Raw genomic sequence first — 57,671 nt, forward strand, 5'->3', positions numbered from 1 at the left:
TAAGACGACCTTGACGGAGAGCCTGTTATATACCAGCGGAGCAATCGAGGCGCCCGGCAGTGTGGATCAGGGAACAACGAGAACGGACACCATGTTTTTAGAGCGGCAGCGTGGAATCACCATTCAAACGGCGGTCACTTCCTTTCAGTGGCACGATTGTAAGGTCAACATTGTGGATACTCCTGGGCATATGGATTTCTTAGCGGAGGTCTATCGCTCCCTTGCCATTCTTGACGGAGCGATTTTGGTTGTTTCTGCAAAAGACGGCGTTCAGGCGCAGACCCGTATTCTGTTTCATGCTCTGCAAGTAATGAAAATCCCAACTGTTATCTTTATTAACAAAATCGACCAGGACGGGATTGACCTGCCAGGTGTGTATCAGTCTATCCGAGATAAGCTCTCCGCAAATATGATTATTAAGCAGAACGTGCAGCTTTCCCCGGATATATCCATCATGGAAAACATGGGGCTGGAGAATTGGGATACCGTGATTGCGGACTGTGATGAATTGTTGGAGAAATATATTGCCGGAGAACCAATGGACAAAGAAGAACTTCTGCGGGAGGAAAACAGGAGAATCCAAAGCGTCTCTCTGTTTCCGGTCTATCATGGCAGTGCCAAGGTAAACTTGGGAATCCGACAACTCATTGAAGCGGTCACAGATACATTCCAATCACCCACCGGGCAGAACAGCTCTGAATTGTGCGGAACTGTGTTCAAAGTTGAGTACGCAAACCAGAGCCAACGCCTTGCCTATCTGCGGTTGTATAGCGGTACGCTTCATTTGCGGGATTCCGTAGCCTTGGCAGGGAAAGAAAAACTGAAAATTACGGAAATGCGTATCCCCTCAAAGGGTGAGATTGTCCGAACAGAGATTGCCCATGCGGGCGAGATCGTCATTGTACCCTGCGACAGTTTGCGGCTGAATGATGTGCTGGGAAACAAACTGCTGCTGCCCCGTGAAACGTGGAGCGACAATCCTCTCCCTTTGCTGCGGACAGCAATTGCACCAGAGAAACCAGAACAGAGGGAACGCTTGTTAAACGCCTTGACAGAAATTGCGGATACCGACCCGCTTCTGCGCTATGAAGTAGACGCTGTGACCCATGAGATCATTCTCTCCTTTTTGGGCCGGGTACAATTGGAAATTATCTCTGATCTTCTGGTGGAAAAATATCAGCTCAACACAACTGCAAAAGAACCTGCCGTCATCTATATGGAGAGGCCATTGAAAGCGGTAAGTCACACCATTCATATCGAAGTGCCGCCCAATCCATTCTGGGCGTCCATCGGGCTGTCCGTCACCCCTCTCCCCCTTGGCACCGGAGTGCAGTATGAGAGCAAAGTTTCCGTTGGATACTTGAATCAGAGTTTTCAAAACGCTGTATTGGATGGTATCCGCTACGGTCTGGAACAAGGCGTGTATGGATGGAAGGTAACGGACTGTAAAATCTGTTTTGAGTATGGGCTTTATTATAGTCCGGTCAGCACTCCCGCAGACTTTCGGTCATTGGCACCTATTGTATTGGAGCAGGTGTTGAAAAAGGCGGGGACGCAGCTATTGGAACCATATCTTTCTTTTACACTCTATGCGCCGCAGGAATATCTCTCCAGAGCTTATCATGACGCACCAAAATATTGCGCGAGTATTGAAACGACCCAGGTTAAAAACAGCGAGGTGATTATTACTGGCGAAATCCCTGCCCGCTGTGTGCAAGAGTACCGCAATGACCTCACCTTTTATACAAACGGGAGAAGCGTTTGTTTAACAGAATTGAAGGGGTATCAAATCGCCAGCGGCGAACCAGTTTTTCAGCCACGCCGCCCAAACACCCGGATTGATAAGGTGCGCCATATGTTCAACAAAATTCTCCCATCAATGATGGACTTATAAAATCCCTTTGGAACAAAGGGCGCACTTCTATACATGGTCTGCGACCATGTATCGTGCGCTCTGCGAGGCTACGGCCCGGACTTCCGAAAGTCCGGGCCGTTTGCGTCGCTCCGCTCCGTACAAGGGGCTGCGCCCCTTGCGCCGCTTTGCGGCTATCCCTGCGCCCTCGCTGGAAAGGTACATCCGCTCTGCGTCTGCACCTTTCCAGCGAGGCTAAAACCGAATACCGTTACCCTTGACCGTTTACCCGACACAGCAGGTAGACGGTCTTTTGTTTTGCCAAGAAGGAGGTCAAACACGATGGACAAGTCACGCGAAGAATTAGAGAAAGAGTATGCTGAGGCCACCGCTAAGTTGGAGCAGTACCAGCACAGAGGCCAGCGGTATGAGAACCGCATCCGCTACTACACCCAAGGCGAAAGGAAGAAGCGAAACCACCGACTTATCACCCGTGGCGGAGCGGTGGAGAGTATCGCCCCGGAGGTGCGCGGCATGAGCGAAAGGGCCTTTTTTCTTTTGATGGAAAAGGTCTTTTCCCTGCCGGAAGTTGCCGCCCTGGTGAGCCAAGCCACTGACCAGCAGGAAAGCGGATAATTGGCCCTGTTCCATCTCCACGTTACCCAGGTCAAACGGAGCGCGGGACAGTCTGTTGTCACGTCCGCCGCCTACCGAGCCGGGGAGAAATTGTATAGCGAATACTATGGCGAGGTCAGCGACTACACCCACAAGGGCGGCGTGGTCTGCACAGACATTCTCCTGCCGCCCCAGGCCCCCAACCAGTACCAAGACCGCGCCACCCTCTGGAACGCCGTGGAGAAGGCCGAGCGCGGCAAGAAAGCCCAGCTTGCATATAGCTTTGACATTGCCTTGCAGAACGAGTTTTCATTGGAGGAAAACATCGCTCTTGCAAGGCAATTTGTTTCGGAGCAGCTTGTGGGCCGGGGCATGATTGCCGACTTTGCCATCCACCAGCCGGACAAGGAGGACGGCGGTATTCCTAACCCGCACTTTCATGTTCTCTGCCCCATCCGGCCCATTGAGCCAGACGGCAAATGGGGGTGCAAGCAGCGCCGCCGCTACCGTCTGGACGAGGACGGGAACCGCATTATGGGAGAGGACGGCAAGCCCCTCTTTGACGCTGTTCCCACTACCGACTGGGGAAGCCCGGAAACACTGGAACATTGGCGGGAGGCGTGGGCCGCTATGGTGAACGCCAAGTTTGAGGAAAAGGGGCTGACCTGCCGCATCGACCACCGCTCCTATGAGCGTCAGGGCCTTGACCTGCTGCCCACCGTCCATGAGGGCGTGGCCGTCCGCCAGATGGAGGCCAAGGGCATCCCCACCGACAAGGGCGATCTGAACCGCTGGATAAAAAAGGCCAACAACATTCTGCGGGATATTCGGAAGAAAATCGCCGGCCTGACGGATTGGATTAAGGCCATAAAAGAAGAATTGAGCAAGCCCCAGGCCCCGACCCTTGCCGCCCTGCTGACCGACTACTATGAGGGCCGGAACGCCGGAGCATGGAGCCGCAACGCCAGGATTGGAAATCTTAAAGGTTTTGCCGAGGCCATCAATTTTCTGACCGAGAGGGGCATCGCTACGCTGGAAGATTTAGAGACCCATATCGCCGCCCAGAGTGAACGAACGGAGGCCATCAACACATCCATGAAAGCGAAGCGTGACCGTCTGAACGAATTGAAGGAACTGCTTCGCCTTGTTGACCTCTACCGAGACACCAAGCCCGTCTATGACGAGTTGCAGGGTATCAAGTGGAAGGGCAAGCGGGAAAAATTCGAGAGGGAGCATGAGAACGAGTTGAGGACGTTCCACATGGCCCGCCGGAAGCTGGACAAGCACCGTTCCCCTGCTGGTAAAATCCCCGTTCATGCGTGGGAACAGGAACAGGCGAGGCTTCACCAGGAGTACACAGCCGAGTATGAGCAGTACAAGCCTATCCAAGACGATTTGCGGCGGCTTCAACAGGTGAAGCGGAACGCCGATGCTGCCATACACCAGCAGGAGCAGACCCAGCAGAAACGCCGGGAGGTGGAGCGGTGAACGGCATTCCCCGACTGACCTACCAGCAGTACCGAGCCGTCCGGCGGCTGGTGCATGACTGCTGCAATTATGACGGCGGCAACTGTCTTGCTCTTGATGACGGCTGGGAGCCTTGTGTCTGCGTCCAGAGTATCACCTATTCCCTGGTCTGTAAATGGTTCCGCGCCGCCGTCCTGCCAACAGACAAGGGGTTGTGTGCCGCCTTGCTCCACCGAGGACAGGCGCGGCCCTGTGCCGAGTGCGGGGCGATGTTCGTGCCGCGCTCCAATCGGGGCAAATACTGTGACGAGTGCGCCGCCAATGTGCGCCGGAGAAAGAAAGCTGCCAGCGAACGGGAACGCCGCAGGCGTGGACATTTAGAGGCTGAAAAGCCTTGCAATCAGGGGGCTTGTGGACAGTCCTCAAAGGGGGACTAATACATTCCCCTTCCCCCACTCCAACGTGGGCGGCAAAATGGCGCTCACGTGGATTAACTTTGATGAATGATGAAAGGAGAGCCTATGACCTACGACCCCAGCATGACGATCACCAGCACCATCCCCGCCCCGGAGGGGAGCGACAGCACCAGCAGAGAGGGCAAGGCCATCCCCCTGCCCGTGATGGCGGGCGGCAACGCTTCACCCGCCCCGGACGTACCGCCACCCGATATGGTAAAGACCGTTGGCGGTACGACCTTTGATATTTATTTCCATTTCAGCCAGACCAGCCGGGAAACCTTTACCGACAAGGTACTGCGCCTTATTCAATCCGATGTTGTAACCTCATAAAAATAATTTACTTTTTTCTCTATCCTTATTGACAAAACCCGAACGGATCAATAAGAAAAGAGGGGGCTGTCCCGCATTGGCGGGACAGCCCCCTCTGGCTTCGATATGTGTGGAGTGGCTCGTTAGTAACCCTGGCCGTAGCCTTGACTCTGGCCCTGCCCTTGCTTGCCCAGCAGTTCCTCCAGATACTGGCGCAGCTGCTCATCGGTGATGCCGCCGTTGCCGGTGTCGGTCGCGCTGTCGTCCTGCTGCTGGTTCTGCAGCTTCTCATCGGAACCCAGCTCGACGGTGACCTTTTTCTCTTCCTTGCCGCGCACAAGCGTGATCTCGACCTTCTCACCCAACTCGTGGCTGCGCAGCGCGATGATCAGGCCATCGGCGCTCGTAATCTCGTCATCGCCCAGCTTGGTGATGACGTCGCCCTCCTGGATACCGGCCTTGGCGGCGGGACCGTCCTCGACGACGCTCGCCACATACGCGCCGCTATCGGTGCTCAGCTTGTTGGTGCGGGCGTTGAGCGCGTTGACGCTCGAAAGCGTGGCGCCCAGGTACGGATGCACCGGCGTCTTGCCGTCGATGATCTGGTCGGCAATGTTTTTGGCGTAGTTAACGGGAATAGCAAAGCCCACGCCCGAGCTGGAGCCCGAATAGCTCTCGATAAGCGAGTTAATGCCCACCAGCTCACCATTGTCGTTAACGAGCGCGCCGCCGGAGTTGCCCGGGTTGATGGCAGCATCGGTCTGGATCATGTTGGCATAGATGGTGTTACCGCTGGTAGAGCTCATGGCCGTGGAGCGATACAGCGCCGAGACGATGCCCGTGGAGACAGACTGCTCGTTGCCGAACGGCGAACCGATCGCCATAACCCACTCGCCCACGTTGAGCTTGGAGGAATCGCCGATCTCGATCGGGGTGAGCTTGGAGGCGTCGGCGTCCTTGAGCTTGATGACGGCCAGGTCGCTCGAGGCATCGTTGCCCACGAACTCGGCCTCGTAGGTGGTGCCGTCGTCCATGGTCACTACGTACTGGTCATAGCCATCGACCACGTGGTTGTTGGTGAGGATATGGCCCTCGGTATCGAGCACCACGCCCGAACCGACGCTGCCCGAGTTGTCCGACTCGTCGGCAGACTGCGAAAGCGAGCCATTCTGGCCACCGCTCGAAGTGGCGGTGATGGAAACCACAGAGGGCAGGGCCTTGGCAGAAACGGCCTCGGCCAGCGTGGTGTCCTCGGAGTCGATGGTGATCTTTTGCGTCGACGAACCCGAAGCGCCCGCCGTCACGGCATTCTTGCCGCCACCGATATCGAGCGTACCGCTCATAATGAGCGCAATGACCAGCAGGGCACCACATGCGCAGCCGGCAAGCGCTGTAATAAAGATCGGCAGCTTTTTGGTCTTGGTCTTGACCACCGTGTGCTTGTTCACGACCTGTTGGCCGCCCAGCGGCTTGCCGGTCTGCGTATCGTAGGCCTGCACGTAGGGAATGTTGTTGCCGTCGGCAGGCGTCGACTCCACCTGCACGCGCGGCTGCTGCTGAGTCTCGCCGGCATTGCCAACATCCTGGGGACGCTGGGAATCGTTCTCGCTCATAGCTGCGATCCTTTCGTCAAATAACCAAAGGCCCGCCAAACACCGTGGCGGGCCATCATTGTTCACGTTGAGTTGTACCCCAATATGCGGGCGTACGTGTACGAGAACGCAATCTTTTAGGAAGGCTTAAGTTCTGCTGCAAACTCGAAAGGAACCCGCACCTGCGTCAAAACCACCACAAAGGTGCCTGTCCCCTTTGTGGTGGAAATCTAGTCCTTAAACAGATAGCCCACGCCGCGGACGGTGGTGATGTGTGCCGCGATCTGCGGGCCCACCTTGGAGCGGATGCGTCGGATGTGCACGTCGACGGTGCGCGTGCCGCCGCAGTACTCAAAGCCCCACACGCGGTGCAGCAGCACCTCGCGGCTGTAGGCGCGATTGGGATGCGTCGCCAAAAAGCTCAGCAGCGAGTACTCCATCAGCGTCAGGTCGATGGGCTCGTTATCGAGTGTCACCTGGTAGGTAGCCAGATTAATCTCGAGGTTATCGATGTTGAGCACATCGTCGGCGGTGACGGTCTCCTCCTCGCCCATCAGGCGCTGCGCGCGAGCCTTAAGCTCGTTGGGCGTCGCCGTGGGGCACACAAAGTCGGCATGCGCGTGATTCGGCAGGCGCAGGGTACCGAGCGCCTCATCGTCGACGATCACCAACATGGGGACACCGCCGCGATCGTCAAGCCACTTGGCAATCTGATCGATGCGGTCGCTGCGGATGCCGTCGGAATCGAGGATCAGCAGGTCAAAGTCGTGCGCCGCAGTTGGCGAATCAGGGGTTGCCAGGCTCACCTCGACACCCAGGGTAGTCGTCAAGCTGCGGGCAAACTCGTGGAAGCGCGTCGTGCGCGCCATGAACAGGGCACTCTTTTCGGACATATCGGCCTCCAAAGAAATGAGCTCAATCGTACTGGAACAAGCCAGCGCGATTAGGAGTTCGCCAGGTAGTGCTTGATCTCCCACTCGGTGATCGTAGACTCAAACTTATGCCACTCGTCGCGCTTCTTTTTGAGGAAGAAGCTGTGGATGTGCTCGCCGAGGGCATCCTTCATAAACTGCGAGTCCTCAAACACGTCGAGCGCCTCTTTGAGCGAGCGCGGCAGCGGCGCGTAGCCGGCCTCGACCATCTGACGGTCGGTAAGCTTGAGCGTCTCGGCCGTTGCCTCGGGCGGGAGCTCCAGCTTGCGCTCGATGCCGTCCAGACCAGCCGCCAGCGTGACGGCGTTGACCAGGTACGGATTGGCCATGGGGTCGGGGCTGCGAAGCTCGATGCGCGTGGACAGCTGCTTGCCGGGCTTGTAGACCGGAATGCGGACCATACTCGCGCGGTTGCGCAGGCCCCACGTGGCGTACTGTGGCACGGAGTCGCCGCCCGTCGTGATGCGCTTGTACGAGTTGACCGTGGGGTTGGTGATGGCGCTGATCTCGCGGGCATGCGCCAGGATGCCAGCCATATAGTGCTTGGCGACGTCGGAGAGATGGTACTTCTCGTCGTCCTCGCCCCAAAACACGTTGTTGCCGTCGTGGTCGAATAGCGACTGGCACAGGAACATGGCACTGCCGTCCTCGCCCGCCAACGGCTTGGGCATAAAGGAGGCGTGGCAACCGCTCTCGTAGGCCTGCTGCTTAATGATGAGTTTGGCCGTGGTGATGGCGTCAGACATGCTCAGGGCCTCGGCGTGGCGCAGGCTCATGCCATGCTGCGAGCGGCCGGCGGCGTGGAAGGTGTACTCCACGGGCACGGACATCTTCTCGAGCGTGAGGACCGTGTTGCGACGCAGGTCGCGAGCGGCATCGCTCACCGAAAGATCGAAGTAGCCCACGTTGTCGAGCGGCTCGGGGGTGTGCTCGTCGGGGAAGTAGTAGTACTCCAGCTCGGCGCCCACGTTGAGCAGATAGCCAGCCTTCTCAGCCTTGCGGAACATGCGGCGCAGGGCATCGCGCGGGTCGCCGGCAAACGGCTTGCGATCGGGGGTGCACACGTCGCAGAACACACGGGCGACGCCGTTGTGGCTCGGGCGCCACGGCAGGATCTGGAAGGTCGAAGCATCGGGGAACGCCAGCATGTCGGCTTCCTCGGGCGTGGCAAAGCCCTCGATGGCGGAGCCGTCAAAGCCAATACCCTCCTCAAAAGCGACCTCGAGGTCCTCGGGGCTGATGGCAAAGTTCTTGAGGCGGCCGAGAATGTCGACAAACCACAGACGCACAAAGCGGATATCGCGCTGCTCTACGGAGCGGAGTACGTAATCGATGTTCTGCTGGTTCATGTCGCTCCCCTTTCTTTCGGGCGGGTTTCGACTGGTCTATATCGCAGATACTATCGCAGAAAAATGTTTCCGCAGGGTTAAAGCGTATCAAGCGCTCAAAAAACGTGCTTGAGCAGGCCATTGCGAACGAGCGGCTAGCGCGAGGTCGAAGCGCGGTGTTCGATGCGGCCGGGTATCTCGATGCGCTTGGGGGCGAGCTTTGCGGCATCGCCCACCGTAGTGGTAACGATGTCGATGCGCTCGGAGAGACGCTCGACTACGCGCTCGGCAATGGTGAGGGTGTCCTGCGCGGCCGTGGTCACACCGCCAAAGAGCACGTGGTTCCAGGGGTAATCGTCAAACGTCGCAATCTTAAGGCCCGCCGGCAACGAGGGGCCGAGCTGGGCCAGCGCCTCGGTCAGACGCAGGAAGACCAGGCCGTTGACGGCAATGAGGCCGAGCTTTTTACCCGCATAGCCGCTGATGGTCTCGTCCAGGCGACTGACACCCGTGGCGCCACCGTCCGCCAAGGTGACGACCTCGCCCGCAAGACCGCGGCGCGAAAGCTCGTCGGCAAAGCCCTCGGCGCGCTCGCGACGCACGGGGCTGTCGTCGCTCGCCTCGGTGAGCAGGCACAGGCGCTCGCTGCCCGCAGCGGCCAAGGCGTCTACCAGGCCGGCGACCAGCTCACGGTTGTTGGAGGTCACCAGATCGACACCGCCGGCGGCAACATCGCGGTCGAGCAGCACAACAGGCAGGCGTCCCGCAGCTGCGACGATTGCCTCGTCGTTGCCGCCGCAGGTGTTGACGACCAGGCCGTCCACGCCGGCATCGATAAGTCTGGTGAGCGACTCTGCCTCCTTGGCGGGGTCGTTGCCGCTAATGGCCGTCATGAGCGAGCAGCCGCGCGCGGCGGCGCTGGCGGAAAGCCCTTCGAGCATGGCGCTGGAGAACGGGTTAGCAATGTCGGCCAAGATCACGCCGATGAGGTTGGTACGCGAGCTGCGCAGATTGCGCGCGGCGGCACGTGGACGATAGCCGGTGCGCTCGATAACTGCCGCGATGCGAGCACGGGTTTCCTCGGTCATCTGCCCAGGGCGGTTGTTGAGATAGCGCGAGACCGTGGCCGGGCTCACGCCCGCCTCGGCAGCAATGTCCTTAATCCTCATCTGCGCCATAGCGCACCCCGTTTCCCAATTGTCGGCAGTCTGAGCCATTTTAGGCATTTTTTTAAAAATCTCGCTTGCAAAACGTTGTAGATGAGCAGGATCGTTTTTGCGTCTCGAGCAGATGCGGTGATGGGCTAGATAGACGAGTCTTTGGACAGCTCGAAATAGTCGGGATGCAAGGCGATAACCGGGCCCTGCTCCTCGGGCATCAGGTGCAAGTGCGTCTCTGCCAGGTAGCTCGCCGTGTCGGTATCGCCCCTCTTAATGGCCTCGAGAATCCGACGATGTTGTCGACGAATCGGCTCCCAATCCAGATCCTGCGACACCATACGCAACCAGTTGTATCGCTCAAAATGCGTGTTGACGCTCTTCATCCAATCCCACAGCATGTGACGACCGGCAATCTCAAAACACGTCTCATGAAACAGGTTATCCAAGTCGAAAAAGCGACGCGTCTCGCTATGGTCGAGCGACTCGGACTCGGCAAGAATCTGCTCGAGCCGATGCTTTTGCTCGGACGTGGCAGCCGGACAACATTTAATGAGTACGCTTCTTTCGAGTTTCTCGCGCAAGAAACAGGCATTCTCGGCGTGTTCCATGCTGATCTTAGAGACGTAGGTGCCGCTCTTGGGACGCGTTTCCACCAGCTCTTGCTCGCGCAGGCGCACAAAGGACTCGCGAATTGGCGTGCGCCCGATCCCCGTCTCCTTTTCCAGACCAATCGCCGAAAGGCGCGTGCCGGGCTTGAGCTCGGCATAGATAATCTTGGAGCGCAGTGCGTTGTATGCCTGATCTTGCAGGCTCTGATAATGCTGGTGTTGTTCCATAAAGCCCTCGGATGAAGCCCACGGTTTGTCGAATTCCACCACGTAATACTATCGCATCGACACGCCCCAGCTCCCAATCAGTCTTTTTGGGACGGGGCTCTTTTAGCTACCCTGGCCCGCAGATCGGCCCCCTTGCCACAAAAGTGGCCCATCTACTACGTTAACACGGATAGCCTCGGCCATACCGAAAACCGTGAAAACAAAACCGCAGGTAGACAGCTTGTCGATTTTCGAAAAAGCCGACTATGGTTGACCCCTGCGGCTTAAACGTAGTAGATAGGCCCTTTTCGTGACGCAGTACTACCGCACCCCAAATTGGCACCCCGAGCCTGTTATAAGTTGCTGTGAAATACGGACGGTGATAATCAAGGGTTGATAGTCAAGGCGCGCTATACGGCTTGCTATATTTCACTATACTTTGCTGTACGTCGCTATACTTTGCTATAACTTGACAATAATCGGCCCGTTACCATCCGGGATATAACGGACCCCAAGCCAACGCTGGCTTGGGGTCCGTCTTGTACCATGGCTCTTTTGGACTATGAGCGCTCGTATTTCGTGGCCCGCCCGGTTCCCTGCCTTACGATTGCATTCCGTTCAAGCAGAGATTCGAGTGCCGCCAACGTCCGCATGCGGCTCAGCCCCGTCTGTTTTTCAATCTCGCTTCGCGACATAATTCGCCCGCCCGACAAGGCATTGAGAACCTGGATCTCTTCCTCGGACCCTTCAAAGGCATCGGTAGCGGGCAATGTGACGGCCACCATGCCGCCGCGAACATCAAAAATTGGTTGATTGATCGAATCGCGATAGGCACGTCTAATGCGCGCGATTCCCGTGCCAAATTTCTCGATGTAATCCAGCTTTAAAAAGACCTCGGCGACAATTGGGTTTCTGAGCACGGATATCTGCCCATACAGGTATTGTTCCGTCGTCAAACCGGCGGGCAGTGATCCGGGCGAAGTCACAACAACACGATCGTCGTACAAGGCAATTTGAACATTCGCTCGAACGTCCCACGTCCGATGCACCAAAGCGTTTGCAACAGCTTCGCGGAATGCCTCAAGAGAAATTCGATCGGTTTGGACGCGCTCCATCCCTTCGATACGCTCAAAACGGTAGTAGCGTGCAAACATAGCCACCGCCCTGTCCACCTGCTCAATTGCGGATACATTTGTCGTCGTCTCACGGTCCAAGATCACATCCTCGGTATCGCCAAAACGGACGCAGTCGATGCCCGGAGAATCATTCTTATCCGCCAAAATCGCCGCAGCGTTGGTATAGCCATCTTTGCCGAGCAAGCGAAGCGTGCGCATAATATCCGGCGTTAGCTCGGAAATGCCGAGATGTTCAACACACTTATGCTCGAGCGTGTGAAAACTCAAGTCCTGGCGAGCCGACGTGAGCGCGTCGAACGTTACGTTGCTGCCTTCGAGCGTCAGCCTGCCATACTCAAACCGGTCGACCTCCACCGTTGCCGAATCGTTTCGCCTGTAGGCCTTTCCCTTGCTTCGATAGGGTTTGTCCTGGCCCTCATAAACCGTAAGGATTACGGTCCCGTGTTTCTCATCGCGCTCGAGCGTGTAACGGGGAGCGGGATCCAAGCTGTCATTAATCATGTTCTCGATGCGGAGACACTCTGCGACCGGATCTGCAAGGCCGACAGCCACGCCCTCGTCATCAACGCCAAACTCAATCTTGCCCGTCCCGTAGTTTGCATAGGCGCTCACCGTTTTAAGAAACGTCGGCGTAACGCTTTCCTTGTATTCGACTGTAGGGTTCTCTCTAACAACCATATGCACAACCCTCTCGTTTCGTACCATTCATAACCGTATTATAAGACGAAAACCGTTTGCGTACTGATTTATCAAAGACGCAAACGGTTTTCGTCTTTATTTGCGTACGGAATTAAGACGCATAATTTCGCTTTCGTATGGCTCAATACCGGACACAGACTGTTTTCGTCTGTCAATACGCCTGCAATCCAAACGAAAAGAGCCCCGAGCTCGTATGAACTCGGGACTCTTTGTGCCGCACATCTATGAGAGGAGAAATTCGATGCGTACGGGCGCTACTCCATGAAGCCGCAATGGTGCAATGGGGCCAGATTTACATGCACCAAGTTGGTGCAAAGTAACCTGCCCCCACGCAACAAGGGGTTGACTAGAGCTCGCAGGCAACCTTGTAGCCATCGCCGATAGCGTCGCGGATGTTGCCGCACTTGTTGGCATCGCCCAGCACGTGGGTGGCAACACCGGCTGCAGCCAGGTCGTCAGCCAGCTTGGTATTGGGACGATAGCCCATGGCAAGCACCAGTGTATCGGCACCGGTGATGGTGTGGACCTCGCCGTCCTTCTCGTAACTGATGGTGTCCTCGGTGATCTCGGTCACCTTGGCCTCGGTCAGCACGTGAACACCCTTGGAGAGCATGCGCGTGATGAGCACCGCGCGACCGGCACCGCCCTCGTTGGCGGCAAGCGTCTTGGTCATCTCGATGACGGTGACATCGCGGTTGGCCGGCGACAGGTCGTTGACCAGCGGGGCCAGGTAGTCGGCCGTCTCGCAACCGACGGTTCCGCCGCCGACGATGACAATCTTCTTGCCCGGGAAAGCCTTGCCGCCCAGCAGGTCATCGGCCGTCATAACTTGCTTAAAGCCCTGCATAAAGGCTGGAGCAATGGGCTCGGCGCCATAAGCCAGGACAACCTCGTAGCCCGCGTAGTCGCGCTGAATGTCCTCGGCCGAAAGCTCGGTACCAAAGACGCACGCGACGCCGGCCTCGGCCAGGCGACGATACTGATACTTGATCACGCGGGTGAGCTCCTGCTTTGCCGGCGGAACGGCCGCGATGCGCATCTCGCCGCCCGGCTCGTCCTGCTTATCCACGAGCACCACGTTGTGGCCGCGCTTGGCGGCAATATAGGCCGCCTCCATGCCCGCGGGACCGGCACCCACAACGAGCACGTTCTTGGCCTCGGCGGCAGGCTCGTAACCGGCCTCGTCGCGCTCCACGTCCGGGTTGACGGTGCAGGAGATGCGCTTGCCGAACATGATGCCGTTCAGGCAGCGCAGGCAACCGATGCAGGGGCGGATGTCGTCGGCGTTGCCGGCAGCGGCCTTGTTGCAGAACTCGGCATCGCACAGATTGGCACGGCCCATCATGCAGATGTCGGCAGCGCCGTCCTCGATCAGCTCCTCGGCGATCCAGGCCTCGTTGATGCGGCCGACGGTGGCGACGGGAATGTTGACGTGCTTCTTAATCTCGCGCGAGCAGGCGGCGTGCGAGGCCTGCTGGGTGCCGGCGGCGGGAATCGCAGAGCCACGCTTGATAGTGGTGCCGCCCGACACGTGAATCATGTCGACGCCGGCCTTCTCCAGGCGACGCGAGACGTAGATCATGTCGTTGAGGGTCAGGCCGCCATCGGTGTACTCATCGCCCGAGATGCGGACGTCGATGATAAAGTCCTTGCCGCAGCGCTCGCGAATCTCGGCGATGACCTCGAGCAGGAAGCGCATGCGGGCGTCGAGTGAGCCGCCGTACTCGTCGGTGCGCTTGTTGTAGAGCGGAGTCAAAAAGCCGCCGAGCATACCGTGGGCGTGCGCCGCATGAACCTCGACGCCATCGACGCCGGCCTTCTGCATACGCACGGCAGCGTCGCCAAACTGATGCGTGAGCTCGTGGATCTCATCTACCGTAATGGGGCGCGGCGCCTCGCGAGCATAGGACGGGCCCACAAAGGACGGAGCGATCAGGCGCGGGGTGCCCGGAATGTTAAAGGCCATGTAGGCGGGGTGGAAGAGCTGCGGCATGATCTTGCAGCCGTACTCGTGGACGGCGGCGGCGAGCTTTTCCCAGCCAGGGATAAACGTGTCGTCGTAGCAGCACATGTCACCCGGCAGATAGGTATAGGTAGGCTCGACCGTCACGACCTCGGTGATGATCAGACCCACGCCGCCCTTGGCACGGGCGCGGTAATGGTCGACCAAATCGTCGGTCACATAGCCGTGATCGGCCAGGTTGGTAGATACCGGCGGCATAAAGACGCGGTTCTTGACCTCGGTCGTACCGACCTTGATCGGGCTAAAGAGCATCGGATAGGCGGAGGACTCCATACAGGGTTCCTTTCGTTTGAGCCGCTCGGCGGCAGTTGCTAACGTGCCTATCGTATCAGCAACTGCCGCATCTGCAATCATGCATGCCCAAACGCCGGTCGGCTAATGAATACCGCGGCCCAAGTCTTCGGCGATTTTGTCCACGCCCTTAAGTGCGGCGCACGTCTTTTTGTTGGAGCAATGCCCCGTGCAAACGCCACCCTGAGCGCAGTCGGCGCAGGTGCCCTTGCGGTAGATGCGCACGCACACGGCGACAAACGCAATACCGATAACAGCCAGTACAACAATATCGATAGGTGCCATAGCAAGCCTCCTCTAGTTAGCCACCACTTACTTTACCCCATTCTCCACCTACCAAAAAGGGACAGGTTTATTTTGGTCGGTTTTATCTGCGGAAACGCCACATCTCCCCCACCAAAAAGCCCGAGTGTCGCTGGGACACCCGGGCTCGCGGAAAGGGGCTGATCCTTATTCGGACTTAAGCGGAAACTGCGGCGGAAGCGGTGTTGGTCTCGTCCTCGTCGGTCCAAGCGTGCTTAGGCATGGGACGGAAGATCTGGAAGAGCATCGCAACCAGCAGCACAATGGCTACAACCGTCCAAATACCAAACTGGCCAAGGACAAGCAGGTTGTAGAACTGGTTGATGAACAGGCCGATGACCCAAGCGAAGGCGCACTCGTAGCCGATGGCAATCGCGGTCCACTTGCCGGAGTCCATCTGATTGCGGATAGTGCCCATGGCGGCAAAGCACGGGGCGCACAGCAGGTTGAAAGCGCCGAAGGCAACGCAGGCGCCCATAGTCGGGAACATGCCGGCAAACGCGGTCCACAGGCTCGGGTCGGTCTCGGCGGCGTCAGCAACCGACAGCAGCGAGCCGGCGGTGGCGACAACGTTCTCCTTGGCGACGAGGCCAGAGACGGTCAGTGCGGTGGCCTGCCAGGTGCTAAAGCCGAGCGGGGCGAAGATCCAAGCGACCAGGTTGCCGAACATGGCAAGCACGGAGTAATCCATGAACTCCTCGGGGGTGCCCTCCATGGAAGGCAGGTAGCCAAAGGCGCCGTTGTAGCTACCAAAGTTGGAGAGGAACCAAACGACGACGGTGGACGCAAAGATGACCGTGCCGGCCTTCTTGATAAAGGCGAAGCAGCGCTCCCACACGTGCAGCGCCCAAGAGCGGATCGCCGGGAAGTGGTAGGCAGGAAGCTCCATAACAAACGGCGTCGGGCGGCCGGCGAAGAGCTTGGTCTTCTTGAGCATGAGGCCCGAGGCAATGACGGCAAAGACGCCCAGGAAGTAGAAGAGCGGGCTGATCCACGCAGCGGTGGTAGAAGAGTCGCCAATGATGGAACCCATAAGCAGGGCGATGATCGGCAGCTTGGCGCCGCAAGGGATGAACGTGGTGGTCATGACCGTCATGCGGCGGTCCTTCTCGTTCTCGATGGTCTTGGTAGCCATGACGCCGGGGACGCCGCAGCCCGAGGACACGAGCATGGGGATAAAGGACTTACCGGACAGGCCAAAGCGGCGGAACACGCGGTCCATGATGAAGGCGACGCGGGCCATGTAACCGCAGTCCTCCAAGAAAGACAGCATCACAAAGAGCAGGAACATCTGCGGGACGAAGCCCATGATGGCGCCGATGCCAGCCACGATGCCGTCGCAGACCAGCGAATCGACGAGGCCACCGTCCTCGGTACCGCCCGCCACGAGAGCGTCATGCACCGCGGTGGTGATACCCGGGACATAGGGGCCGTACTGTGCCGGGTCGACCGAGTCGGCGTTGTCGCCCGCAGCCTCAACAGCTGCGTCATAGGCGTCGCGACCCTGACCGAGCACGTACCAACCGTCGGTGCCGAAGAGCTGGTCGTTGGTGAAGTCGGTCACCGTGCCGCCCAGGGTAGAAACGGCGATGTAGTACACGCAGAACATGATGACCACAAAGATCGGCAGGCCAAGGATACGGTTGGTAACCACACGGTCGATCTTCTCGGAGGTGCTCATCTTGGCCGGGGCCTTAGTGAGGCACTCGTCGATGATGTGCGCGATCACGCCATAGCGCTCGCCGGTGATGATGGACTCGGCGTCGTCGTCGCAATCCTGCTCGCACTGGGCGACCAGCTGCTCGACGCGAGCGGCCTTCTCCTTGGTGAGGTTGATGAGCTTGCAGGCGTCCGCGTCGCGCTCAAACAGCTTGACAGCGTAGTAGCGACGCTTGTTGGCGGGAACGCTCGCCGGCAGGTTGTTCTCGATGTGGTCCAGAACGTCCTCGATGGAGGAATCGAACTTGTGCTCCGGCACCTGGCCCTTGGAAGCAGCGGACTTCTTAACCTGCTCGAAAAGCTCCTTGATGCCCTTGTTCTTAAGGGCCGAGATCATCATGACCGGGCAGCCGAGCTTCTTGGACAGCTTGTCGGTGTCGATCTTGTCGCCGTTCTTCTCCACGAGGTCGGCCATGTTGAGGGCGACGACCACGGGCAGGCCGGTCTCGATAACCTGAAGCGCCAGGTACAGGTTGCGCTCGAGGTTGGTGGCATCGACCACCTGGACGACGACATCGGGCTCGCCGCTCATGAGGTAATCGCGCGAGCACTGCTCCTCGGGGCTGTAGGGGGAAAGCGAGTAGATGCCGGGGAGGTCCGTAATCGTGACGTTCTTGTCACTCAGGAGCTTGGCTTCCTTTTTCTCAACCGTGACGCCGGGCCAGTTGCCAACGTAGCCGTTGGCGCCGGTGATCAGGTTGAAAAGCGTGGTCTTGCCGCAGTTGGGGTTACCCGCCAGCGCGACATGGATCTGAGAATCCGCCATTCAATCCTTCTTCCTTGTGTGCCCGCGCTGCTTTCTCCGCACGGGCTGGATAATGTGCTTCAACATTGCAAATTTAAGTTAGAAAAACATAACTTTATCTGCATAAATAGTTGCCGCGGGCCCTTACTGGACCTCGACGACGGCAGCCTCCTCCTTTCGGATGGAAAGCTCGTAGCCGCGCACGTTGATCTCGACCGGATCTCCGAGCGGTGCAACCTTAACGACCTTGAACGAAGTGCCCTTGATGAGGCCCAGGTCCATAAGGTGACGGCGAAGCGCGCCCTCGCCGTGAAGCTTGACGATGGTAGAGCTCTCGCCCACCTTAACGTCACCCAACGTCTTCATATTCTTTTCCCCCTTTCAGCTTTTATGAAATGCTGCGAACTAACCGACGGTCATGATGTGCATGGCGACCTTGGTATCGATACCAAAGCGTGCGCCCAGCACGGTGACGATGATATTGGCGCCACTCGAACTCACCACGTGAACCTCACTGCCCTCGACAAAGCCGAGGTCCTTGAGATGGTGCTTCATATCCTCATTGCCCTTTACGCGAGACACGCGCACGGTTTCGCCCGCTTTTACCATCGAAAGCGGCATAGCCGGCATCTGCGGTCCGCAAGACATGAGTGAGCTCCTAACGTCAGTTCGTCCTCAACATCGACGCAGCAAAAGTTAACCACGTCTATGTTCGCTATAGTAAACTAGCACGTGGTTAACTTTTTGGAAAGGGTCCCTATTCAGTTTTCGAAAAAGTTTCCCATATGAAACAGATGTGACAAGGGGACAGCCCCTTTGTCACATTGTTGCGTTTAGAGGGAGAGGTTTCTGATCGACGTGACACATGAGGCCTCGTCTACGCCCGAAATGCGGAAGATGATGTCCTCGCCGCACTCGCCGTAGAGAGCCATGAGCCCCATTACATCGCGGCCGTCGGTATGGCGATCGCCGATGCTGACCGATACGTTGCTACGATGCTTGGCAATAATGTCATAGAGCAGCGCAACCGGGCGGGCATGTAATCCCAACGGATCTTTAATCGTCTTTGTAAACTCGACCATGTCCCCTCCCACGGCATCGCATATTCGGCCGGTAAACCCAGCCACGTGGTAGTTATTGTAGCGTTAGATGCTTGTCGAGAGCTCCTCTGAACACCTCGTGGGCAAAAAGTGGCAAATATGAGTACTGTCACCAATTTAGTAGCAGCAAAATCGAGAGCAAAGTGCCTACTTTGAGCGATTCGAAGAGGTTGAAAGCCGTCAAACGCCCTTTAAAGGGGGTTAGATAAATTGATTTTGAGCCCATTTTCGCTCAGAACGGGCCGAAAAATATGACACCTCTTTTGCAACAGTACTCATATTTGGCATTTTTTGACCACGGGATCCAAAACCATGTCCCAAAACACAAAAGGAGGGGCCTCGTAAGGCCCCTCCTTAGGAAAGGGAATCGATTTATTCCACAGCCGCAGATTAATCCTGGCCGCTACTCCATCATGTCGAGGACGGAGGGGCGAAGCTCGCTCTCGGCAGCCTCGGGATCGGTCTCGCGCAGGCGGTTGATGTAGCGGTTGTACCACATCACGGCAAGGCCCAGGAAGATAACTACACCGCCAACGTTGTAGACCAGTGTCAGCCACAGAGGCTGATCGAGCGGGATGGTGCCGCAGATAAGCACGAAGCAGAAGACCACAAGCAGGAATGCAGCAATGGCCAGGCCAAAGGTACGCGAACCCATGCGGAAGCCACGGGGAGCAGCGTCGAAGTTCTTGCGCAGCATAAAGTAGGCAAGCAGGATCAGCAGCGGCGGGAGCAGAGCGGTGGCAGCCGTCATGTTGGTGACGATCATGAGCAGGTCGTCTAGGTTGCCGGAGCCCAGGGCCGGGATGATCGGGATGGGGACGACGATGGCAAACTGCAGCCAGGCAGCGCGGGCAGGAATGCCGTGCTCGTTGAGCTCGACGATCTTGCTACCAAAGACGCCCTTGGGGATCTCGGTGAAGAAGACCTTGATGGGAGCAGAGGTCCACATCATGAGGGAGCCCAGCGTGGCAGCGAGAAGGATCAGGCCAATGACGCGCGTGGACACTTCCATGGGAATGCCAAAGTGGGCAAAGACAGCGCCGAATACGTCGAAGATACCGGTGGAGATGGCAACGCCGCCCTCGGGAATGAACAGGTTGACCAGCAGCGAAGCGCCTGCATACAGAAGGCCGATGGTCAGGCCGGCGATAACGACGGTGCGCACGAAGGCCTTGACGCCACCCTTAAGGTCGTTAAGGAACACGCCGACAGACTCAGCGCCGCCAACGCCCTGGATGATCCAGGCAAGCGTACCGAAGAAGCCCCACATAGTTGCGAAGTTGGTCGTGTCGGGAGCCATGTTAGCGGGGGTAGGAGCCGTAGCGAACTCGACGCCGCCAAAGGCAGCAGCCAGGGACAGCAAGATGAACACGGCAGTCAGGCCGAGAGCCGCGGTCGAGCCGAAGGAGGAAATGGAGCCGATCCACTTAGCGCCCTTGGTCGAAACCCACGTGGCGATAGCAAAGACGACGATCTCGATAATGGTGATCCACAGCTGCGAGAGCTCAGCATTGGCACCAAAGAACACGTAGCTCGCGTAAATGATGACGTTAGGCAGGACGGACGCAAAGTAGAACAGGTTAACGAACCAGTAGCTAAACGCCGTCAGGAATGCCCAGCGGCCGCCCATCGAGGTCTTGACCCAGGCGTACACGCCCGACTCGGAGTCCTTGTTAAGGCCGACGAACTCGGCGGTAACCAGGGTATAGGGGACAAAGTACAAAAGCGTGGCGAAGAAGAACGACGGCGCAGCTGCCAAGCCGATGGCCGCGTTGTTGTTGATGATGTTCTTGATACCGAACACGGCGGCGACCGTCATGCCCAGCAGAGCGAACGAACCAATCGTTCCTCGTTTTTCAGAGCTCATAAGCCCTCCCAATCATCCGTTATATCTCATCTAAAACCGTCCGGACTGCAAGCGCAATCGTGGACGGCGCACCTGCTAAGGGGAATGGGGAAAAGGGAGTCAACAAAGCCATCCCCCTTAACGGCGCTAAGCAAACGCCCAAACGGACGAATACTACTTGTTGGGGAAGGAATAACCTTCAACCGTCACGTGCAGTACCACGACGCGGGAATCCGCGACATCGGCCACGACACGGTAGGCCTCGTCAATTTCGACGACGGCAACGCCGCCGGCGGGAATCGTCACGGTCTCCCCCATACCCTCAAAGCGCTCGCGATCGTCGATATCGCTGTAAGTGCGCGTGCAGGTAAGATCCGCCTTGGAAGCCACCTCGACGGTCAGGTCGCCGTCGAGCGGAGCGAGCACGGCATGGTAGCGACGGTGACCGACCAGATCGGCGGTAGCGGCCTCGCGGGCATAGACCCACCAGTACACCAACGAGTCGCCGATGGAGTAAGCCACGTCGTGCTGCAGGTCGGCAACGCCATCGAGCGCCTGACCGGTGCGCATCCACTTCTTGACGGACTTCATCTGAGCGTCGAAATCGACGCGCGAGTTAAAGACATGCATGACTTATGCCTCCTTAATGGGTGCCAGCGCCTGAGCCAGATCGGCAGACGTCAGCGGTCGCAGGGACACCTCAAAGCTGAAGCTCTCAAAACGGGTGCGGTAGGAATCGAGCACCTCGGAACCCCAAGAGTTCGAACCAAGGCCGAGCAGCTGGTCGTTGATATTGACCGTAACCGTGTCGCCCTTGACAAGGTCGTAGACGTGCTTGGCGTTATCGATGGCCTCGCAGCTATAGGGCCATGCCGAGAACGAGAACGGGTTGGAAGCGGCGTCGCTCGGACGCGTCACGACCAGACCGTCACCGTGGCTAGAGCGCAGGGCGACCCAACGGGTGCCCTCGCGGTTAGCGCAATCCTGAGGCATAACGTAGGGCGTGAACATGTCGTCGACCGTAGTGCGGTAATGACCGACCGGGTTGGCGCGCAGCGAGTCCGGATAGTTCTCGCCCGGGCCGTGGCCATACCACTCGACGGCACGATCGCAACCGGGGACCTCGAAGGAGATGCCGATGCGCGGGATGATATCCGAGTAATCGCCGTAGGGCTCGCCGGAAACCTTGAGGTCGACGCGACCGCTCGGAAGCACGGTGTAGACGAGCTCGACGCGCATGCCGAACGCGCGGACGGGAGGAGCGATACGCTGGCTCACGGTAACGACGACCGCATTGCCATCCTGCTTCCAAGAAACCTTGCGGGTAGACGTCTGCATCACATCGATGAAGTTGTCCTTCCACAGTGAGTCATACTCCTGGGCATGGTTATCGACGAGCGGATGCCAAAAACCAACCTGGGGACCAGAGGCCATGACGTCGCGGCCGGATGCCTTCCACTCGCTCACGGTACCGTTGACTTTGCTGAAGGTCAGCTCGCCGTTGAGGGAGTGGATGCGGATCTCCTGCTCGGTCTCCTCAACCGTAAGCTCAGGACGAGCGGGGGGCACGATGGCCGGCGCCGGATGGTTTGCGATGGCAAACTGGCTTGCGCCCAGCTGGAACATCGGCTCGCACCAGACGTGAGCGGCCATGGTGTAGGCGCGCACGGTCAGCAGGGTCTCGCCCACTGCGGCCTCGCGAATCACCAGCGGCAGCTGGACGGACTCGCCGGGGGCAACCGCGCCGGGCATGAGCGTCTTGCGGCAGACCACGTCGCCGTCCACCAGGGTCTCGGCCGACAGGCAGACATCCTCGAGGGTGGTGAACCAACGCTTGTTGGTGACGGTCAGCTCGCCTGCCTCGGCGTCATAAGCCATGCGGACCGGGCAGATGACCTGGCCGTACTCGGTAAGGCCCGGGCTCGGCTGCTGCCAGGGGAACACCATGCCATCGATGCAGAAGTTGCTGTTGTTGGGGTAGTCGCCGTTGTCGCCGCCATACATGTCGTAGGCAACGCCGTCCTCGGTCACAGCAGCCAAACCGTGGTCGCACCATTCCCAAATGAACTGGCCCTGGATGCAATCCCAACGATCAAAGACCTCCTGGTACTCGGACAGGCCTCCGGGGCCATTGCCCATGGAGTGGCCGTACTCGCAGTTGATGCGCGGCTTGGGGAACGGATGCTCGCCAAAGTCGTTCATCTGCGACACACGGGAGTACATCGTGGAAATGACGTCGACGGTATCGGCGTTGCGGTCCTCCTCGTAATGGACCGGACGATCATCGAGCTCGTGAGCCTTGGCGTACATCGCGCGGATGTTGCAGCCATAGCCGCTCTCGTTGCCCATCGACCACATAATGATGCAGGCGTGGTTGCGCTCCTGCATCACCAGGCGCTCAATGCGGTCGACGTAGGCCGGCTCCCATGCCGGATCGTCGGTGACCAGGGCGATGTTGCCGATATTCTCGAAGCCGTGGCTCTCCATATCGGTCTCGGCGACCAGCATGATGCCATACTCATCACACAGCTCGTAGAAGCGCGGGTCATTGGCATAGTGAGAGGTGCGCACCGCGTTGATGTTGTGCCGCTTCATGAGCTCCAGGTCGCGGCGCATGCGATCGAGGCCCACAGCGCGACCCTTGTGATCGTCGTGATCGTGGCGGTTGACGCCATGCATCTTAAAGTAGGTGCCGTTGAGGTAGATATGATTGCCCTCGACCGTCACCTCGGCAAGGCCCTGGCGATGCGGAACGTACTCGCTGACCTCGTCACCGTCGTAGACCTCAAACGTAAGGTCATAGAGGAAGGGGTCCTCGGGGTTCCAGAAGTGGGCATCGGCAACGCTGCACTCGGCATGGCCGTCGACGCACTCGCCCGTAGCGACCACGTTCTCGCCATCGCTGAGCGTAAACACGACGCGGGTAGCGCCCTCGGCCACCGTATCGAGCGTGATCAGAGCGGCATCGCCCTCGCGGTGCGTGCGGAACCTAAAGTCGACCAGGTGCGCGGCGGGACGCTGCATAAGGTACACATCGCGGAAGATGCCCGAGGCCCACCACATGTCCTGATCCTCGATATAGCTGCCATCGCTGTACTGCAGGACCTTGACCGCAAACAGGTTGTCGCCCTCGACGAGCGCGTCGGTCACGTCGAACTCGGCAGACAGGCGCGAGCCCTTGGTCATGCCGATAAACTGACCGTTGACGTACAGCTCACCATAGCTCTCGATGCCGTCAAAACGAATGATCTCGCGAGCGCCGGCAGGCACGGCGGGAAGGTTGACGATGCGCTGGTAGACGCCCGTGGGGTCGTCGGAGGGAACGAACGGCTGATCCACCGGGAACGGGAAACCCTCGTCGGTGTAGGCAAGGTTGCCATAGCCATCCACCTGCCACAGGTGCGGAACCTCCACGTGATCCCACTCGGGCTCGTACGTAGAGAGCTCCTCGTTGGAAACGGCAGCAGGCCCCTCAAAGAGGCGGAACTGCCACGAGCCGGACAGCTGGACAAACCCGCGCGACAGCTCGCGGCTGTACGTAGCGGCGAGATCGGCGGTCTCGTAACCCATAAAGTACGCATGGGGTGCCAGGCGGTTCCTGTGGGTGAGCGCTTGGTTTTCCCAATCGTTAATGGCGTCCATGGTGATGCTCCTTCGTCATCGTAGTGATTCTTGTGCAACCGGTTGTCCTTATCTTACGGGCGATGCCAAACCCTGTGCAACCGGTTGTCCGCTGAACGGTCGATTCTGCCGGATTAACGGTGCAACCGGTTGTACAACCGCCTCACTTATGTCACCCTGAGTATCGAAACTCAGCGCAAAACATCGTTCTTAAGCTCGTAGGCAACCGCCACGCCCGCTGATATCTCACCCACACGAGACGTATTCGATTGCGGCTTGGTTGCAAAACGACACCTGTCACCGGATATCATGAACGCTGTTCAGGTGCACTATAGTAAGCTGTATCCGCACCAGCCCGTATCAGTGACAACATCGACCGCATTTTCCAGGAGACGCCATGACCCAGCCAGTTCGCACCGCACCTACGCTTGCCGAGGTTGCCGCAGCTGCCGGCGTGTCGCGCTCCACGGCATCGCGCGCCCTCAACGATTCGCCCCGCATTAGCGAGGAAACCAAAAAGCGCGTCCGTGCGGCGGCCAAGAAAGTCAATTTTGTCCCCAACGCTCGCGGCCGAGCGCTCGCTGTCGGGCGCACGGAAATCATCGCCGTGCTCGTGACCGAGCCCCTGAGTGAGCTCTTCAGCGACCCCACCTATAGCGAATTTTTGAGCGGCATTACCGAGGAACTGTCGGAGTCGTCCTATCTGCCCGTTATCTTGCAGGCGTCTTCTACGCATGAGCGCAACCGCGCACGCGAGCACTTTGAGCGCCGCTCGTTCGACGCCGTGATCGACGTCTCCCCTTACAAGGGCAGCGAGCTGCTCGAGGTGCTGCGCGAGCTGGGCGTACCCACCGTGTTGTGCGGCCAGCTCGAGGGCCACCCCTATCGCGATGTGTTCTCGACAGTCTACTCTGACGACGAAGAGGGTGGACGCTTTGCGGCACTCGCTATGAAAGATCGCGGGCGCAAAGATATCGTCGCCGTGTTGGGACCGCAAGACAACCCCGCTGTTGTCGACCGCCTGCGCGGCTACCGCACCGTCCTGGGCGAAGACCTCCCAGGCGCAAACGTTATCTATACCGGCTGGAACAGCGGAGACGGCTATCAGGCCATGCACCAGATCCTCGCGCGCGAGATTGCTTTCGATGGCGTGCTCTGCGGATCGGACCGTATCGCGGCTGGCGTCGTCACCGCACTCAACGAGGCAGGCCTATCCGTTCCGGCAGACGTTTCTGTCGTCGGCTTCGACGATCACGAGATTGCGGCGCGCTGCGTCCCCGCACTCACGACCGTCCGCCAGCCCCTGCGCGAAGAAGGCCACATGGCCGCCAACATTGCGCTCGACATGATCAAGGGCGCCGAGCCCACCACCTCCGTGATGCACATGCAGCTCGTTCAGAGAGACTCGCTGTAGGAAACTGGGCCGGGCTTTTCGCCAGACAGTTGTTGCGGAAAGCCTGCCCCGTTTTGAGCGCTCATTCTGGGGCACAGTTTCCGTTAGACCGCTCAAGCGGAAGCTGTGTCCCATTATTTTGCCGAATTCTGGGTCGCGCTTTCCCAGAGGACCCCCTTTGGGAAAGCGCGACCCGTTCTGGACGCAGATTCCGGGACGCACTTTCCGCGACGCCCGGTCATCCCATGCCCTCACAACCTCGGCGCATAAAAAACGAGGGAAGGAGCGCGTCCTTCCCTCGTTGCAAGCAATATGTAGCCGCTCGCCTACATCAAGCGCAGGCTGACATCCTTGAGCTGGGCGCCAGAAACGGCACTCGGAGCGCCCGACATGAGGTCGGAGCCGCTGGCAGTCTTGGGGAACGCCATGACGTCGCGGATGGAGTCGGAACCGGTGAGCAGCATGCACACGCGGTCCAGACCCAGAGCGAAACCGCCCATCGGGGGCGCACCAAACTTGAGGGCCTCCATGAGGAAGCCAAACTGCGACTCGGCGCGCTCCTCGGTAAAGCCCAGGAGCTTGAGCATGGACATCTGCATCTCGGCGTTGTGAATACGCATACCGCCGCCGCCGGCCTCAAAGCCGTCCATGACAAAGTCGTAGGTGCAGGAACCGGCTGCCAGCGGGTCGGCCTCGATCTTGGCGATGTCGGTCTCGGTCGGCAGGGTAAAGGGCTGGTGCTCGGCAGCATAGGCCTTGCGATCCTCGTCCCAGTGGAACAGCGGGAAGTTGACGACCCACAAGAAGTCGTGACCCTCGCGCTTGATCTCGAGCGCATTAGCCATGTGGGAACGCATGCCGCCCAGGATCTCGTCAGAGAGCAGGCGCGGACCGGCGGCGAACATCACAAGGTCGCCGGGCTCGACGTTCATGCGCTCACGCAGAGCCGCCATCTCCTCGTCCGAGAAGAACTTGACGATGGGGCTGTTGATGGAGCCATCCTCGCGGAAAGCGATCCAGGCCAGGCCCTTGGCGCCAAACGTGGAGGCCACGCCGGCGAGCTTATCGATCTTGGCACGTGCCCAGGCACCGGCGCCCTTGGCGTTGATGGCCTTGACGACGGAGCCCTCCTCGTTCGCGGCGGTCGCAAAGACCTTGAACTTGGAGTTGGCAAAGATGTCGGTCAGGTCGACCAGGTGCATGCCGTAGCGAGTATCGGGCTTGTCGGAGCCATAGGTGTCCATGGCCTCCCAATAGTCCATGCGACGCAGCGGCGTGGGCATCTCGACACCCATGCGGCCGAAGGCGTCGGCCAGGACCTCTTCGAGCGCGCTCATGACATCGTTCTGGTCCACGAAGGACATCTCGATATCGACCTGGGTGAACTCGGGCTGACGGTCGGCACGCAGGTCCTCGTCGCGGAAGCACTTGGCAACCTGGTAGTAGCGCTCGACGCCACCGACCATGAGCAGCTGCTTCAGAAGCTGCGGGGACTGCGGCAGGGCGTAGAAGTTGCCCGGCTGGATACGGCTGGGGACGATGAAGTCGCGGGCGCCCTCGGGCGTGGACTTGAACAGGGAGGGCGTCTCGACCTCCATGAACTCACGGTTGTGCAGCGCCTCGCGAATGGCAAAGGTAAAGTCGGAGCGCAGCTTGAGGTTGGCCATCATCTCGGGACGACGGAGGTCCAGATAGCGATAGCGCAGGCGGGTGTCCTCGCTGGTCTCGATGCCGTCCTCGATCTGGAACGGCGGGGTGACGGAAGTGTTGAGCACCTCGGCATGATCGGTCAGGACCTCGATCTCGCCGGTCGCGAGCTTGGTGTTGGTGGTCTCCTCGCCACGGGCGCGCACGACGCCGTGAATCTTGATGGGCCACTCGGGACGCATGGTCTCGGCGATCTTAAAGGCATCGCCGTCGGAATGCTCGGGGTCGAAGGTGAGCTGCGTGATGCCCTCGCGATCGCGAAGGTCGCAGAAGATAAGGCCGCCGTGGTCGCGGCGACGGCTCACCCAACCGGTGAGGGTGACTTCTTCGCCCACGTTCTCGAAGCGAAGCTCGCCGCAGGTACGGGTGTGCATGGAATGCTCGTCAATGGGACGGGTCTGGCTCATACCAGTGATCCTCCTTTATGGATCTGTGCCGCCCCGTGTCGTTCCGGGCGGCGTCGTACAGATTTGCCCGGCCTGCGTAAACCGCGCAGCCAGACATGGCGTTCTATCTTATCGCACCTGTGTCGATGTGCCGCGGAAAAGTAGCTCCTGCCCAAAGACTTGACGGAGACGAAACAATTGGCGCACCGCAGTCGTCGCCGAGGCACGCCGCGTGCGACAATGTGCCCCAATACAACCGCGCTCGGAAAGGCCCAACATGACTGCACGCCTCATCGTTATGGATATCGACTCCACCCTCATCAATCAGGAGGTTATCGATCTTTTGGGCGAAGAGGCAGGCGCGGGCGAGCAGGTAGCACAAATTACCGAGCGTGCGATGCGCGGCGAACTCGATTTTAAGCAGGCACTCGAGGAGCGCGTGGGGCTGCTTGCCGGCTTGGACGAGAGCGTGTTCGAGCGCACCTTTGAGCGCGTGACGTTTACTCCCGGCGCGCTGGAGCTTGTGCGCTCGGCGCGCAGCAAGGGCTGGAAGGTCGGCGTGGTGAGCGGCGGCTTCCACGAGGTCGCCGATAAGATCGTAGCCGCCGCGGGCATCGACTTTTGCCTGGCCAATCGTCTGGAGGTCGTGGACGGCAAGCTCACGGGTAAGCTGGCGGCAGACATCGTGACCAAGGAATCCAAGCTTATCCAGCTGCTGGACTGGGCAGTTGAGTGCGGTGTCGATATGGCCCATACCGTCGCGATCGGCGACGGCGCCAACGACATCCCCATGATCCAGGCCGCAGGCACGGGCATCGCGTTTTGCGCCAAGCCCAAGACGCGCGAGGCCGCCCCGTTTACCATCGACGAGCGCAACCTGATGCTCGCCATGGACATCATCCTGCGCGACTAGTCGATCCGTCCAACAATTGGATCAGTCTGTCCTATAGTTTCCGAACAATTTTGTCTTAGTGTTCGGAAATATACCCTTTGAGTGCTAGACTTTGCGCCGTCGAAGGGAACATATATGGATAAGCGAGATCTTGGGCAATTGCTGAGCGATGTTGCCGGCGGAGCAGTCACCCCTGCCGACGCCCTCACGCGCATACAGACGGCTCCGACCGCCGATTTGGGCTTTGCGCAGCTCGATCTTTCGCGCGGGGTGCGCCAGGGGGCCGGCGAGGTTGTCTACGGGGCCGGTAAAACCGCCGATCAGATTGCCGCCATTATCGAAGCACTGCGCGATGCCGGCCAGGAGCGCATCCTGGTCACGCGCCTGGATGCCGAAAAAGCCGCGCGCACCGCTGAACTTCTTGGCAACGGCATCGACCTGGGATATGTCCCGGACGCACAGCTCGCCCTCGTGGGCGGCAAGCCCTCCCCTACCGGCAACGGACGCATCGTCGTCGCCTGCGCTGGTACGAGCGACCTGCCCGTCGCCGAGGAAGCCGCATTGACGGCCGAGTTCTATGGCAACGAGGTCGACCGCCTCTACGACGTGGGTGTCGCCGGCCTGCACCGTCTGCTCGCGCATGCCGAGGAACTTGCCCAGGCACAGGTGGTCATCGCCATTGCCGGCATGGAGGGCGCACTGGCGAGCGTTGTCGGCGGCCTGGTAAGCTGTCCGGTCATAGCCGTTCCCACCAGCGTGGGTTACGGCGCGAGCTTTGGTGGCGTAGCCGCGCTGCTCGCCATGCTCAACTCCTGCGCCAGCGGCGTTTCGGTCGTCAACATCGACAACGGCTTTGGCGCCGCCTACCAGGCAAGCCTTATCAATCATCTGAGTACCGGCGCGTCCCGCGCCCGCTAAGGAGCATTTCATGTCCAACCATCAGTACACGCTTATCATCGACGGCACCTCGGGCATCAGCGGCGATATGACCGTCGCGGCCCTGCTCGACCTGGGCGCCAGCGAGGAGCACCTGCGCGAACAGCTCGCCACGCTGCCGGTCGACGGCTTTTCGATCGCCGTGACGCGCGTAAACAAGCATGGCATCGACGCCTGCGATTTCGACGTCCAGCTTGCAGAGGAGCTCGAGAATCACGATCACGATATGGCCTGGCTCTACGGCAACGAAGCAGCTGCCGAGCACACGCACGAGCATGAGCACCACCATCATGATCATGGCGAGCACGAACACGAGCACTGCCACGAGCATGACCACGACCACGACCACGAGGGCCACCATCACGCCCACCACCATCACCACCGTTCTTTGGCGGACGTCACCGCCATCATCGATGGCTCGCAGCTAAGCGATGGCGCCAAGCGTCGCGCGCTCGCCATTTTTACCGCGCTCGCCGCCGCCGAGGCCAAGGCCCACGGCAAAACGCCCGAGACCGTCATGTTCCACGAGGTGGGCGCCGTCGACTCCATCATCGACGTCTGCTCTGTTGCCATCTGCCTCGATGACCTGGGTATTGAGGACATCGTGGTCGAGTCGCTCTCCGAGGGTCACGGTACCATCCGCTGTGCCCACGGTCTCATGCCCATTCCCGTCCCCGCTGTCGTCAACCTGTGCCAGGCGGGCAATATCGTCCTCACGCCCGCACCAGTCGCCGGCGAGCTTGTGACGCCCACGGGCGCCGCCATCGTCGCCGCACTGCGCACGTCCGAGCACCTGCCGGCCCGCTACCGCATCGAGGCCGTCGGCTACGGCGCCGGTAAGCGCCCCTACGAGGGCTGCTCCGGCACGCTCCGCTGTCTGCTCGTTCACGCGGACGCATAGCCATGGATGCCCGCAAGGCAAAAAGCCGCGCCGCCATCATCGCGGCGTTCTCCGAACTGCTGCGCGAAGAGGACTACGGCAAGATCACCGTCGGCGACATCATCGCTCACGCCCATGTGGGTCGAGCCACGTTCTACGGTCTCTTCAAGAGCAAGGATGACCTACTGTCCGAACTCGTGAGCGACATCTGCACCCACGCCCTCGACGACGATGGCACACCGCTCGACGACCCACTCGTTCAGGTCGAGCATATCCTCAACAATCTCTGGGAGCGCCGCCAGGGCGTTCGAGCCCTCGTAGCCGGCGCCGGCTCACGCGTCTTCGCCGACTGCTTACGCAAGACCATCATGTCACGAGCAGCCGAAACCGTCCCCAACGGCCCCCAAGGGCCCGCCGGCACCATGGACCGCAGCTTCCTCCTCCACCACATAGCCTCAAGCTTCGTAGGAATGGTCCAATGGTGGGCCTGGCACAACTTCCAAGCCCCAAAAGAGGACGTAGCCAAAGACTACCTCTCAGCCATAAAGCCCCTCTTCGGCTAAGTTAGCCTCTCATTCCAAAGTCTCGCCCCCATCTCAGGGCACCAAAAAGCAAAGCGCCCCTCACATCCAAATTCAGATATATATGTTGGGTTGCTTGTTCGAACACAGCCAGAATGCCCAGGGCTCGGCAAGGGTTTACTTTCCAACGCATTCCGCAGGACGCAAAAAGGCTCGCCGCACAAAGTGCGCAGCGAGCCTTTTTGCATGTCCGAGGACGCGTTGGAAAGTAAACCCTTGCCGAGCCCGAACCTTATAGAGCCGTCCTTCGACTAGAACATGCCCAAGAAGCCATGCACAAACAGCGCGGCCACAATAGCACCGACAAACGGAGCGATGCCAGGAACGAGCAGGCCGTACTTCCAGTTGTTGTCAGCCTTGTTCTTGATCGGCAGCACCTGATAGGCCATGCGAGGACCAAGGTCACGCGCCTGGTTCATGGCGAAGCCGGTGATGCCGCCCATGCCCATGCCAACGGCCCAAACGATCAGGCCGACGCAGATTGCGAGCATCAGAACGTTCTCGCCGGCGCGGCTAGCGGCAGCAAGGATGGCGCTGATGAACACAAAAGTGCAGATAGCCTCGCAGAAGAAGTTACGGGCATAGTTCGTACCCTCGGTGGTGGGGTTGGTCGAGAAAATGTTGCGCTGGGCAATGGGGTCGACGACGCCCTCGGAAGCCTTGAACTCATCGGCATACATAAACCAGGCGATTACGGCACCCACAAAGCCGCCGAGCATATCGGCAATCATGAAGGGGATGCAGCTGCCCCACGGCACCAAGCCGACGATGCACTGGGCAAGCACCATGGCGGGGTTCATGCACACGGCGCCGCCAAAGACAAACAGGCAGACCGAGATGCCAAAAGACCAGGTGGTGATGGCAAACATATGGCCGGAGCCCTGATACTTAGTGCCCTTGAGCACGGTATCGCAGTGCACGCCCACGCCAAAGATGATCATGAGGGCAGTTGCGCCGAATTCGCAGAGGAGTTTGGTAAGCATAAAACCTTATCTTTCTTGTCAGTTAAAAACGATTCGTTTAGGCCGCGTGCTAGTGCTGCGCGACGACAACGCCCAGGCCATCGGGAATAACGGCAACCTTGGCATCGGCACCCTTCATCTCAAAGGCGAGCTTGAGCGCCTCCTCGATAGTGTTGACCGGCGTCATGTGCATATCCTTGAGCATCTGGTGATCGCACAGGTCGGTGACCATGATCACGGGGTGATGCGCCAGGATGCGGGCAAAGATCTGGCTCGTCCACTGATCGGGCAGGGTCTCGTCCTTGGGACGATCGATGCAGGCGCGCTCAAACTCCGCCGGATCGTTGTCGGCGATGTTGTGATAGAAGCCCTCGCCACCGTGACCGTCGGCACAACCGGCGACATCGATGATCACGCCGCCCTCGGGAAGTGTGGCCTCGGCAGCGCACATGCCCTTCACGGCCTGATAGATGTTCTGGTCGAGAGGGTAGCCACCATTGGTGGTGATGGCGATCTCGCATTCGACGGGCTCAACGCCGGCAAGGCTCTTCACGAACTCGCAGCCGGCCTCGTGCGCCTTGTGGATATCGCCGGCAAAGGAGCCAATGACCTCGTGCTTGCCGTTGAGCACCACGTTGAGCACAAAGGCAAGGTGAGCCATCTCGGCAGCGGCAAACATGTCCTCGCTCACGTGGTTGTGGCACAGGTTGCCGGCACGCGAATGAGAATCGTTCACAAACTGACCGTTGTGGTTGTACATGATGGTCTTATAGCTGGCGATGCCGGGCAAGACGGACTTACGGCTGCCAGAGAAACCGGCAAAGAAGTGCGGCTCAATGAAGCCCTCGGCAAGCAGCAGGTCGCAATCGGCAGCGATCTTGTTGATGATGCACTCGCCACCAGAAGGCAGGGTGCCGATCTTTTTCATCATGCTGTCGTCGGTCGCGACATGCATAACGATTTCCTCGTTGGCAACGATGTCCTCGCCATACTTATTGACGAGCTCCTCGTGCGTCGACGGACGGTGCATACCCGTAGCAACCAAAATACGCACACGGGCCTCAGGCGCAGCGGCATGAATGTGATGCAGCAGAATAGGCATCGTCACACGCGAAGGAACGGGACGCGTATGGTCAGAGCTGATAATTACGATATCCTTTTTGCCAGCACAAAGCTCCTCGAGCGAAGGCGAGCCATAAGGGTTGGCAAGCGACTCCTCTACCAGCTCTTCCTGCGATTTCGTAGTCTTAAACTCGTTTTGATGACCTTCCATCACACCCGCGAAGTTCTTGTCCTCGAGCTCCAGATGCAACGTCTTGTGGTCAAACGGTAGTTCACATTCAAACATTGACGAGCGCCCTCTTCCTTTCAACTGACACACTAGTCAAACCGTTGGAAGGATACGCCGCTCACCGAAAAACACCACCGTCCACCGACTCATTAACACAACGTTCATATTTGACCCACAACAAAACGGCCACGATCCCAAACGGAGCCGCGGCCGCTACAGTCGTAAGGCGAGAAGCGCCACATGCATCTCAATCCCAATCGATAAGACGCGAAGCGCGGAGCGCCAAACGCGCCGCCGGGACAAACCCCATCCAAAACGCGCGAAGCGCGCCATTCTTCTCCTCAGCTTTAATTCCAGAAGACCGAGGACGAAGGGACCCGATGGGTTTCCCTCTGAATGCATTCCGCAGCACGAAGCCCCCTTATCCGCAGCTCCGAAGGAGCAGGATAAGGGGGCTTCAAGTGCGAGGACGCATTCAGAGGGAAACCCATCGGGTCCCGGTGAGAGCCACAGGGCTGTCGATTACCCCGTGTTTTGCAATCCTGCCGAGACGCCGGTCACAGTCGAAAGAATCAGGCTCATGTACTCGGCCTTCTTCTCCTCGGCCATCTCGTCCTGGTTCATACGCACCTCGCGAAGGGCGCGGACCTGGGCAATGGACAGAGCGTCGACATAGGGGTTACGCACGCGGACGGCGCAGCCGAGCACGCGGCGGCGCTGCAGCGGCCACTCGTCACCGACGATGGCAAGGACCCACTTACGTGTGAGCTGCATCTCGGTGAAGACCTTCTCGGACAGATCCTGGCGATCGCCCAGGTGCAGATACATCTTGGCGATGCGCTGGTCGGTCTTGGCGATCGACATCTCGATGTTGTCGATAAAGGTGCGGAAGAACGGCCACTCCTGGTAGGCAGCCTTAAGCTGGTCGAGGTCGCCCAACTGCTCGCAGGCGGTGCCCAGGCCGTACCAAGCGGCCAGGTTGATGCGTGCCTGGCTCCAGCTGAAGATCCACGGAATGGTACGCAGGTCGTCGAGCGACTTGGCGCCCAGGCCGCGCTTGGCGGGACGCGAGCCGATCGGCAGCAGACCGACCTCGGTCAACGGCGTCACGGTCGAGAACCACGGGGTAAAGTCCTCGGTGTTCAGCAGGTCCAGATAGCGCTCGTGGCTTGCGGTGTTGAGCTTCTCGGCCATATCCCAGAACTTCTGCGTGGTCTCGGTGTTGGTCTTCTCGACACTCGGGGCCGACTGCAAAAGCGTTGCGGCTGCAACGGACTCAACATGACGCTGAGCCAGCGTGCGGTTGCCGTAACGGGCAAAGATGACCTCACCCTGCTCGGTGAGCTTAAAGAAGCAGTTGACCGAACCCTTGGGCTGCGCCAGCACGGCCTTGTTGGCCGGGCCGCCACCACGGCCCACGGCGCCGCCGCGACCGTGCATGAGCACCAGGTCGATATCGTTCTTCTCGGCCCACTTGGCAATGCGCTCCTGCGCGGAGTGCAGCGCGAGCATGGCCGTGGTAGGACCGGCATCCTTGGAGGAGTCGGAATAGCCCAGCATGACCTCCATGCGGCGGTTGGTCTGGGCAAGGCGCTTTTGCACCACGGGCAGCGTAAGCATCTGGTCGAGCACGTCGACGCAGCCCTCGAGGTCCTCGAGCTGCTCGAACAGCGGGATCACGTCGAGCTCGGGGACATCCTCCTCGTGTGCAAAGGACAGGTGGGCAAGCTCAAAGACATCGGCCACATGCTGGGCACTCTTGGTGAACGAGATGATGTAGCGGTGCGCCATCTTCTTGCCGTAGCGCTTTTGGATGGAGCCGATAGCGCGGAAGGTATCGATGACCTCGCGCGTCATGGGCTGCAGGTCGCCATGGATACCGTTCTCGTGGATATCCTTGAGGGCGCGGGCATGCACCACGGAGTGCTGACGGAACTCCATCTCGACCATATGGAAGCCGAAGGACTCAACCTGCCAGATGATGGTCTGGACCGGGCCGTAGGCGGCACGGACGGCACCGCAGGCGGCCAGCGAGCGCTGGACGACGCGCAGGTCCTCCAGGAACTCATCGGCGCTGTGATACATGGTATCTGTGATGCGGCGTACGGTGGCGTTCAGACGGTCGGCCATGACGAGCATGACGGCGCGATGCGGCTCGTGCTCGGAGATCAGCTCGGCGCGGGCCGTGTACTGGGTGCTCATCTCGACCTGATGGTTCCACAGGTTGATGAGCTCGGCAGACGGCTTGCTGTAGGTGGCCTCAAGCGTGAGGTTGCGGCCGATGCGGCGGCATTTGTCCTCGAGCTTGAGCACCATGTGGGTGAAGTATTTGGCGGCGACCTCGCGGCTCACCTTGGCGGTGACGTTGGGGTTACCGTCGCGGTCGGAACCGATCCAGCTGCCGGGATGGAAGAACGCCGGGCACAGCGGCGGCACGGTACCGGCCTTGTCGCCCAGCACCCAGTCGTCAAAGCGACGATAGATGACGGGGATGACGTCGAACAGCGTGTTATCGAAGATGTCGATGATGGTATCGGCTTCCTCGACCGGCGTGGGCTTCTTGAGCGCGATGGGGCTCGTACGCACCAGGGCGTCGATCTCCTGCAGCATATGGCGCTCGTTCTCCACCAGGTCGGAGCCGCCCAGACGCGGACGCTCCTCCAGCAGGTTGGAGATACGGCGAATCTTGCCCTCGACGGCCTTGCGACGGGCCTCGGTGGGATGTGCGGTAAAGACAGGGTGGAACTCGAGCTTGCCGAGCAGCTCGTTGGCGCCCTCGACACCCATCTCGTTTACCAACTGGTGATAGGCGACGGTGAGCTCGTTGGCGGGATCGACCTCGGTATCGGTCGATGCGCCGGCCTCGCGCTCGCGCAGCTGCGCCACACGGTAGTTCTCCTCCGACAGGTTTGCCAGGTGGAAGAAGCTCGTAAAGGCGCGAACGATGACCTGCTGCTTATCGAGCGGCAGACTGTCGATCAGATCGACGACCTCACGGAATGCCACGGCGGTGGGCTCGTCGGCGGTGGGCACGCCCTGCTCGTCGACGGCCTCGTCGGCAGCGCGGGTACCGGGGTTGCCGGCATTGGCCACAATCTCGGCCGACAGAATCTTGTCGAACAGGTCCGCGATCTCAGGATCATACTCGCTAAGCACACGACGCTCCAGGCGCAGGAACAGCGCCAGATTGTCGCGCAGCTCCTCGGGGATCTCGATCTCGGCGAGACGCTCCCTGGACTCGGCATTCGAGCCGATTCGGTTAACGAGGCGGTTGACCACGGCAGCGACGCGCGCCGCGGCTTCGGGTACAGACTGGTTGCTTAGGTTCTCAGCCACGTTTCCTCCCATTCCTCCTTCTATGCACGTAACATGCGGTATCCATTATAGGCACTCGGCAAAAACTTTCGGAGCTGATTGCGCTTTACCACACAAAAGTATTTTCTGCATTGCAAGGGTTTTTGCCCCAAATGGTCGTATTTCTCGGTGGACGGCATATGCAAACGGGGGCATTCCGCATAAATGCGAAACACCCCCGTAACAATCGCTCTCCATGAGCAGGGCACGTTAGCAGGCCCGCAGCTCAAAAAGATGCGCTACAGGCGCTCGCGAACCGCCTCGACCACGTTGGCCAAATCGACGAGAACCTCGTCGTGACTCTGCATGTCGCGCACCTTGACCTTGCCGGCGGCAAGCTCGTCGCCACCCAGGACCAGGATGAGCTTGGCGCCCACCTTGTCGGCCTGCTTAAACTGGGCCTTGAGCGAACGACCCTGGTAGTCGGCCTCGGTCACGATGCCTGCGGCGCGAAGCTCCTGCGTGATGGCAAAGACGTTCTGACGCAGATCCTTGCCGGCATTGGCGACGTAGACGCACGGGGCCTCCTCGGCACCCAAGTCGTTACCAAATGCCTGAAGGGCCAGCAGGGCGCGCTCAAAACCGACGGCGAAGCCGACGCCGGCCGTGGGCTTGCCACCCTCGAGCTCGACCAAGCCGTCATAGCGACCGCCGCCACCGATGGAGCCGACACCGGCGCCGGGAGCCTCGACCTCAAAGACGGTACGGGTGTAGTAGTCCAGGCCGCGCACCAGGGTGGGATCCTCGACGTACTCGATACCGGCGGCGTCCAGATAGCGCTTGACCTGCTCGTAGTGCTCGCGGCACTCATCGCACAGGTTGTCGCCCATCAGCGGGGCGTCGGCCATGATCTCGCGGCAGTGGTCGTTCTTGCAGTCGAAGGCGCGCAGCGGGTTAAGCTCGGCGCGCTCGCGGCACTCGTCGCACATCTCATCGGCATGGTCGAGAATGAACTGCTTAACCTGCTCGCGATAGGCCGGACGGCATTGGGCATCGCCCATCGAGTTAATGAGCAGACGGAGCTTGGACAGATCGAAGCCCAGGCGCTTGTAAAACTCCATGAGCATAATGATGCACTCGGCGTCTGCCGCCGGATCGGGAGCACCGAGCCACTCGATGCCCACCTGGTGGAACTGGCGCAGGCGACCCTTCTGGGGACGCTCGCCACGGAACATGGCCTCGGCGTAGTAAGCCTTAAACGGCGTGGAGCCCTGGGGCACCAAGTTGTTCTCCACGACGGCGCGCACCACGCCAGCCGTGCCCTCGGGACGAAGCGCCAGGCGCTGCTTGGGCTTGAGCTTGGTATCGGTGCCCTCGGTAAAGACGCGCTCCAGGTTGGCGCCGCTAAACACGCGGAACATCTCCTTGCGCACGACGTCGGTCGACTGGCCGATGCCGTGGACAAACACGTCCACCTGCTCGATGGCGGGCGTCTCGATGGGCTTAAAGCCAAACGGCTCGAACACGCCGGCAGCGATCTGCTGCATCTTTTGCCAAGCGCGCATCTCAGCGCCGATAAGGTCGCGGGTTCCCTCCGCCTTCTGTGCCTGCATGGGCAAACACCTTTCTTTTGTATCGCGTCATAGGTAACGGTCATTATACGGCACAAACACATACAGCGGCGGCGCGTCTGACCGAACGAGGGTATGGGGGCTCGTTCGGCCAGATGCGCCGCCGCGGTAGCCACGGACGAAGCGGACAAGCGGCAATGCGCTTTGGCCTATCTACTCCCCCGCCACGCTCGCGCGCAACTTGGCGGCGATAGGCTCGGATGCTAGCAGGAACACAAGCATGACCACGGAGCACGCCAGGCACACAATCCAGGTGCTCGCAAAGGAGCCCGTGACATCGAACAGCACGCCCGAGACAATGGCGCCCACGGTGCCGCCGACCATCTCGAGCGAGGTAATAGTGCCGTGACCTTGCCGAGGTCGGCCATGCCAAACTGCTTGGACGCGGCGATGGTAGGCGTGATGGTGCCCATGCACGTTCCGATACCAAAGCTCACCGCGTCCACGATGGGACCGAGGTCCGTCGTCGGGAAGCACAACGCCACGCAGGCGATAATGCACGCAACGGAGCCAAGGATATTGCCAAAACGCAGGCCAAAACGGTCATAGATCGCGCCGAGCGAAATCTTGGCGATAACGACCGTGGCCATGATGACAAAGCCGGAGGCCACGACGAGCCAACCGGAGAAGAATTTATGCTGCTGGGCTATGGATTACTCCTTGTGGTCAGCGATATAGCCCAAAGCGACGGCGGCATAAGCCGCGGCGCCAAGGGGAAGCTCGGCATCGCTAAAACGTGCCTTGGGATGATGCTGAGCAAAATGCTCGTCCGTATCAGTCACAGCAGCGCCCACGGTAAAGTACGCGCTCGGGATCTCGCTCGAAATCAACGCGAAGTCCTCGCTCGCCATGGCGTGGAACAGCGGCAGGAAGGCGGACTTGGGCAGCACCGCGCCCACGTAGCCAAGCGACGCCTGCGTCATATCGTCATCGAGTACGAGCGGGGGAACATCCGAGAGCGTCTCGATAGTCGCCGGCGTACGATAGGTCGTGGCAACGCCTTTGACGACCTCCGCGATGCGGGCCTTGAGGTGCTCCATGAGCTCGACATCGAAGCCACGCAGCGTTCCCTCGAGCACACAAGTGTCGGGGATGACATTTGCGGCCTGACCGCCGGCGAACTTGCCAACGGTAAGCGCGACCTCCTTGGCCGCCGGCACCTCGCGGGAGATGAGCTCCTGAAGCGCCAGATGCACATGGACGCCGGCCGTGATGGGGTCGATGCAGATCTCGGGGCTCGAGCCATGGCCGCCCTTGCCCTGAAGCGTGATGCGAAAACCGTACACGCCCGAGAGCGCCGGGCTGCCGTAGAGCACCAGGCCAAGCGGCGACTGGCTATTGACATGCATGGCAAAGGCGACCTGAGGGCGCGGGTTCTGCAGCAGACCGTCGGCGATGGCGGCGCGGGCACCCTCAAAGGTTTCCTCGCCCGGCTGGAACAGCAGCTTAACCGTGGCGTTGGCATCAACAAGCTCAGTCTCGCGCGCTTTGAGCATACGAGCCGCACCAAGCAGCGCCGTCGCGTGCATATCGTGTCCACATGCGTGCATGCAGCCGTTCGTAGAGGCGAAAGGCTCGCCTGACTCTTCGGCAACGGGCAGGGCGTCCATGTCGCCACGAAGCATGATGACCGTACCGGCCTGCTCGTCCGTGCAGACGCCATTGCCTTGGGCCGCGGCGGCACCGGCGCCGACAAGGCCCACAACGCAGGAACCATCAACGAGCGTGGCAAATGGGATGTCCATCTCAGTCAGGCGCGCTTGGATATACGCAGAGGTCTGTGGGAGGCTATTACCCAGCTCGGGCATCTGGTGGAGATCGTGTCGCCACGCAGCGAGCTCGTCTGCAAAAGCCTGAGCTTCTGCAACGAGACCGTCACCGATAGCGGTCTGCGCCGCTGCGGTGGCCTTGGGCGCTGATTGCGGTTGAAGATCGGACAAAGCTGGTGCCATAGATGCCCTCCAGTATCGTTTTTGCAGCAAGCACTTTGATAGCGTAAAGTGCAAGGTACTACTTTAAGGGCGAGGCATAAAAAATGCCGCCCCGGGAGGGCGGCGCAACAAGTTGTTTACAATTGCGGGCGCGGCTTTCGACGCAAAAAATCGAAGTGAGTCTCGCTCAAGATAATCGACAGGAAGATGAGCGCGAAGCCGGCGAGCAGGCGCGAGGTGAGCGCCTCCCCCATCAGCAGCACCGAGAACAGCACACCCGAAGGCGACTCCATCGAAAGGAGCAGCGAGCCCGTCGAGGCCGGGACATGCGCCAGGCCGACGTTTTGGATGAGCAGAGCCGCGCATGTGCAGCCCACCGAGAGAAACGCCATCGCACTGATAAAGCTCGGCGTCCACACGGACAGAGGCGCTTGGGTCTCGAATAGCAGCGACGTTGCCAGGCTCAGCACGCCGTTGCCCACAAACATCCAAAACGTGATGACGTTGATGTCCATTTTGCGACCGTACTTGGCAGTCACCGCCATCTGGATGGCGAAAAAGGCCGCGCCCGCCAGCGTAATGACGTCACCAATGTTGAATTCAACGCTATCGAGTGCGACGAGGCCAATGCCCGCTAGGCACAGCAGCGCGGCACCCAAGTTGTAGCGCGTGAGCTTTTCGCCGCTCAGGAAATAGCTCGCGAACGGCACAAGGATGCAATACGTGCCCGTCAAAAAAGCATTCTTGCCCGCCGTAGTATGTGCCAGACCGACCGTCTGCAACGCATAGGCCGCCCACATGAGCACGCCCATACTCAGGCCAACGATCAGGTTGCGAGCGTTGAGGTGCGCGATGATGCGCTTGTGGAAGACGGCAAACATGACCAACGCTGCGGGTAGAAAACGTACATAGAGCAGCGCGAACACCGGAATGGTGCCGAGTGCGTCCTTCATAGTGGTAAAGGAGTAGCCCCAGATGACCGCCACCGAAAGGAGCAGAACCTTCCAGAACAGCGGAGAGCGTGCGCCAGCGCCCCTCGGAATACCGCCCGCGCCCAAATCCTCACGGGCAACAGGGCTATCGGGCAAGTTTTCGATTTCGTTGGCAGCGTATTGGGCCATGGAACATCCTCACACTCAATCTGGGCGTGGTGTCCGCACGCGTATGGCTGCGTGCCGCCTCATGGTCAAATAAAAACGGGACGCGCCGGACCCCCGGCACGCCCCGCTACTGTAGCAACAACCAGCGTTGCACCGCAATCCAGCCCACTAAAGCGTCAGCAAAGTGAACCTCGATGTTTTGTCAATGTCACGCTGTTGCACTAAATAAGCTTCGTGCTTTCAAGCTTTTCGATGATCCAGTCGTTGGCCTTGATGACCGGGCGGCGGAAGACGACGCCCAGGCCCAGCGACGGAATCAGATAGCTCGCCAAGATACCCAGCTCAACCCAGTACTCCATATGGTAGGCGCCAGCCATGGCGGCGTGCATGGCGTTGATGCCGTGGGTAAACGGCAGGAACGGGTAGATCGCCTGGAACACGGGGCCGGTCATCTCGATGGGGAACGTACCGCCTGAACCGCCGACCTGCATGACCAACAGCACGACAGCGAGCGCCTTGCCGATATCGCCAAACGAAACCGTGAGCGTGTAGACGATATTGGAGAACACGAGACTCGCGACCCAGCCCGCCAGCACAAACTGCAGCGGGTTGTCGCATTGGATGCCAAAGAACAGGATGTCGCCCGCGCACACGAGTGTCGCCTGCAGCAGGGCCAGACCTCCAAAGAACAGGTAGCGGCCCAGGTAGATCTCGTGCAGGCGCACGGGGATCAGCTCGTTGATGAGCTCATCGTCAACCGATACCTTCATCATGGCCGCCAGCACGATCGAGCCGACCCACAGCGACAGGATCGTATAGAACGGCGCCATGGCCGAACCGTAATTGCGGATCGGATAGACCGGCTTGCGGTCGAGCGCGACGGGGCCGGAAAGCGACACGGCCAAACCCTCGGGATCGTTGCCGATCATCGTCTTGATCGTGGCAAGGTCGTCCGACATCAGGGCGCCATCGAGCTCGTCCTTAAAGGCGCTGATCTTGTCCGATGCCTCACCCAGCTGATCGGAAGCCTTGTTGACCAGCGTCGCAGCCTTGGAGAGGCCCTTTGCGAGCGAGCCAGAGGCGTCGGTCAGACCGCTCACGGCGCTATCCAAGTCACCCGAGATACCGTTCAGGGAATCCAGAACGCCCGAAATGGTCTTCTTGAGCTCCTTGGCCTTAACCGAGAACGTGGAATCGTAGTCGGACTTGGCTCCCGAGATACCCGCCTTGGCATCGGCGATGGCCTGGTCGACCTCGGCACGCGAGTTGTTGACCTCCGCCATGCCGTCCGAAAGGGACTTTGCGGTCGCCGTCAGGTCCTTCGCATTGTTGCGGTACTCCACGGCAATTCTGCCCAGCGACGTCGCAGCGGACTCGAGACCGTCTTTGAGCTTGTCATCACTTACCTGGTCGGCAAGGTTACGGAGCTGATCGGTCATCGCATCGATATCGTCAGCACGCGTATTGAGCGCCGCTGCGGCTTCGTTGAGCTGAGACACCGTAAGGTCAACATGCGGTTTCGCGGCATCGAATGCCTTCGCAAGCTCGGCGGACACGTTGTCGAACGAGCCCGCGCTTCCGTCAATCGCCGCGTCAACGGCATCGTTGGCGGCCTTGAGCGCTTCCTTGGAATCATTGATGCCACTCTTGGCGTGCTCCATCAGCTGCTTCGTCGACTCATCAACGGTGCCCGTCTGCTTGAGCATGCCGCCCGCCGATGTCAGTGAATCGGACGTGGAGCTCAAAATGCCCGCGAGCGACGTCGCACTCGCCTGAACGTCCTGCAGGTCCTCGACCGAATCGCCCAGCGTCGAGGACAGATTGGCGATAAAGCTGCTCACCTGGTCGGTACTCATATAGTCGAGCAGGCTGGACACGGTCTTAAGGCCGATGGTCGTGATGGTCTTGGTAAAGGTCTCGTTGACCTGACTCTGGACGGCGCTCGAACCCTTTTCAGTCACGATCTGTGCGATGGCGTTGGCCTTCTGATTCTCATAGAACTCGATATCGGCGTGCTTCACCTCGGTCGAGAAAAGCGTCATCATGTCGGCGCTAAACGTTTTAGGGATAACGACGGCAGCGTAGTACGCGCCCGACTTAACGCCCTCAATCGCCTTATCACGGTCGTTGAGGACGACCCAGTCGAAGTTCTCGTTGCCGCGCAGGGTGGCGGTTACGTTTTCGCCCACGTTGACCTCGACGGGAATCAGATCGCTCTCGTAACCCTCATCGGTGTTGACCACTGCAATCTTAAGGTTGCCGGTATTGCCGTAGGGATCCCAGCTTCCGGCGATGTTAAACCATGCATAGAGACATGGCACGATGATCAGGCCCATCACGACGACCATGCCGATCACGGAGCGAGACACGTTTTGGACATCGCGCTTAAACAGGTGCAGGATGTTTTTCATTTATGCCTCACCTCCTTTAGAGTGCTTGCCAAGCGAGGTGGTGTCCCCGTCGTTTCCGTTTACGTTGTCAGCGCCGTCGGCATCTTGAGCCTTACGATGCGCACCGATATGCGACAGACGGCTCGTAGGCTGTTCGCCTCCCTTGGCGCCACGCTCGCTGGCGTTGAGACCAAACATGCGACGGGCGGCAGGGATGGCAGCCGTGTGCTCGCGCATCTCGCGGCGAAGGTCCTCGTCCGAAAGCGCCGAGATACGCATCTGGGTATTGAGGCTCGCACGGATGTATTCGATGTTGATGAGCCAGCCGCAGATGGCGATAACCGAAATGATCCAGATAACGAGCAGGATGATCTTGCCGTTATTGTCGATATCGAGCACCGTCGAAAGCACAAAGAGCAGAACCTGCACGCCTACCACGGCGGCAAAACCGCCCTTGATGTAGTACGGGTAGCGATGCTCAAACGCCACGGCATGATCGAGCAGCTCGCGACGGTACGAATCCGAATCGAGCATGACGCGCATGGCCGTGCGCAGCGAATAGCGCTGGCGCGGCAGGTCGTTGGACTCGCAGATCATGAGGCCCGTCGTGGAAAGCTGCTTGTCAAAGAGCAGGTTGAGGTTGAGCAGCAGCGGACGCAGCTGCAAGCCAATAAAGAGTGCGATGGCAAGGAACACGCCCAGGATGCACAGGTTGAACAGGTAGTTGAACGAATACATGCCACCGACGGTCTCGCGCAGCAGGTTGATGCCATAGGTGAAGGGCAGCAGCGGATGCAGCCATTGGAAGAAGCCGGGCATCATCTCGATGGGATACATGCCCGACGAGCCGGGGATCTGCACAATGACGAGGATGACGCCAATGGCTTTACCGATATGCTTAAACGTGGTGGACAGCGCATAGATGATGTTGACGTAGGTGAACGAAATAGCGATGCCGCCCAGTACAAAGAGCAGCGGATTGACGCACTGAACGCCAATGACCAGGTCGCCCACCGTAACGATAATGGCCTGGAACGCGCCCAGGATCACCAGCAGCAGCCAGCGGCCAAAGTAGCCCTGACGCGCCGTAAAGCTACCGATGCCCTCGCGGTCGACCTCGAGTTTATAGATAGCGATGAGCACATAGCCGCCTACCCACAGCGCCAGATTGGTGTAGAAGGGCGCGATGCCCGAGCCAAAGCTCTTGACCGGATAGATTGACTTGGACGTCAGCTCAACCGGAGATGCCATGAAATCTGCCACGTCATTGACGTCGACGTCCATGAGGTCGGCTAACTCGCCCATAGACTCAGAGGTCTGCAGCGCCGCAATGTCATTGGCGGCGGTCGCGAGCTTGTCCTGAACCTTGGCAAGGGAGGCGTCGGTTTGGGACAGCGTGGTCTTTGCCTGCTTGAGCGTGGCGTCGAGCTGCGCCAGCGTGCCGCGCGCGCTCGCTATCGTGGGGGTCATACCCGACACAATGCCGGTCAAATCGCCCGAAACGGCGGCAAAGGAGTCAAGCGCGCTCGAAGCCTTCGGAAGTGCGTTCTGACCCAGATCGGTCTGAGCCTGACCGAGGCTAGCCGTACCGGTCTGAATTGCCGCGTTGAGTGCGTTGCTCGCGTTCGAGATTGCCGTAGCGTCGTTTGCCATGGCGCTCGACTGTGCAGAAAGGCCATCCTTGATGCTCTGCAGCTTCTGGTTTTGCTCGCGAAGCGAATCGATGGTCGATACAATGCGCGCGTCAATTTCCTCGGAACCTGTCGACGTGTCATTAACGAGAATCTCCAAGCGCCCGATAACGGCCTTATTGTGATCGATCGTCGCCTGGAGAGACTCGAGCGAGTTGTCGATGCGGGTGGTCGTAGATGTGACCGTACCCGTTAGCTTGCCAATCGCAGCGTTCGCGGAGGCTGACGTCTTGGTGAGTGCAAGGCTACCTTCCGAGAGTGCCTTGGAGAGCGAGGTGATAGAGTTGCCCGCCGTGGCGCGAGCCTCGCCCAGCAGGTCGTTGCCCTGGGAGATTGCCTGCGTCAGCGACGGTGCCTGACCTTGCAAGCCGGCAAGCGCCGCATCAGCCGAGGCGATAGCGCCACTCGTCTTATCGATGGCGGCATTCATATCGCCAATCGAATCGCGCACCTCACCCAAGGTGTCGGATGCCTCGGACACCGAACTTGTCAGCGAGTCCTGAGTCTGGGTTGCCTTGTCCTTTAAATCGATGCCGGCATCCTTGGCGATGCCCGCTACGGTCTCGCCCACCGTGGAGACAAACTCCGAGTTGATCTGCTCCTCGATGGTGTTGGCACCGGTATCGGTGACCTTGGGCGCAATGGCGCTCTTCTTCTCATTGACGTAATAGGTGAGCTTCGGCTGATGGTAATTGCCATCGAGCATCGAGACAAGATTGTCGGAGAAGTTCTTGGGGATTACGATCGCCGCGTAGTATTCCCCGCTCTCGACGCCCTCTTTGGCATCGGCAGCCGAGTCGACGAAGGTCCAGCCCAGCTGATCGTTTTCCTTGAGCTGGTCGACCACCTTATCGCCCGCATTGAGCTCGCCCACTAGGTCGTTCTGAGTGCCCTGATCGTTGTTGGCGATAGCGATTTTAATGCCCTGGGTGTTTCCATATGGATCCCAGTTAGCCACGATGTTGTACCAAGCGTACAGCGAGGGGATAACGCACACGCCAAGGGTGACCACCAAGGCGACGGGGTTCACAAGCAGTCGCTTAATGTCGCGCTTGAATATCGCAAAGGAGACCTTTGCATCGGATAGTTTGCTGCCGAGACTCACGCTTGGACCATCCATCCTGTCGTTGAATCAAATCGTACTATCGACAACCATTGTACGTAGGCGCTTTAACGTCTCAGAGCACAATGGTATTGAGTTTTGCGGGTAGCAATATACTACGAAGATAAGTTAGCGTACAGTTGTACAGTATCTTTAATTTCAGCAGGTCACAAAACCACAACCCGCACAAATTAGCAGTCCGAATAGTCATTGGGGACGTTCTTAAACGACTAGTCAAACAAGAACGTCCCCAACGACTAGTTTGGACCACGGTAACATCGATGTTTTAGCAATGCCAGCGAGCGGGCGCCAGAGCGAACAAATTGGCATGAAAAGAGGACGGCATAGACCTTCTGGTCATGCCGTCCTCTTTGAATGACAAGTTGTCGCTCTGGCGCCCGCGCAGCGTCGACTGGTCCGCCGTTCGTTAGAACGGCGGAACTGAGGGCAGCGTCGACCGGTCTGCCGTTCGTTAGAACGGCGGAACCAAAGGCGTGACTACTTAACTACATCAAGTTGCAGACAGCCGCCGCGAAGGCAACGGGGTCCTCGGGGAGGATACCCTCGACCAGCAGGGCCTGATCGTAGAGCAGGCCGGAGTACTGCTTGATCTTGTCGGCGTCGCCTGCCTTCTGGGCAGCGACAAGCTTGTCAAAGACCGGGTGCTTGGCGTTGAGCTCGAGCACGCGCTGGCTCTTGGGCATACCGTCGGGCGCGCCCTCGGGTCCCTTCTGGAGCACCTTCTCCATCTCGAGCGAAAGCGGACCCTCGGTGGTAATGCAAGCGGGGGCATCGGTCAGGCGCGCGGAGACGGCAACTTTCTCGACCTTGTCACCGAGCGCCTCCTTCATAGCGCTAAAGAGGTCCTCGTTTTCCTTGGTGGCGTCCTCGGCCTCCTTCTTCTCGTCCTCGGTCGCCAGATCAAGATCGCCAGTCGCGACGTTCTTGAGCTCCAGGTGACGATCCTCGACCTCGGGCTCGGCACCGTCGGCAACGGCCTTCTCGGCAGCCTCGCGGGCGGCGTCGTCTTCGTAGATCTTAGGCATATCGGCGGCAACGTACTCACGCATAGCCTGGAACGTGAACTCATCCACATCCTGCGTCAGCAACAGCACGTCATAGCCGCGCTCGAGCACGCCCTTTACCACGGGCATCTTGGCCAAGCGCTCACGCGAGTCGCCGGCGGCGTAGTAGATGGCCTTCTGATCCTCGGGCATGCCCTTGGCATACTCGGCCAGGGTAATCATCTTCTGCTCCTTGGCAGACCAGAACAGTAGCAGGTCGGCGAGCTCATCGGCCTTCATGCCATAGCTCGAGTAGATGCCGTACTTAAGGCCGCGGCCAAAGTTCTCAAAGAACTTCTCGTAGGCCTCGCGGTCGTTGTCGCGCATGTCCTCAAGATCGGCAGTGATCTTCTTCTCGACACGCTTGGCAATGGCCTTGAGCTGACGGTTCTGTTGCAGCGTCTCACGCGAAATATTGAGCGTCACGTCGGCAGAGTCCACGACACCGCGCACAAAGTTGTAGTAGTCGGGCAGCAAGTCGTCGCACTTCTCCATAATCAGCACGTTGGAACTGTAGAGCGCCAGGCCCTTCTCGTAGTCCTTGCTGTACAGATCGAACGGGGCGCGACCCGGCACAAACAGCAGCGCATCGTACTCAAGCGTACCCTCGGCATGGAAGCTGATAGTGCGCGCGGGATCGTCAAAGTCGTGGAACGTGGACTTGTAGAACTCGTTGTAATCCTTCTGCTCAACGTCGGAGCTGCGCTTTTTCCAAATCGGCGTCATGGAGTTGATGGTCTCGAGCTCCTGGTAGTCCTCGTACTCGGGCTTGTAGTCGTCGCCGGCGTCCTCGGGCTTGGGTTTCTGGCGGCTCTTGCTCACCATCATCTGAATCGGGTAGCGCACATAGTTGCTGTACTGCTGAATCAGGCTCTTGAGGCCCCACTCGGTCAGGAAGCGATCGTAGGTCTCGGCCTCGCCGTCGGCGTCGAGCTTCTCGTTCTCGCGCAGCGTCAGGATGACATCGGTACCGTGCTCAGCACGCTCGCCATCCTCGATGGTGTAGCCCTCAAGACCGTCGGACTCCCAAACGTGGGCGGTGTCCTCGCCATAGGCGCGGCTGACAACCTTTACGTGGCTGGCAACCATAAAGGCAGAGTAGAAGCCCACGCCAAACTGACCGATGATGTCGACATCGGAACCCTGCTGCTCGGCGTTCTCAGTCTTAAACTCCTCGGAGCCGGAATGGGCGATGGTGCCCAGATTGCGCTCGAGCTCCTCGGCGGTCATGCCAATGCCGTTATCCGAGATGGTAATGGTGCGGGCGTCTTTATCAAAAGAGACGCGAATAGCCAGGTCGCCCTGGTCGAGCTTGACACTCGGGTCCTGCAGGCTCTTAAAGTTGAGCTTGTCGACGGCATCGCTGGCGTTGGAGATAAGCTCGCGCAGGAAGATTTCCTTATTGGTGTAGATGGAGTTGATCATGAGGTCGAGCAGTTTTTTGCTCTCGGTCTTAAATTGACGCATGTGCAGTCCTTTCGCGCTACCCCCGTCCGCAAAAATGGCCCGGTTGCCCGAGCCGCATTGCAGACCTGCTATGTTCAGACTTAGATTTTATAACCCATTAGCGCGCATATATACATACGGAATCGAAAAACTGTATGTCCAAACGCTCTGATGCGCCAATTGCCAAGGAGTGTCCCCGACTGCCGGCAGGAAAGGAACGTCCCTATCTGCCATCTACGCGCTTGGCCATCCAAACATGGGGCTGGCCCTCGTCTTCGTAGTCCACCGGGGCAATCTGCGTGTAACCCGCCTTGGCATAGAGCGGCAGCACGTATTCCTGCGCGTGCAGCTTAATGAGCTTGGCGCCGGCATCACGCGCGCACGTATCACTGGCCTCGACAATCTTGCTCGCCAAACCGCGACGGCGCATGCTCGGCAGCACGGCCACGCGCCCCATAATGTAGGTCTCCCCCGCCGCGACGCCTTCGTCCAAGTCGCACGCCGGCGACACCGGAGCCTCTGCGTCAGCTGCGCGCTCAAGCTCTTCGGGAAACACGCGCGAGCAACCGGCAAGCTCACCGTCTACATAGAGCGTCACATGGATGCAGTTCGGATCCTCGTCGATAGCGTCAAACTCATTCTCGTAGCCCTGCTCGTCCATAAAAACGACGCGGCGCACCAACGCCGCGTCATCAAAGCATCCCGTCTTAAGTTGGATATCCATGGCTGCCCTTTCATTCAATGCGAACGTTAGGGACAGATTTTAGCGAAAATGAGCTCCGCGCACGCTAAACTTCGCGCGAGCCTTCGCCAGGCAGTCGTAATGACCCACGTTATGGGCATCGCTCGCGATGAAGCTGTACAGGTTCTGATCGAACAGGCGCTGTGCCGGCTTTTTCTCGCGACCAAAGCGACCGCCGGCAATAAAGTCCGCCGAAGCCTGCAGCTTGCAGCCCATATCGACCAGGCGCTCCGCCACGCTTACATCCTTTTGAACCGCACGATAGCGCTCAGGATGAGCGATGATCACCTGGTAGCCACGGCACTGCAAATCGTAAATCGTGTTCTCGTACTCTCTAAACGCATACGCATCGGCATGCGTCGAAAGCTCGAGCAGAAACTCGTTGGTCCCATCGAAATGCAAGTGATCCGCGGCATCGATACCAAGCTCAACGAGCTTTCGATGGTTGACCTCGAAGCCCATCTGGAGCGGAAAACCGTCAGCGTTATCGCGCAGCAGCTCAAAGGCATCCCACATCTTGTCGTAATCAAAATAGGGATCACGGCAGTGAGGAGTGCAAACGATTCTGGTTACACCGGCCCGCTTGGCAGCCTCGAGCATCGCCAAGCTCTCTTCGAGATCGGCGGCGCCGTCGTCTACACCCGGCAAGATATGGCAATGAATGTCACGCATAGGTCAGCCTTAATCAACTAAACGTTTGCTCGGTTGGTGAAGATGCCCTTTTTGGAAGTGCCCTGATCGTCGGAGCCCTTCTTAACCTTCTTACCGTCCTTGGTGTAGTAAGAATAGTAGTACTCGCTGGTCTCGGTCTCACAGTAATTCATGACGGTACCGATGAGCTTGACCTTCTCGGACTTCTTAAGCTGGGCGATAGCGTTGAGCGCCTCTTCGCGCTTGGTAAAGTCCTCTCGCACCACGAACAGCGCGCCGTCGGTCAAGCTGGCAATCTCGGCAGCATCGATGAAGGTGCCGACCGGAGGAGCATCGAAGATGACGTACTGGAACTTGGCGGACAGTGCCTTTACCAGCTTGGCAAAGCGATGGGAGACGATGATGTCGGCAGGATTGGGAATGTGCGGCTCGGCATCGAGGAAGTAGAAGTTCTTCTGACCCGTCTCGACAATTGCCTGGTCAATGGAGATCTGCTCGGAAAGGACCGCATAGAGTCCGCCGCGCGAACGAACGCCGAGCATATCGGAAAGGGACCTGCGGCGCATATCGGCCTCGACCAGGAGCACGGACTTGCCGCTCGTGGCGATTGCCTGAGCAAGGTTAATGGAAACCGTAGACTTGCCCTCGTTGGGAATCGAGGAGGTAACGGTGATGGTGCGAATGGGGTCATCCACGCTCGCAAAGCGGATGTTGGCCAGAAGGGTCTTGGCGGCATTCTGTACAACGAGCTTATCGGTGTTCTTTGCCTTAGCCATGCCTATTTACCACCTTTCATAGCCGGAATTCGGCCAACAACGGGAATACCCAGGAGCTCTTCTGCCTCTTCGGCACCGCGGATGCGGGTATTGAGCATGTCCGCCAAAACGACATAGGCAACTGCGATAAAGATACCGGCGAGGAACGCGACGGCAATATACAGCGTTCGCTTGGGGCCGCTGGGGGCTTCGGGGGTCTTAGCCTCGTCGATAACGTTGATGCTCTGGGCAGCGCCGACGTTCTGAGCGACCGTACTCACCGAGCTGGCAATGGCCTTTGCGACCTCAGCCGTCTCCTTGGCATCGGTGCCGGTAACCGAAAGCGTAATGACACGCGTGGTGGTCTCGGAGGAAACAGACACCTTGTAGTCATCCAAATCGGTGAGGCCCAGTTCTTTGGCGGCGCCGCTCTTAACGCTATCGCTATCCAGCAGCGTGGCGATATCGTTGGAAAGCATCTGGCTCGCCGAGAGATCGTTGTAGCTCATCTGACCGCTATCGTCGGTCTTGGCGAGAATGTACATGCTCGTCGTCGCGGTATAGGTGTTGTCCATCGCAACGAAGGACACGATGCCCATGGCGATCGTGCAGACCACCGGAAGGGTGATGACCAGCTTGAGGTGCTTCTTCAGCAGCTGGAACAGTTCGAGAAGGGTCATGCAGCTTGCCTTTCATTTCCCCAGTTCGGATTGACAAAACTGTCCGTATGTTATCGCATCTTTTTACCGAGACCAAACTCTATACATAAGAAACAGGCTCTCCTGTAAAAATGTCGGAAGCAATCGTAAAATTGCACAACAACGCCGCACCCGAAAGTCAAATGCGGCGTCTACATCAATATCTGTGTTGTATCGCTATGCGAATGGCTCGTCCTGCTGTATGGGAAACGTCACCGTAATGGTGGTTCCCACGCCCAACTCGCTCGACAGATCAAGCGTGGCGTGATGATACAGGGCCGCATGCTTGACAATGGCAAGCCCCAGGCCGGTTCCGCCGCGTGCCTTGGACCTACTCTTGTCCACGCGATAGAACCGCTCAAATACCTTGCCCTGTTCTTCAGGCGCGATACCGATTCCCGTGTCGGCGACAGCGAGGAACGGATGGCCTTCGTCGTTAGTGCCGCACTGCAGCGTAACCGTACCGCCGGGCCGATTGTAGCGGATGGCGTTGCTTGCCAGATTATAGATGAGCTCGTCGACCAAGCGCGACACGCCTTCGATGACCACAGGCTTGGTCTCATGACTTATCGTCACATTCGCCTGACGGGCAACCTGTTCAAGACGCTGCTCAACCGCGTAGATCGCACGCGAGAGCTCAATAGGCTCCGTGGACCCAATGGGCACTGCCTCGCCTTCAGTTGCACGTTCGGCCTCGTCCAAGTTAGACAGCGTAAGGATGTCGTTGACAAGCGCTGCCAAGCGGCCCGCCTCACGATAGATGCGACCGCCAAAGTTGCGCAGGTCGTCCTCGCCCTCGACCATGCCATTTGCGATGAGCTCGGCATAGCCCGAAATCGCCGTAAGCGGCGTCTTGAGCTCATGGGTGATATTCGCCGTGAACTCGCGGCGCATACGGTCGTTGTCCGCTAGCACCGCCATTTGGCGCTTGAGTTCCTGGCGCTGCGACTCGATACGCTCAAGCATGGGGACCATCTCGGCATAGGCGTGCTCATAGCTACGGCGTGGGTGATCCAAATCCACCTCTTGCAACGGCGCGATGATGGCACGGGACTCACGGCGCGCCATAAAAAACGAGAGTACCGCACCCGCTGCTGCGATAAGCAGCATCGGCGCCAGCATCGACAGCAAAATCGCCGCAACGCCAGGCTGGGCCTGCGCCAAGCGGACGACCTGGCCGTTATCAAGGGTGACGGCGCGATACAGCATAATCTCGTCGAGTGTAGAGCTTGCGCGCTCCGCGGAACCCGAACCACTCTCAAAGGCCTCGATGACCTCGGGGCGATCGCCATGGTTGGGCAGTGTGGAAGGCGACGCCTCGTTGTCGTAGGCAACAGATCCGTCCTTATTGATCAGCGTGATACGAAGATCCTCGCGATCGAGGCTTCGCAAGAACGGAATGGGCTCCTGCTGCTCGTCGAGAGCGGCAGCAATGAGCTCGGTTTCCTGCGCCAGATTGGCACTCGTGGCATCCGCCAAAGTGTTTTGCACAAAGAACGCACCCAGCACCGTAAACGCCACGATAACCGCCATGGCGCAGACAAAGATCGTCACAAAAACGCGGTGCGACAGCGTATGTTTTCCCTGGGGGGCGAAGACCACGGGTTACTCCTCCGATGCGGTGGCCGCGGTGTCGTCGCCTTCGGCACCATCACCGGCAGAAGGCTCGGCCAGGCGATAACCCACGCCGCGCACGGTCTCGATGGCGCTGGCATGCTCGCCCAGTTTTTGGCGAAGCGTCTGCACGTGCACGTCAACGGTGCGCGAACCGCCGTCGAAGTCCCAGCCCCACACGCTCTGCAGCAACGACTCGCGGGTAAAGACCACGCCGGGCTTGCGCATGAGGTACTCGAGCAGGTCGAACTCGCGCAGGGTGAGCTTAAGCGGCTCGCCGGCAACGGTCACCTCGCGATGGCTGGGCGAGAGCACGATGTCGCCCACGCTGAGCACATCGCTCGCCTGCTTGACCATGCCGCCGCGACGCAGCAGTGCGCGGCAGCGGCTCGCAAGCTCCATGAGCGAAAACGGCTTAGTCAGGTAATCGTCGGCACCGCCATCGAGCGCCATCACCTTGTCGAGCTCGGTGTCCTTGGCGGTAAGCATCATGATGGGCACCGTCGCCGTCAGGCGATCGGCACGCAGACGACGCATAATCGCCAAGCCATCGGTATCGGGCAGCATGATGTCGAGCAGGACAGCATCGGGCACCCGTCGCGCCACAGCAGCCTTAAACTCGCCATCGCACGAAAAGCCCTCGGCCTCGATCCCCTGCTTGCGCAGCGCATAGACCGTCAAATCCCTGATGTTGTCATCGTCCTCGACGTAATAGATCATGTTGAACCCCTTTGCGGCCGGCATGACCGCATCTTAACCCTAAAGGTACCTTTACGAGATGGTATCAACCAAAACGTCCCGTCAAATAATCCGCTGTGCGCGAATCGGTCGGTTTTTTGAAGAGCTGAGCGGTGGGCGCGTGCTCCACCAGCTCGCCCAGCAAGAAAAACGCGACCGAGTCGGAGATGCGCGCCGCCTGCTGCATATTGTGCGTAACGACCACCAACGTGCAGGTCTCCTTGAGCTCGCAGGCAAGCTGCTCCACCACCAGCGTCGACACGGGGTCGAGGGCGCTCGTGGGCTCATCCATCAGCAGGATGTCGGGTTGCACGGCAAGCGCGCGGGCGATGCACAGGCGCTGCTGCTGCCCGCCCGAAAGGCCCAGCCCCGACTCCTTGAGCTTGTCCTTGACCTCATCCCACAGAGCGGCTCGACAAAGGGAATCCTCGACCAGCTCATCCAGCACGACGCGATCGCGCACGCCCATGCCACGGGGGCCGTACGCGACGTTGTCGTAGATGCTCATGGGAAACGGGTTGGGGCGCTGGAACACCATGCCCACGCGCTGGCGAAGGCGGCAGATGTCGTAATCGCCCAGGATATCTTGACCATCGATCGCAATCTTGCCCTCGATTCGGCAGTCCTTGATGCCGTCGTTCATGCGGTTAAAGCAGCGCAGCAACGTGGACTTTCCGCAGCCCGAAGGCCCGATGAACGAGGTGATCTGCTTGTCGCGGATCTTGATGGACACGTCCTTGAGTGCGCGGTGGTCGCCATAGAACAAATCGAGGCCCTCGACGTCGATGCGCGTCGGCGAGGCGGCAAGGTCCTGCGCCGTGGGGCGCGTCGCGTCTCCGACTTCGCGCTCGTGCGCAGCCTCGGCTCGCGCCTCCATTAGCTCCTCGAGCTCCGTGGGCTCCATAGCCACACCAGCCGTCATACCGCATACCTCCACGTCGATATCAATTCAGCAGTATCGATAGTAGAAACCGCGGCTCATACGCACGTGAGCGCATTGTCAGGTGTTTGTAAGGGCGCCTACGCTACGCGGCGGGCAGCTCGATGGTAAAAACGGTATGCTCGGGCGTCGATTCGCACGCGATGGTGCCGCCATGCGCGCATACAATCTCCTTGGCGATGGCGAGACCCAGCCCAGCGCCGCCGCGATTGGTCGCACGCGCCGCATCCAGGCGATAGAACTTCTCAAAGATTACCTTGAGCTTAGCCGCAGGGATAGGATCGCCCTGATTGATAAAGCGCACGTGCACGCCACCATCGTCTTGGCGCCTGGCCTCAATCGTGATAGTCGAGCCCTCGTAGCTATAGGCAACGGCGTTTTTCATGATGTTGTTGAATACGCGAGCCATCTTGTCGCCGTCCACGAGCACCGTCAGATCCTCGCAGATATCAACCTGGGCTTCTTTATGCTGTTCGTTGAGAATGGGATAGAACTCGTCGGCCACCTGTGCCAGTAAGAGCCCCAAATCGACGTAGCTGCGGGTGAGCACGATATCGTGGAAATCAAAGCGCGTGATGTCGAAGAACTCCTCGATGAGCGCATCGAGCCGGTGGGCCTTGTCGAGTGCCACGCCCGTAAAACGTGTGCGCTGCTCAAGCGGCAAATCGGGGGCCTCCTGCAAGAGCGAAAGGTAGCCCACCACGCTGGCGAGCGGCGTGCGCAGGTCGTGCGCCAGGTACGTCACCAGGTCATCTTTGCGGTGGGATTCGTCACGCAGGGCTTGTTGAACCCTACGCTCGCAATCGCGCGCCCGGTTGAGCGCGCCCTCGACCTCGAGGAAGTCGCCGTCAATGTTGTCCCATGTGTCGGGGTTATCGATCAGACGGTCCTGAATGCGGGCGGCAATCACGCGGTCGGCGTGCAGCTCGCCCTGCTCGTAACCCTGGTAGTACAGGGCGCGTCCGCAGAAGAACAGGACGCACACGGCAAGCGCCAGCACAAATCCAAGCATGTTGAACACAAAGCCGGCGTCAAAGAATACGGGCTCGCCAATACCGCCAAGCGCCATGGACCCGATCGCCAACGTAATTGTCCACGCGGCGCCGCCGATCACCACACAGCGGCGAACGATTTCGAATCGATCAATCAGCAAAAAGCCAATGAGTAGAACTGCCAGGATGCCAACGATATTGTCAATGCCGATGAGCAGCAGACTCAGCAAAAAGAGCAGCACCGTCGCTAACGCACGGTTGTCAACGACCGCCCTTACGTATTCAAAGAGTCGATCGGGTACCTCGAATGCCCGCCTATCGTCTTTTGTCATATCTACTCCCCCGCCATCAAAGGCGTTATTCGATTATGTAGCCGACGCCCCAGACGTTTTTGATAAAGCGCGGCTTTTGAGCGTCGTCGCCGATCTTTTCGCGCAGATGGCGAATGTGCACCATAACCGTATTGTTGGAGCCGGGCATAAAGTCCTCGTTCCACACCGCGCGGAACAGGTCCTCCACGGCTACCACGCTGCCGCGATGCTCAACCAGATACAGCAAGATGGAATACTCGATGGGCGTGAGGCGCACCGGCGCACCGTCCACCGTCACAGAGCGGGCGTCGCGGTTGATCTCGAGGCCGTCGAGCTGGATGATCGGCGACTCGGCCGCCTGTGCGCGGCTGCCGTAGCTGGTATAACGACGAAGCTGAGCATGAACGCGTGCAATGAGCTCCAGCGGACGGAACGGCTTGACCACATAATCGTCTGCGCCAAGCGAGAGCCCCTCGATCTTATCCTGCTGGGCATCGCGTGCCGTCAGCATGATCACGGGATAGGTATGGCTGGAACGGATCGTACGCAACAGCTCAAAGCCGTCGATATCAGGCAGCATGACATCCAGCAGCGCCAGATCAAACTCCTGCTCCAGAATCGCCTTGGCCGCATCGGCCCCGCTGTAGGCAATCTGGACATCAAAGCCCTCTTTTGTAAGGTAGATACCAACCAGGTCGGCGATGGCTTTCTCGTCATCAACTACCAAAATGCGCTCGTTCATGCGTGCTCCTCTCGCGCTCCATTATGCCCGAGGCGGCGCGTGCCACACACAACAAGCGCGGGCGATTAAGTCGACCTTAAGCACCAATGTGTCCGTTCGGGCGCGGATGTGGGCCACGCACGCACGCGATGATCGCCGATGCCGGCAAACGATATACTCTAGTTCCAGAAGAGACCATCCCGTCGAAAGCGAAATCTGTGAAGTCCCTCACCTCTTTTGCAAAGCGCTCAGCCCAGCTTGCCGCCGGCTTTGTCTGCGCTATCGCCCTTACCGCTGGCGTGCCCACCGTCGCCGGCGCCCAAGTGCTCACGACCGACAATGTCTGCGGCAAAACCGCCGATGCGCGCGGCATCACGGCCGAAAACCTGCCCGATATCGATGCGACCAATGCCCTCGTCATGGGCAAAGACGGCACCGTCTACTATGGGCGCGGCGCCGATGAGCAGGTCAAAATCGCCTCGATCACCAAGGTCATGACCGCAATCCTAACCGTCGAGAATTGCAAGATGGACGAGAAGGTCACGGTGAGCAACGCCGCAGCCACCGTGGGTAATTCGACCGCCGGCTTGCTCGAAGGCGACGAGCTTACCGTGGAGCAGGCGCTGCGCGGCCTGATGATTCCCTCGGGCAACGACGCCGCCATCGTGCTCGCCGAATATGTGGGCAAGAAGATCGACCCTAAGACCAAAGACGCCGAGGCCACATTTGTGAAGGCCATGAACGAGCGCGCTAAGAAGCTCGGCTGCACCGGTACGCTTTTTGAAAACCCGCATGGTCTGGACTTTGATGAGTGGGCTGGC

At 59.3% G+C, this 57,671-nt stretch carries 46 protein-coding genes (1 of these 46 running past the window's edge); 11 read left to right on the forward strand and 35 right to left on the reverse strand.

Annotated features, from left to right (window positions below):
* From tet to DXC79_RS10085, 5 genes are all read left to right on the forward strand, one after another.
* The coding region (gene tet / locus DXC79_RS00005; RefSeq protein WP_117634192.1) for a TetM/TetW/TetO/TetS family tetracycline resistance ribosomal protection protein at positions 1 to 1,894 on the forward strand (1,894 nt) is incomplete at its 5' end.
* 300 nt (positions 1,895 to 2,194) lie between these two features.
* Positions 2,195 to 2,488 carry a DUF3847 domain-containing protein gene (locus tag DXC79_RS10025; protein ID WP_021631985.1) on the forward strand — a complete coding sequence of 98 codons (294 nt, stop codon included), beginning with the start codon at positions 2,195 to 2,197 and terminating at the stop codon, positions 2,486 to 2,488.
* Positions 2,489 to 3,955 (forward strand): MobQ family relaxase, encoded by a 1,467-nt coding sequence (mobQ, locus tag DXC79_RS00015; protein WP_021631986.1) that lies wholly within the window; start codon positions 2,489 to 2,491, stop codon positions 3,953 to 3,955. It begins immediately after the preceding gene.
* Positions 3,952 to 4,371 carry a cysteine-rich VLP domain-containing protein gene (locus DXC79_RS00020; protein ID WP_021631987.1) on the forward strand — a complete coding sequence of 140 codons (420 nt, stop codon included), beginning with the start codon at positions 3,952 to 3,954 and terminating at the stop codon, positions 4,369 to 4,371. The genes mobQ and DXC79_RS00020 overlap by 4 nt, the downstream gene beginning before the upstream one ends.
* A gap of 84 nt (positions 4,372 to 4,455) precedes the next feature.
* Entirely contained in the window at positions 4,456 to 4,722 is a 267-nt protein-coding gene (locus DXC79_RS10085; protein WP_035300361.1) for a transposon-encoded TnpW family protein, read from the forward strand.
* 122 nt (positions 4,723 to 4,844) lie between these two features.
* Here DXC79_RS10085 and DXC79_RS00030 read toward each other — a convergent pair whose 3' ends face one another.
* The 15 genes from DXC79_RS00030 to DXC79_RS00100 form a co-directional block, all read right to left on the reverse strand.
* Entirely contained in the window at positions 4,845 to 6,314 is a 1,470-nt protein-coding gene (locus DXC79_RS00030) for a S1C family serine protease (protein WP_117634194.1), read from the reverse strand.
* A gap of 209 nt (positions 6,315 to 6,523) precedes the next feature.
* Positions 6,524 to 7,186 (reverse strand): response regulator transcription factor, encoded by a 663-nt coding sequence (locus DXC79_RS00035; RefSeq protein ID WP_006234733.1) that lies wholly within the window; start codon positions 7,184 to 7,186, stop codon positions 6,524 to 6,526.
* A 50-nt stretch (positions 7,187 to 7,236) separates the two neighbouring features.
* Positions 7,237 to 8,574 carry a glutamine synthetase family protein gene (locus tag DXC79_RS00040; protein WP_117634197.1) on the reverse strand — a complete coding sequence of 446 codons (1,338 nt, stop codon included), beginning with the start codon at positions 8,572 to 8,574 and terminating at the stop codon, positions 7,237 to 7,239.
* Positions 8,575 to 8,708: 134 nt separating this feature from the next.
* Positions 8,709 to 9,731: a LacI family DNA-binding transcriptional regulator gene (locus tag DXC79_RS00045; protein ID WP_158550927.1), complete on the reverse strand. Its 1,023-nt coding sequence runs from the start codon at positions 9,729 to 9,731 to the stop codon at positions 8,709 to 8,711.
* A gap of 125 nt (positions 9,732 to 9,856) precedes the next feature.
* Positions 9,857 to 10,549 carry a GntR family transcriptional regulator gene (locus DXC79_RS00050; protein ID WP_117634203.1) on the reverse strand — a complete coding sequence of 231 codons (693 nt, stop codon included), beginning with the start codon at positions 10,547 to 10,549 and terminating at the stop codon, positions 9,857 to 9,859.
* A 539-nt stretch (positions 10,550 to 11,088) separates the two neighbouring features.
* Positions 11,089 to 12,342, reverse strand: a complete 1,254-nt coding sequence (locus DXC79_RS00055) for an ATP-binding protein (RefSeq protein WP_158550928.1) — start codon at positions 12,340 to 12,342, stop codon at positions 11,089 to 11,091.
* A 367-nt stretch (positions 12,343 to 12,709) separates the two neighbouring features.
* The gene (locus DXC79_RS00060) at positions 12,710 to 14,659 is read right to left on the reverse strand and encodes an NAD(P)/FAD-dependent oxidoreductase (protein ID WP_117634207.1); all 1,950 of its coding nucleotides are present in this window, start codon (positions 14,657 to 14,659) and stop codon (positions 12,710 to 12,712) included.
* Positions 14,660 to 14,761: 102 nt separating this feature from the next.
* Entirely contained in the window at positions 14,762 to 14,962 is a 201-nt protein-coding gene (locus tag DXC79_RS00065) for a hypothetical protein (RefSeq protein WP_117634210.1), read from the reverse strand.
* A 175-nt stretch (positions 14,963 to 15,137) separates the two neighbouring features.
* Positions 15,138 to 17,465 carry a ferrous iron transporter B gene (locus DXC79_RS00070; protein ID WP_117634212.1) on the reverse strand — a complete coding sequence of 776 codons (2,328 nt, stop codon included), beginning with the start codon at positions 17,463 to 17,465 and terminating at the stop codon, positions 15,138 to 15,140.
* Between the two features lie 123 nt (positions 17,466 to 17,588).
* Entirely contained in the window at positions 17,589 to 17,810 is a 222-nt protein-coding gene (locus DXC79_RS00075; protein WP_006234774.1) for a FeoA family protein, read from the reverse strand.
* Between the two features lie 39 nt (positions 17,811 to 17,849).
* Positions 17,850 to 18,092 carry a FeoA family protein gene (locus DXC79_RS00080; protein WP_233502896.1) on the reverse strand — a complete coding sequence of 81 codons (243 nt, stop codon included), beginning with the start codon at positions 18,090 to 18,092 and terminating at the stop codon, positions 17,850 to 17,852.
* 185 nt (positions 18,093 to 18,277) lie between these two features.
* A complete protein-coding gene (locus tag DXC79_RS00085) occupies positions 18,278 to 18,526 on the reverse strand; it encodes an HPr family phosphocarrier protein (RefSeq protein ID WP_117634215.1) in 249 nt (82 codons plus the stop codon).
* 421 nt (positions 18,527 to 18,947) lie between these two features.
* A complete protein-coding gene (locus tag DXC79_RS00090) occupies positions 18,948 to 20,411 on the reverse strand; it encodes an amino acid permease (RefSeq protein ID WP_117634217.1) in 1,464 nt (487 codons plus the stop codon).
* Between the two features lie 153 nt (positions 20,412 to 20,564).
* Positions 20,565 to 21,020 (reverse strand): hypothetical protein, encoded by a 456-nt coding sequence (locus DXC79_RS00095; RefSeq protein WP_117634220.1) that lies wholly within the window; start codon positions 21,018 to 21,020, stop codon positions 20,565 to 20,567.
* 3 nt (positions 21,021 to 21,023) lie between these two features.
* A complete protein-coding gene (locus DXC79_RS00100; protein ID WP_117634222.1) occupies positions 21,024 to 24,032 on the reverse strand; it encodes a glycoside hydrolase family 2 TIM barrel-domain containing protein in 3,009 nt (1,002 codons plus the stop codon).
* A 376-nt stretch (positions 24,033 to 24,408) separates the two neighbouring features.
* Here DXC79_RS00100 and DXC79_RS00105 point away from each other — a divergent pair, with 376 nt between their 5' ends.
* Positions 24,409 to 25,425 (forward strand): LacI family DNA-binding transcriptional regulator, encoded by a 1,017-nt coding sequence (locus DXC79_RS00105; protein WP_117634225.1) that lies wholly within the window; start codon positions 24,409 to 24,411, stop codon positions 25,423 to 25,425.
* Positions 25,426 to 25,730: 305 nt separating this feature from the next.
* Here the strand turns inward: DXC79_RS00105 and aspS are convergent, their stop codons facing one another.
* Positions 25,731 to 27,518 (reverse strand): aspartate--tRNA ligase, encoded by a 1,788-nt coding sequence (aspS, locus tag DXC79_RS00110; protein WP_117634227.1) that lies wholly within the window; start codon positions 27,516 to 27,518, stop codon positions 25,731 to 25,733.
* A 256-nt stretch (positions 27,519 to 27,774) separates the two neighbouring features.
* On the opposite strand from aspS, the gene serB reads away from it, so the two are divergent.
* The 4 genes from serB to DXC79_RS00130 all read left to right on the forward strand — a co-directional run bounded on the left by serB (position 27,775) and on the right by DXC79_RS00130 (position 30,768).
* On the forward strand, positions 27,775 to 28,410 hold the full coding sequence (gene serB / locus DXC79_RS00115; RefSeq protein WP_117634229.1) for a phosphoserine phosphatase SerB: 636 nt from the start codon (positions 27,775 to 27,777) through the stop codon (positions 28,408 to 28,410).
* A gap of 114 nt (positions 28,411 to 28,524) precedes the next feature.
* On the forward strand, positions 28,525 to 29,307 hold the full coding sequence (gene larB, locus DXC79_RS00120) for a nickel pincer cofactor biosynthesis protein LarB (RefSeq protein ID WP_117634231.1): 783 nt from the start codon (positions 28,525 to 28,527) through the stop codon (positions 29,305 to 29,307).
* A gap of 10 nt (positions 29,308 to 29,317) precedes the next feature.
* Positions 29,318 to 30,226 carry a LarC family nickel insertion protein gene (locus DXC79_RS00125; protein ID WP_117634233.1) on the forward strand — a complete coding sequence of 303 codons (909 nt, stop codon included), beginning with the start codon at positions 29,318 to 29,320 and terminating at the stop codon, positions 30,224 to 30,226.
* 2 nt (positions 30,227 to 30,228) lie between these two features.
* Positions 30,229 to 30,768, forward strand: a complete 540-nt coding sequence (locus DXC79_RS00130; protein WP_117634236.1) for a TetR/AcrR family transcriptional regulator — start codon at positions 30,229 to 30,231, stop codon at positions 30,766 to 30,768.
* 269 nt (positions 30,769 to 31,037) lie between these two features.
* Here the strand turns inward: DXC79_RS00130 and larD are convergent, their stop codons facing one another.
* The 19 genes from larD to DXC79_RS00220 form a co-directional block, all read right to left on the reverse strand.
* A complete protein-coding gene (gene larD, locus DXC79_RS00135; protein WP_117634238.1) occupies positions 31,038 to 31,769 on the reverse strand; it encodes a D/L-lactic acid transporter LarD in 732 nt (243 codons plus the stop codon).
* A gap of 49 nt (positions 31,770 to 31,818) precedes the next feature.
* Positions 31,819 to 33,096, reverse strand: coding sequence for a nickel-dependent lactate racemase (larA, locus tag DXC79_RS00140; RefSeq protein WP_117634240.1), 1,278 nt, complete (start codon positions 33,094 to 33,096; stop codon positions 31,819 to 31,821).
* Between the two features lie 465 nt (positions 33,097 to 33,561).
* Entirely contained in the window at positions 33,562 to 36,375 is a 2,814-nt protein-coding gene (locus DXC79_RS00145) for a phosphoenolpyruvate carboxylase (RefSeq protein ID WP_370445742.1), read from the reverse strand.
* Positions 36,376 to 36,632: 257 nt separating this feature from the next.
* The gene (gene hisS, locus DXC79_RS00150; RefSeq protein WP_117634244.1) at positions 36,633 to 37,946 is read right to left on the reverse strand and encodes a histidine--tRNA ligase; all 1,314 of its coding nucleotides are present in this window, start codon (positions 37,944 to 37,946) and stop codon (positions 36,633 to 36,635) included.
* Positions 37,947 to 38,117: 171 nt separating this feature from the next.
* Positions 38,118 to 38,381, reverse strand: a complete 264-nt coding sequence (locus DXC79_RS09965; protein ID WP_147327458.1) for a major facilitator superfamily domain-containing protein 7 — start codon at positions 38,379 to 38,381, stop codon at positions 38,118 to 38,120.
* 236 nt (positions 38,382 to 38,617) lie between these two features.
* The gene (locus tag DXC79_RS00155; protein ID WP_117634246.1) at positions 38,618 to 39,916 is read right to left on the reverse strand and encodes a M20 family metallopeptidase; all 1,299 of its coding nucleotides are present in this window, start codon (positions 39,914 to 39,916) and stop codon (positions 38,618 to 38,620) included.
* Positions 39,917 to 40,032: 116 nt separating this feature from the next.
* Positions 40,033 to 41,016: a DMT family transporter gene (locus tag DXC79_RS00160; RefSeq protein ID WP_117634248.1), complete on the reverse strand. Its 984-nt coding sequence runs from the start codon at positions 41,014 to 41,016 to the stop codon at positions 40,033 to 40,035.
* Between the two features lie 200 nt (positions 41,017 to 41,216).
* Positions 41,217 to 43,406 carry a YhgE/Pip domain-containing protein gene (locus DXC79_RS00165; protein WP_117634251.1) on the reverse strand — a complete coding sequence of 730 codons (2,190 nt, stop codon included), beginning with the start codon at positions 43,404 to 43,406 and terminating at the stop codon, positions 41,217 to 41,219.
* The gene (locus tag DXC79_RS00170) at positions 43,407 to 46,181 is read right to left on the reverse strand and encodes a YhgE/Pip domain-containing protein (RefSeq protein ID WP_233502898.1); all 2,775 of its coding nucleotides are present in this window, start codon (positions 46,179 to 46,181) and stop codon (positions 43,407 to 43,409) included. It lies immediately after the preceding gene.
* A gap of 503 nt (positions 46,182 to 46,684) precedes the next feature.
* Positions 46,685 to 48,709 carry a molecular chaperone HtpG gene (htpG, locus tag DXC79_RS00175; RefSeq protein ID WP_055250494.1) on the reverse strand — a complete coding sequence of 675 codons (2,025 nt, stop codon included), beginning with the start codon at positions 48,707 to 48,709 and terminating at the stop codon, positions 46,685 to 46,687.
* A 202-nt stretch (positions 48,710 to 48,911) separates the two neighbouring features.
* Positions 48,912 to 49,412: a GNAT family N-acetyltransferase gene (locus DXC79_RS00180; protein WP_055250496.1), complete on the reverse strand. Its 501-nt coding sequence runs from the start codon at positions 49,410 to 49,412 to the stop codon at positions 48,912 to 48,914.
* 39 nt (positions 49,413 to 49,451) lie between these two features.
* Entirely contained in the window at positions 49,452 to 50,102 is a 651-nt protein-coding gene (locus tag DXC79_RS00185) for a tyrosine-protein phosphatase (protein WP_055250497.1), read from the reverse strand.
* Between the two features lie 17 nt (positions 50,103 to 50,119).
* Positions 50,120 to 50,857: a CpsD/CapB family tyrosine-protein kinase gene (locus tag DXC79_RS00190; RefSeq protein WP_055250501.1), complete on the reverse strand. Its 738-nt coding sequence runs from the start codon at positions 50,855 to 50,857 to the stop codon at positions 50,120 to 50,122.
* 2 nt (positions 50,858 to 50,859) lie between these two features.
* A complete protein-coding gene (locus DXC79_RS00195; RefSeq protein ID WP_117634255.1) occupies positions 50,860 to 51,516 on the reverse strand; it encodes a YveK family protein in 657 nt (218 codons plus the stop codon).
* Positions 51,517 to 51,711: 195 nt separating this feature from the next.
* On the reverse strand, positions 51,712 to 53,136 hold the full coding sequence (locus tag DXC79_RS00200; protein WP_117634258.1) for a cell wall metabolism sensor histidine kinase WalK: 1,425 nt from the start codon (positions 53,134 to 53,136) through the stop codon (positions 51,712 to 51,714).
* Positions 53,137 to 53,139: 3 nt separating this feature from the next.
* On the reverse strand, positions 53,140 to 53,868 hold the full coding sequence (locus DXC79_RS00205; RefSeq protein ID WP_089572665.1) for a response regulator transcription factor: 729 nt from the start codon (positions 53,866 to 53,868) through the stop codon (positions 53,140 to 53,142).
* A 64-nt stretch (positions 53,869 to 53,932) separates the two neighbouring features.
* Positions 53,933 to 54,808, reverse strand: coding sequence for a phosphate ABC transporter ATP-binding protein PstB (gene pstB / locus DXC79_RS00210; RefSeq protein WP_199408605.1), 876 nt, complete (start codon positions 54,806 to 54,808; stop codon positions 53,933 to 53,935).
* Positions 54,809 to 54,911: 103 nt separating this feature from the next.
* Positions 54,912 to 56,150: a sensor histidine kinase KdpD gene (locus tag DXC79_RS00215; protein ID WP_117634261.1), complete on the reverse strand. Its 1,239-nt coding sequence runs from the start codon at positions 56,148 to 56,150 to the stop codon at positions 54,912 to 54,914.
* Positions 56,151 to 56,175: 25 nt separating this feature from the next.
* On the reverse strand, positions 56,176 to 56,871 hold the full coding sequence (locus DXC79_RS00220; RefSeq protein WP_117634263.1) for a response regulator transcription factor: 696 nt from the start codon (positions 56,869 to 56,871) through the stop codon (positions 56,176 to 56,178).
* 197 nt (positions 56,872 to 57,068) lie between these two features.
* Here DXC79_RS00220 and DXC79_RS00225 point away from each other — a divergent pair, with 197 nt between their 5' ends.
* On the forward strand, positions 57,069 to 57,671 hold the start of the coding sequence (locus tag DXC79_RS00225; protein WP_158550929.1) for a D-alanyl-D-alanine carboxypeptidase family protein. Its footprint extends 738 nt past the window's final position; only the first 603 of its 1,341 coding nucleotides appear in the window; its start codon is at positions 57,069 to 57,071; its stop codon lies off the right edge, out of view.

This window comes from Collinsella sp. TF08-11AT, assembly GCF_003437035.1.
GTDB lineage: Bacteria > Actinomycetota > Coriobacteriia > Coriobacteriales > Coriobacteriaceae > Collinsella.

Excerpts from the sequence above, each read along its gene's own strand:
- DXC79_RS10025 (WP_021631985.1), top strand. The coding sequence starts at position 2,195 with ATGGACAAGTCACGCGAAGAATTAGAGAAAGAGTATGCTGAGGCCACC.
- DXC79_RS10085 (WP_035300361.1), top strand. The coding sequence starts at position 4,456 with ATGACCTACGACCCCAGCATGACGATCACCAGCACCATCCCCGCCCCG.
- DXC79_RS00030 (WP_117634194.1), bottom strand. The coding sequence starts at position 6,314 with ATGAGCGAGAACGATTCCCAGCGTCCCCAGGATGTTGGCAATGCCGGC.
- DXC79_RS00035 (WP_006234733.1), bottom strand. The coding sequence starts at position 7,186 with ATGTCCGAAAAGAGTGCCCTGTTCATGGCGCGCACGACGCGCTTCCAC.
- DXC79_RS00040 (WP_117634197.1), bottom strand. The coding sequence starts at position 8,574 with ATGAACCAGCAGAACATCGATTACGTACTCCGCTCCGTAGAGCAGCGC.
- DXC79_RS00045 (WP_158550927.1), bottom strand. The coding sequence starts at position 9,731 with ATGGCGCAGATGAGGATTAAGGACATTGCTGCCGAGGCGGGCGTGAGC.
- DXC79_RS00050 (WP_117634203.1), bottom strand. The coding sequence starts at position 10,549 with ATGGAACAACACCAGCATTATCAGAGCCTGCAAGATCAGGCATACAAC.
- DXC79_RS00055 (WP_158550928.1), bottom strand. The coding sequence starts at position 12,342 with ATGGTTGTTAGAGAGAACCCTACAGTCGAATACAAGGAAAGCGTTACG.
- DXC79_RS00060 (WP_117634207.1), bottom strand. The coding sequence starts at position 14,659 with ATGGAGTCCTCCGCCTATCCGATGCTCTTTAGCCCGATCAAGGTCGGT.
- DXC79_RS00065 (WP_117634210.1), bottom strand. The coding sequence starts at position 14,962 with ATGGCACCTATCGATATTGTTGTACTGGCTGTTATCGGTATTGCGTTT.
- DXC79_RS00070 (WP_117634212.1), bottom strand. The coding sequence starts at position 17,465 with ATGGCGGATTCTCAGATCCATGTCGCGCTGGCGGGTAACCCCAACTGC.
- DXC79_RS00075 (WP_006234774.1), bottom strand. The coding sequence starts at position 17,810 with ATGAAGACGTTGGGTGACGTTAAGGTGGGCGAGAGCTCTACCATCGTC.
- DXC79_RS00080 (WP_233502896.1), bottom strand. The coding sequence starts at position 18,092 with ATGTCTTGCGGACCGCAGATGCCGGCTATGCCGCTTTCGATGGTAAAA.
- DXC79_RS00085 (WP_117634215.1), bottom strand. The coding sequence starts at position 18,526 with ATGGTCGAGTTTACAAAGACGATTAAAGATCCGTTGGGATTACATGCC.
- DXC79_RS00090 (WP_117634217.1), bottom strand. The coding sequence starts at position 20,411 with ATGAGCTCTGAAAAACGAGGAACGATTGGTTCGTTCGCTCTGCTGGGC.
- DXC79_RS00095 (WP_117634220.1), bottom strand. The coding sequence starts at position 21,020 with ATGCATGTCTTTAACTCGCGCGTCGATTTCGACGCTCAGATGAAGTCC.
- DXC79_RS00100 (WP_117634222.1), bottom strand. The coding sequence starts at position 24,032 with ATGGACGCCATTAACGATTGGGAAAACCAAGCGCTCACCCACAGGAAC.
- DXC79_RS00105 (WP_117634225.1), top strand. The coding sequence starts at position 24,409 with ATGACCCAGCCAGTTCGCACCGCACCTACGCTTGCCGAGGTTGCCGCA.
- aspS (WP_117634227.1), bottom strand. The coding sequence starts at position 27,518 with ATGAGCCAGACCCGTCCCATTGACGAGCATTCCATGCACACCCGTACC.
- serB (WP_117634229.1), top strand. The coding sequence starts at position 27,775 with ATGACTGCACGCCTCATCGTTATGGATATCGACTCCACCCTCATCAAT.
- larB (WP_117634231.1), top strand. The coding sequence starts at position 28,525 with ATGGATAAGCGAGATCTTGGGCAATTGCTGAGCGATGTTGCCGGCGGA.
- DXC79_RS00125 (WP_117634233.1), top strand. The coding sequence starts at position 29,318 with ATGTCCAACCATCAGTACACGCTTATCATCGACGGCACCTCGGGCATC.
- DXC79_RS00130 (WP_117634236.1), top strand. The coding sequence starts at position 30,229 with ATGGATGCCCGCAAGGCAAAAAGCCGCGCCGCCATCATCGCGGCGTTC.
- larD (WP_117634238.1), bottom strand. The coding sequence starts at position 31,769 with ATGCTTACCAAACTCCTCTGCGAATTCGGCGCAACTGCCCTCATGATC.
- larA (WP_117634240.1), bottom strand. The coding sequence starts at position 33,096 with ATGTTTGAATGTGAACTACCGTTTGACCACAAGACGTTGCATCTGGAG.
- hisS (WP_117634244.1), bottom strand. The coding sequence starts at position 37,946 with ATGCAGGCACAGAAGGCGGAGGGAACCCGCGACCTTATCGGCGCTGAG.
- DXC79_RS00155 (WP_117634246.1), bottom strand. The coding sequence starts at position 39,916 with ATGGCACCAGCTTTGTCCGATCTTCAACCGCAATCAGCGCCCAAGGCC.
- DXC79_RS00160 (WP_117634248.1), bottom strand. The coding sequence starts at position 41,016 with ATGGCCCAATACGCTGCCAACGAAATCGAAAACTTGCCCGATAGCCCT.
- DXC79_RS00165 (WP_117634251.1), bottom strand. The coding sequence starts at position 43,406 with ATGAAAAACATCCTGCACCTGTTTAAGCGCGATGTCCAAAACGTGTCT.
- htpG (WP_055250494.1), bottom strand. The coding sequence starts at position 48,709 with ATGCGTCAATTTAAGACCGAGAGCAAAAAACTGCTCGACCTCATGATC.
- DXC79_RS00180 (WP_055250496.1), bottom strand. The coding sequence starts at position 49,412 with ATGGATATCCAACTTAAGACGGGATGCTTTGATGACGCGGCGTTGGTG.
- DXC79_RS00185 (WP_055250497.1), bottom strand. The coding sequence starts at position 50,102 with ATGCGTGACATTCATTGCCATATCTTGCCGGGTGTAGACGACGGCGCC.
- DXC79_RS00190 (WP_055250501.1), bottom strand. The coding sequence starts at position 50,857 with ATGGCTAAGGCAAAGAACACCGATAAGCTCGTTGTACAGAATGCCGCC.
- DXC79_RS00195 (WP_117634255.1), bottom strand. The coding sequence starts at position 51,516 with ATGACCCTTCTCGAACTGTTCCAGCTGCTGAAGAAGCACCTCAAGCTG.
- DXC79_RS00205 (WP_089572665.1), bottom strand. The coding sequence starts at position 53,868 with ATGATCTATTACGTCGAGGACGATGACAACATCAGGGATTTGACGGTC.
- pstB (WP_199408605.1), bottom strand. The coding sequence starts at position 54,808 with ATGACGGCTGGTGTGGCTATGGAGCCCACGGAGCTCGAGGAGCTAATG.
- DXC79_RS00215 (WP_117634261.1), bottom strand. The coding sequence starts at position 56,150 with ATGACAAAAGACGATAGGCGGGCATTCGAGGTACCCGATCGACTCTTT.
- DXC79_RS00220 (WP_117634263.1), bottom strand. The coding sequence starts at position 56,871 with ATGAACGAGCGCATTTTGGTAGTTGATGACGAGAAAGCCATCGCCGAC.